38 protein-coding genes are annotated in these 44,129 nt (G+C 38.2%); 22 read left to right on the top strand and 16 right to left on the bottom strand.

Features of this window, described 5'->3' with window-relative positions:
• The first annotated feature begins 277 nt into the window (after positions 1-277).
• Positions 278-1,021, top strand: coding sequence for a DeoR/GlpR family DNA-binding transcription regulator (locus ACSZOX_RS11660; RefSeq protein WP_437920153.1), 744 nt, complete (start codon positions 278-280; stop codon positions 1,019-1,021).
• Between the two features lie 3 nt (positions 1,022-1,024).
• On the opposite strand, the gene ACSZOX_RS11655 is transcribed toward ACSZOX_RS11660, so the two are convergent.
• From ACSZOX_RS11655 to ACSZOX_RS11645, 3 genes are read right to left on the bottom strand one after another with little or no spacing between them, the layout of a single operon-like run.
• The gene (locus ACSZOX_RS11655) at positions 1,025-2,131 is read right to left on the bottom strand and encodes a CapA family protein (protein WP_437920152.1); all 1,107 of its coding nucleotides are present in this window, start codon (positions 2,129-2,131) and stop codon (positions 1,025-1,027) included.
• Positions 2,121-3,482: a hypothetical protein gene (locus ACSZOX_RS11650; protein WP_437920151.1), complete on the bottom strand. Its 1,362-nt coding sequence runs from the start codon at positions 3,480-3,482 to the stop codon at positions 2,121-2,123. The genes ACSZOX_RS11655 and ACSZOX_RS11650 overlap by 11 nt, the downstream gene beginning before the upstream one ends.
• Positions 3,483-3,484: 2 nt before the next feature.
• On the bottom strand, positions 3,485-4,936 hold the full coding sequence (locus ACSZOX_RS11645; protein ID WP_437920150.1) for a lipopolysaccharide biosynthesis protein: 1,452 nt from the start codon (positions 4,934-4,936) through the stop codon (positions 3,485-3,487).
• Positions 4,937-5,048: 112 nt separating this feature from the next.
• Between ACSZOX_RS11645 and ACSZOX_RS11640 the strand changes: the two genes are divergently transcribed.
• Positions 5,049-5,969, top strand: a complete 921-nt coding sequence (locus ACSZOX_RS11640) for a glycosyltransferase (RefSeq protein WP_437920149.1) — start codon at positions 5,049-5,051, stop codon at positions 5,967-5,969.
• On the opposite strand, the gene ACSZOX_RS11635 is transcribed toward ACSZOX_RS11640, so the two are convergent.
• Complete coding sequence (locus ACSZOX_RS11635) at positions 5,962-6,651, bottom strand: FkbM family methyltransferase (RefSeq protein WP_437920148.1); 690 nt, start codon at positions 6,649-6,651, stop codon at positions 5,962-5,964. The genes ACSZOX_RS11640 and ACSZOX_RS11635 overlap by 8 nt on opposite strands.
• Positions 6,652-6,806: 155 nt before the next feature.
• Here ACSZOX_RS11635 and ACSZOX_RS11630 point away from each other — a divergent pair, with 155 nt between their 5' ends.
• From ACSZOX_RS11630 to trhO, 3 genes are all read left to right on the top strand, one after another.
• The gene (locus ACSZOX_RS11630; protein ID WP_437920146.1) at positions 6,807-7,553 is read left to right on the top strand and encodes a glycosyltransferase family 2 protein; all 747 of its coding nucleotides are present in this window, start codon (positions 6,807-6,809) and stop codon (positions 7,551-7,553) included.
• The gene (locus tag ACSZOX_RS11625) at positions 7,534-7,770 is read left to right on the top strand and encodes a DUF3820 family protein (RefSeq protein WP_437920144.1); all 237 of its coding nucleotides are present in this window, start codon (positions 7,534-7,536) and stop codon (positions 7,768-7,770) included. The genes ACSZOX_RS11630 and ACSZOX_RS11625 overlap by 20 nt, the downstream gene beginning before the upstream one ends.
• Positions 7,771-7,860: 90 nt before the next feature.
• Positions 7,861-8,850 (top strand): oxygen-dependent tRNA uridine(34) hydroxylase TrhO, encoded by a 990-nt coding sequence (gene trhO, locus ACSZOX_RS11620; protein WP_437920143.1) that lies wholly within the window; start codon positions 7,861-7,863, stop codon positions 8,848-8,850.
• A 61-nt stretch (positions 8,851-8,911) separates the two neighbouring features.
• Here the strand turns inward: trhO and fabD are convergent, their stop codons facing one another.
• The 4 genes from fabD to ACSZOX_RS11600 form a co-directional block, all read right to left on the bottom strand.
• Positions 8,912-9,799 (bottom strand): ACP S-malonyltransferase, encoded by an 888-nt coding sequence (fabD, locus tag ACSZOX_RS11615; protein WP_437920142.1) that lies wholly within the window; start codon positions 9,797-9,799, stop codon positions 8,912-8,914.
• 166 nt (positions 9,800-9,965) lie between these two features.
• On the bottom strand, positions 9,966-11,198 hold the full coding sequence (locus ACSZOX_RS11610; RefSeq protein WP_437920141.1) for a M16 family metallopeptidase: 1,233 nt from the start codon (positions 11,196-11,198) through the stop codon (positions 9,966-9,968).
• Positions 11,199-11,383: 185 nt separating this feature from the next.
• Complete coding sequence (locus ACSZOX_RS11605) at positions 11,384-14,218, bottom strand: outer membrane beta-barrel protein (RefSeq protein WP_437920140.1); 2,835 nt, start codon at positions 14,216-14,218, stop codon at positions 11,384-11,386.
• A gap of 24 nt (positions 14,219-14,242) precedes the next feature.
• Positions 14,243-14,965 carry a hypothetical protein gene (locus ACSZOX_RS11600; protein ID WP_437920139.1) on the bottom strand — a complete coding sequence of 241 codons (723 nt, stop codon included), beginning with the start codon at positions 14,963-14,965 and terminating at the stop codon, positions 14,243-14,245.
• Positions 14,966-15,099: 134 nt separating this feature from the next.
• On the opposite strand from ACSZOX_RS11600, the gene ACSZOX_RS11595 reads away from it, so the two are divergent.
• Complete coding sequence (locus tag ACSZOX_RS11595) at positions 15,100-15,696, top strand: ribonuclease HII (protein WP_437920138.1); 597 nt, start codon at positions 15,100-15,102, stop codon at positions 15,694-15,696.
• A 96-nt stretch (positions 15,697-15,792) separates the two neighbouring features.
• Here the strand turns inward: ACSZOX_RS11595 and ACSZOX_RS11590 are convergent, their stop codons facing one another.
• From ACSZOX_RS11590 to rsgA, 5 genes are all read right to left on the bottom strand, one after another.
• Positions 15,793-18,258 (bottom strand): YfhO family protein, encoded by a 2,466-nt coding sequence (locus ACSZOX_RS11590; protein WP_437920136.1) that lies wholly within the window; start codon positions 18,256-18,258, stop codon positions 15,793-15,795.
• Positions 18,259-18,682: 424 nt separating this feature from the next.
• Positions 18,683-19,369, bottom strand: a complete 687-nt coding sequence (locus ACSZOX_RS11585; protein ID WP_437920135.1) for a potassium channel family protein — start codon at positions 19,367-19,369, stop codon at positions 18,683-18,685.
• A 1-nt stretch (position 19,370) separates the two neighbouring features.
• The gene (locus tag ACSZOX_RS11580) at positions 19,371-21,053 is read right to left on the bottom strand and encodes a TrkH family potassium uptake protein (protein ID WP_437920134.1); all 1,683 of its coding nucleotides are present in this window, start codon (positions 21,051-21,053) and stop codon (positions 19,371-19,373) included.
• A gap of 145 nt (positions 21,054-21,198) precedes the next feature.
• Positions 21,199-22,986 (bottom strand): hypothetical protein, encoded by a 1,788-nt coding sequence (locus ACSZOX_RS11575; RefSeq protein WP_437920132.1) that lies wholly within the window; start codon positions 22,984-22,986, stop codon positions 21,199-21,201.
• A 118-nt stretch (positions 22,987-23,104) separates the two neighbouring features.
• Positions 23,105-24,025, bottom strand: coding sequence for a ribosome small subunit-dependent GTPase A (gene rsgA, locus ACSZOX_RS11570; RefSeq protein ID WP_437920131.1), 921 nt, complete (start codon positions 24,023-24,025; stop codon positions 23,105-23,107).
• Positions 24,026-24,217: 192 nt separating this feature from the next.
• Between rsgA and polA the strand changes: the two genes are divergently transcribed.
• The 12 genes from polA (at position 24,218) to ACSZOX_RS11510 (ending at position 38,225) form a co-directional block, all read left to right on the top strand.
• Positions 24,218-27,013, top strand: a complete 2,796-nt coding sequence (gene polA / locus ACSZOX_RS11565) for a DNA polymerase I (protein ID WP_437920130.1) — start codon at positions 24,218-24,220, stop codon at positions 27,011-27,013.
• 2 nt (positions 27,014-27,015) lie between these two features.
• Entirely contained in the window at positions 27,016-28,131 is a 1,116-nt protein-coding gene (locus ACSZOX_RS11560; RefSeq protein ID WP_437920128.1) for a toxin-antitoxin system YwqK family antitoxin, read from the top strand.
• 41 nt (positions 28,132-28,172) lie between these two features.
• On the top strand, positions 28,173-28,826 hold the full coding sequence (locus ACSZOX_RS11555; RefSeq protein WP_437920127.1) for a phosphatidylserine decarboxylase family protein: 654 nt from the start codon (positions 28,173-28,175) through the stop codon (positions 28,824-28,826).
• Between the two features lie 54 nt (positions 28,827-28,880).
• Positions 28,881-29,915 carry a sensor histidine kinase gene (locus tag ACSZOX_RS11550; protein ID WP_437920125.1) on the top strand — a complete coding sequence of 345 codons (1,035 nt, stop codon included), beginning with the start codon at positions 28,881-28,883 and terminating at the stop codon, positions 29,913-29,915.
• An 83-nt stretch (positions 29,916-29,998) separates the two neighbouring features.
• A complete protein-coding gene (locus ACSZOX_RS11545; RefSeq protein WP_437920123.1) occupies positions 29,999-30,646 on the top strand; it encodes a DUF47 domain-containing protein in 648 nt (215 codons plus the stop codon).
• Between the two features lie 24 nt (positions 30,647-30,670).
• A complete protein-coding gene (locus ACSZOX_RS11540; protein ID WP_437920122.1) occupies positions 30,671-31,684 on the top strand; it encodes an anion permease in 1,014 nt (337 codons plus the stop codon).
• Between the two features lie 242 nt (positions 31,685-31,926).
• A complete protein-coding gene (locus ACSZOX_RS11535) occupies positions 31,927-33,306 on the top strand; it encodes an OmpA family protein (RefSeq protein WP_437920120.1) in 1,380 nt (459 codons plus the stop codon).
• Positions 33,307-33,512: 206 nt separating this feature from the next.
• Positions 33,513-34,922, top strand: coding sequence for a tetratricopeptide repeat protein (locus ACSZOX_RS11530; RefSeq protein ID WP_437920118.1), 1,410 nt, complete (start codon positions 33,513-33,515; stop codon positions 34,920-34,922).
• Positions 34,919-35,671 (top strand): shikimate dehydrogenase family protein, encoded by a 753-nt coding sequence (locus ACSZOX_RS11525; RefSeq protein WP_437920117.1) that lies wholly within the window; start codon positions 34,919-34,921, stop codon positions 35,669-35,671. The genes ACSZOX_RS11530 and ACSZOX_RS11525 overlap by 4 nt, the downstream gene beginning before the upstream one ends.
• Entirely contained in the window at positions 35,655-36,248 is a 594-nt protein-coding gene (locus tag ACSZOX_RS11520) for a gliding motility lipoprotein GldD (protein ID WP_437920116.1), read from the top strand. The genes ACSZOX_RS11525 and ACSZOX_RS11520 overlap by 17 nt, the downstream gene beginning before the upstream one ends.
• A 93-nt stretch (positions 36,249-36,341) precedes the next feature.
• On the top strand, positions 36,342-36,983 hold the full coding sequence (locus tag ACSZOX_RS11515; protein ID WP_437920115.1) for an MBL fold metallo-hydrolase: 642 nt from the start codon (positions 36,342-36,344) through the stop codon (positions 36,981-36,983).
• Positions 36,984-36,986: 3 nt separating this feature from the next.
• The gene (locus ACSZOX_RS11510; protein ID WP_437920114.1) at positions 36,987-38,225 is read left to right on the top strand and encodes an FtsX-like permease family protein; all 1,239 of its coding nucleotides are present in this window, start codon (positions 36,987-36,989) and stop codon (positions 38,223-38,225) included.
• Here ACSZOX_RS11510 and ACSZOX_RS11505 read toward each other — a convergent pair.
• Positions 38,222-38,869, bottom strand: coding sequence for a hypothetical protein (locus tag ACSZOX_RS11505; protein ID WP_437920113.1), 648 nt, complete (start codon positions 38,867-38,869; stop codon positions 38,222-38,224). The genes ACSZOX_RS11510 and ACSZOX_RS11505 overlap by 4 nt on opposite strands.
• 56 nt (positions 38,870-38,925) lie before the next feature.
• The gene (locus ACSZOX_RS11500) at positions 38,926-39,201 is read right to left on the bottom strand and encodes a NifU family protein (RefSeq protein WP_437920112.1); all 276 of its coding nucleotides are present in this window, start codon (positions 39,199-39,201) and stop codon (positions 38,926-38,928) included.
• A 226-nt stretch (positions 39,202-39,427) separates the two neighbouring features.
• On the opposite strand from ACSZOX_RS11500, the gene ACSZOX_RS11495 reads away from it, so the two are divergent.
• The 3 genes from ACSZOX_RS11495 to coaBC are packed head-to-tail and all read left to right on the top strand — an operon-like array spanning position 39,428 to position 41,916.
• The gene (locus ACSZOX_RS11495) at positions 39,428-40,351 is read left to right on the top strand and encodes an outer membrane protein assembly factor BamD (protein WP_437920111.1); all 924 of its coding nucleotides are present in this window, start codon (positions 39,428-39,430) and stop codon (positions 40,349-40,351) included.
• Positions 40,352-40,377: 26 nt separating this feature from the next.
• On the top strand, positions 40,378-40,707 hold the full coding sequence (locus ACSZOX_RS11490; protein WP_437920110.1) for a DNA-directed RNA polymerase subunit omega: 330 nt from the start codon (positions 40,378-40,380) through the stop codon (positions 40,705-40,707).
• A 3-nt stretch (positions 40,708-40,710) separates the two neighbouring features.
• Positions 40,711-41,916 (top strand): bifunctional phosphopantothenoylcysteine decarboxylase/phosphopantothenate--cysteine ligase CoaBC, encoded by a 1,206-nt coding sequence (gene coaBC / locus ACSZOX_RS11485; RefSeq protein ID WP_437920109.1) that lies wholly within the window; start codon positions 40,711-40,713, stop codon positions 41,914-41,916.
• Here coaBC and ACSZOX_RS11480 read toward each other — a convergent pair.
• On the bottom strand, positions 41,911-43,278 hold the full coding sequence (locus ACSZOX_RS11480; RefSeq protein ID WP_437920108.1) for a methyltransferase RsmF C-terminal domain-like protein: 1,368 nt from the start codon (positions 43,276-43,278) through the stop codon (positions 41,911-41,913). The genes coaBC and ACSZOX_RS11480 overlap by 6 nt on opposite strands.
• A 63-nt stretch (positions 43,279-43,341) precedes the next feature.
• Here ACSZOX_RS11480 and ACSZOX_RS11475 point away from each other — a divergent pair, with 63 nt between their 5' ends.
• Entirely contained in the window at positions 43,342-43,725 is a 384-nt protein-coding gene (locus ACSZOX_RS11475; RefSeq protein ID WP_437920107.1) for an SRPBCC domain-containing protein, read from the top strand.
• Positions 43,726-44,129: the final 404 nt, after the last annotated feature.

Here is a 44,129-nt window from a genome sequence, read left to right as displayed (position 1 = left end):
ACAAAACACAATCCGAAGATACGCCCGCAAAACCGCTTGGGTTTAAACCGAGGTTCAAAGCAGGGGTAACCAAAAATACCACTGATGAAGTAAATCCTGCGGAAAACACCGACATTGCGCCTACAACGGAAAACAAAACACAATCCGAAGATACGCCCGCAAAACCGCTTGGGTTTAAACCGAGGTTCAAAGCAGGGGTAACCAAAATCAAACCAACTGATGAAAATCAGTCTGAAGAATAATAGTAAAAAGGTATCATCAACTAATCAATTGAATTATGTTAAAGGAAGAAAGACAGGCCTATATTATACACCAAATAAATCTACACAACAAAGTTCTGTCTTCAGACTTAAGCCTACAGCTTAATGTATCCGAAGACACCATAAGACGGGACTTAAATGAGTTGGCAGAAAATGGGCAAGTACTTAAAGTATATGGGGGTGCCCTATCGAAATCCTTTCAATTTCCTTTCCAGGAAGGAAATGTTTATGCAAAAGAGTCAAAAAAAGAAATTGCGAAGAAGGCTATTTCATTGATACAAAATGGGATGACGGTATTGGTGGGTGGAGGAACAACCATGATTGAACTGGCTCGACTTGTACCCAGCGAAATACAATGTACATTCTTCACGATAAGTCCTTTGGTTGCTTTGGAACTGGCGGAGAAGGAAAACATTGATGTCATACTCATTGGCGGTAAATTATCGAGAAACACCAACATTGTAACAGGAGCACAAGTTATCAATGAACTTTCAGATCTTCGCGTAGACCTTTGTCTCCTAGGCACAAATAGTCTTTCACTAGACGAAGGAATAACAGATTCTGATTGGGAGGTGGTACAAATAAAACGGGCAATGATCAAATGTTCGAAGAATGTTGCTATTCTTAGCATAACCGAAAAATTAAATTCGAACCAGAAAATGAGAGTAGCACCACTGCGCGATGTGACCTATCTTGTTACTGACCTTGATTCTAATCACCCTAAATTAAGGGAGTTTGCAAAATCCATTACAGTACTGTAATATTTATATTTTCTCACGATTAAATTTCTGGATAGCCCGCCGAACTACCCAGAAATTACTTTCGATTTCCATGTTATGCCACAGCATACGATAATCAATACTTCTATTAAAAACCAATCGCTTAAAATGCTTTACTAATGATCTCAATGTGAATTTTCCAATTCCGTTAAATGGTTTCGCATAATAATGGATATGATGTTGCTTCCACTGTTCTTCTGCTATTTCGTCCACATACTTTACGTATTGCCTTTCATCTACTAATTTTCTATTCAATGTATCCAATATTTCTACCGATTCAATATCTGTCTTTAATATTAATTTATTTTCATCTTTAATCACAACAGAAAGTTTCAGTTCAATTATATTTCCCCTATCTACCTGCAGCTGTAAAATTCCACCTAGATTCCACTCCCTAGAATTTAAGATACCATCAAAATAAAAATTACCTAAACTATAGACGATATACTTCGATTTATAAATCTCTACACCTTGCAACACATGGGGATGATGTCCGATAATCAAATCGGCACCACAATCGACTAGTTCCCGATATCTTTTTCGCCATTCGGGGATAGGGACATCTATCATCTCCACTCCAGCATGTACTTGTACAATTAGTACATCTACTTGTTTCCGATAATCGCGTATCTTAGAGTCGACTTGAGAATGGTTAACCCAAGCATATCCGTATTCTCTATCACCGTTCAACGCTCCAAAACCATTTTCTCCATAAGATAAAAAACCATAGCGTATCCCTTCCACTTCTCTAACTAACATCGAATACGCCTTATTTTCATCCCCAACTCCAAAACAGTCATCCGATCCGAAGGCCTCAGAAGTTGATAACATAGCGTCCGTTCCGTAATCATTTATATGATTATTAGCCATAGAAAACAGATTAAATCCTAGATTTTTCAACCATTTTCCAGCCTCTTTATTTTGATTGAGCAATGGTCCCGTCTTCTGTTGAGGATATCCTACTCCACTGAGCGGAGCTTCCACATTGCAACAACAAAAATGCTGCTGCTTGAACAGTTCTTTTAACTCGTTCGAGAATTCCGGCTTTGACTGCGCAACAACATCTCCGACAAAAAGTAATTTATGATGCATTTCTCTTCGATAAAAGTATTTCTATTGGCTTAATCGTAATATAGGCAAAATAAGCTTCTAAAAGCCCATTTTTAAAACCAACCTTTTTCAAAACTTCTTTGATTTTCGGCGTATGCATTAAGGATTGAAAAATTCTTTCTTTTCCACCAATATTGCCCACTCTAAAATTAATCCATTCCAAATATTTCAACGATATTACTTCCTTAAGTAAGGATACGTTAAGTGGTTCCAATGAACTACTCAGTAAAGCGTAATAATTTAAAGAATTTTGATAGGTATATTGGTGTTTTTCTTCTTCAAACAACACATTATTTTTTTTAAAAAAATCTCTTTGCCACTGCCTATTAACTCTACGCTCTAAAGGTAAGTTTAACATTGCCAATGCAATATTCTCTTCGATAAATGGTGAAAATCCCTCAAATCCATACAAAGACGGAACCCGAATCAAATATTGCAACAACAGCATCTTGTTACGCATTGCCGTAATTATACGAAATTCAGGGAGATCTAATAACTGTCTTTGTCGTTCAAAAATTGGTTCGACTACATCCTTGTAATCAACTCCCGTAGCCAACATAGAATTAGCGGTCATACCGTGGGTGTATCCCAGTTTAGAGTAAGATGCGACATTAGATATATGAGGAACAGCGACCGCTCCCGCCCAAGCGTCCCCGACAATACCACTTAACAAAGACAAATGTTGAAATTTTTCGATTTCGGCAATCTTTTTATAAAACTCCATATGGTAAGTTCCGGAAGCAGCTAACGAAGGGCCAAACAATGTATACCACTCACCTATATAATTATTGAATGACTTTAAATCAACGCGCTGCCATGAGGTTCCAAGCCGCTGAGAGAGCTGCTGTGCATAAACAACTTCTCGCGAATAGTTTTGATTGAAAGAAGTGCCATAAGTATATGCCTTTATCCTTTGTTTATCTTTGATAAGAACGTTTAACAAACGCGAATCAAACCCGCCACTGGTTGGAATCAAAATGTTTCCATCAATAGACGAAGTCCATTTTGCTAATGCGTCTTCAATCAAATGTAATACGTCGTCTTCCTGTGTACGATACCCTATTTTGTTAATTACGGTATCGACGTTGGAAAATACTTGGATTTTACCTTCAGTCTTGTGCAAAGATTCGTTCGGCTGAAGATATTTCACATATTTTACGGGCGTAAGTCCAAACACACAATAACCGTAATCAAGATAAGAAGACAGTCCCTTCATATCTATTTCCAAATTACTGTAATCAATAACATCCTCAATCGAGGTGCTATGTAATCCTAGTTTTTCATTGTAAAAAACCGTACCGTAACCAACCCAATTACCTCTTGCAACTTCCATTTCTATTTTTTTGTTAGTCTGTTTTTACCCATATTGAACAAATCCATCCAAATATCGTTACGAGACAAATGACTTCCCGAGATATAGACGCATACGAATATAATACTTTGAAGCAACAGCAGCAGTAAGTAGGATAAATTTGGGATAAGATAAGCGATTCCAGTTGCGGTAACGAATGCGATTACGCTAATCGCAAACGATGGCAAAAGATCCACGAACTGACATGATAAGGTATATCCATACACTTTTCCACTAAACAATGTGACAACGAAATAGGAAACAACTCTTACCCCGATTTGTCCTACAATAATATAAAGAATACCTAAACGAAAAGTCAGTAACAATAGTATAATGGCAAAGAAAATTTTACCTACTTCAAACCATAACGTATAAGTTGACTTGCCTTTGATATTCAAAAAATTCACATTTAAATCGGTGAGAGATATAAAGATACCAGCAAAACAAAGTAACTGAAAGTAAAAGATCGAATTAACCCAAGTTGTCGATAGGAAACAGATAAATGCAGGTTCGGCAACTGCGATAGCGCAGAAGCTGACTGGGAACAAAACAAAAGCTAGCGTACGCATTGATTTGCGACAAGCATTCAGAAATCTGGGATAATCATCTTGAATAGGCGTCAAGGTGGATAAGGTGGTGCCTTGAACAATAGAAGAAATTAATAGATTGGGGGTTTCGCCCCATTTATTCGCTTGTAAATAAAATCCAGTTTCAGCCAAGGAAAAGTGTTTCCCAATAAATGAATAATAACTTTGCGAAAAAACTTTTCCAAGCATGCTTCCAATCATAAATGAAAGAGAAAAACGAAGGTGTTTTCTTAAACATTTAAAAGAAAAAGAAAAATCCAACCTCCAATTCCCCCATATCCATAACATACCTGTTCGACAACAAGAATACAAAACAGTTTGGAGGAGAATTGCCCAGATCCCATAACCAAGCAAGGCGATAAGAATAACTGCTGTTCCCGAAAAAACAACTGATAGAACATTAATCCGAGCAGTTTCTTTAAAACAAAAGCTCTTTAAGAGTTTTACATATTGAACAATCCCAAGAGAATGTATCAATAACTGCAAGAAAAGAACTCTTGCATACAAGGTAAGTCCTTTTATACCATTAAACCTCTCGAGATAGGGAGCAGAAAAGAAAAGTATGAAATAAATCAAAACACTAATGCTAAGATTAAAAACAAACATACTTGAGTAGTCCTTCTCTTCCACATCGCGAGATCTCACTAAGGAAGTTGCCAAACCACTATCGACAAAAGTCGTTGCAATCGTTGAAAATATTAGTAATACCGCTAAAACGCCAAAGTCTTCTGGCGTCAGCACACGGGCAGTTACAACCCCGACTATAGTGGTCACTATTTGAAAACCAAAACGATCAACAGCATTCCAAAACAATCCATTAAGGGTGTTTTGCTTTGTATTTTCACTCATGAAAAAGATTCAAAAAAACAAATTTAACAAAGTCATTTAGAAAGATGGAAAAAGATTCAAAAAGAAATCGCCACAAGAAATAACTTTATATCTTTGATACAAATGAAATAATATGATGTCGAACTTAGCACCTATTGTCCTCTTCGTCTACAATCGTCCTAAGCATACTCGAAGAACATTGGCCGCATTAGAAAAAAATATACTAGCAGATAACTCGCTACTATACATTATTTCTGATGCCCCAAAGAATGCAAACGCAGTAGAGGCTGTTAACGAAGTTCGGGCAATCATTCGCGAAGCTTGGGAATTTAAACATATCACGATTATTGAACGCACACGTAATTGGGGCTTAGCAGAAAATGTTATCGATGGCGTCACTCGAATAGTCAACGAACATGGTCGTATTATTGTCTTGGAAGACGATCTAGAAACATCGCCCTACGCACTTACATATTTTAACGACGCCCTTACTCGATATGAAAAAGAAGACCGAGTTATGGGAATCAGTGGTTACATGTATCCCGTTCAATTTCCCAAACGGCTTCCAAAATCTTTTTTCTTTAGAGTTGCAAACAGCTGGGGTTGGGCAACTTGGAATCGCGCTTGGTCACATTTCAATTCTGATATTGAGGCCTTAACACAAGACTTCCAATCTGCTGACATAAAGAGGTTCAGTATCGATGGGAAAGAGAATTTTTGGAGACAGGTAAAGGATTTTAAAGCTGGAAAGATTAATTCATGGGCAATCAGGTGGTACCTATCTGTATTTAACCGAAACGGCTTAACCTTATACCCTCGAGAGTCCATGATACAAAATATCGGCACTGATGGATCTGGTACACATTCTGATGAAGATAATGTTTACCACATTAAGTTAGCAAGTAATAAAATGAAATATTTTCCTCAGGAAATTGAGGAAAATAGAACTGCTTACGAGGCCATAAAATACTTTTATACGCACAGAAAAGGTAATTACTATGCTAGGGCTATAAGATATCTGAAAAAAAAAATAAAGTTCCTTTTGCCTACATAGCTGCATCCGTGAACACCAACGTTCGTAAGGTTTTTGCCACCAACTTATACGATAATTTAATCATATAATTATATATCTCTGATTCATCCAATTTCAGTATATCTACAACATCCTCCACCAACACATACTTTGGCCGGTATTTTTCCCAATTATTAGAATGGAGAACAATCAAATCAAACCCTTCTGCGTCAATACTGAAAAAATCAATCTTTTGACCTGACGGGAGATGACGATCTAGGACAAGAGAAAGCGGTAGGGTTTTGACGGGAATTGTTCTAATGAGCCGATATTTGGCATGTGTAGTGTCACGATACTCGGAAAGTTCTTTTGAAAATCCGTTTAAAGCAGGTTCATTGAAACAATAATACGTGAGCTCTTGAGGTTCACTACTTATCCCAATATTTAAATTTATATCGCGCTTTCTGAAAAATCTAAAAAGAGATCTTACCTGAGGAGAGGGTTCTATGTTAATCCCTTTCCAGCCCCTATCATAAAAATATTTTGTATTGGAAAATCGGTAAGGATGATGCGCGCCTACATCAACATAATAGCCCTTATAATTCTTTAAATGTTCATAAAATCCACGCATAATCATATCTTCTCCATCTTGTGAATAGGAATTGGAATGAAGAAACTTATCAATAGGAATATATTTTAAAAAGGTTTTTTTTAAAGAACTCATATCTTAGCTAACTTGTTCTATCGGGAAGTCAAATTAGCATTATTTTTTGAAATACAATAATTTATCTGCTTAAATTTCGAAATATCTAATCTAGATTTCCCTTGTGCTTCTAAACAACATTATATATTCGTATTTTTACCCAATCATATTTTTCTATGTCAAAGATATCCATCATCACCATCGTCTACAACAATATCCGGGATATTGAGTTTACTATCCAATCGGTGGTCAAACAGACCTATAGAAACGTGGAGTATATCATTATAGACGGTCTTTCAACAGACGGGACGCTTGATGTCATAAAAAAATATAGCGAACACATTGATCTTCTCATTTCGGAGAAAGATAATGGAATATATGATGCCATGAATAAAGGGTTAGCAAAAGCAACAGGAGAATATGTGCTATTTCTGAATTCGGGTGATGAACTTTATGAAGCGACAACATTAGAAAAAATATTTTCCGGAGAGGAGGACGCGGACATCTATTACGGAGAAACAAAATTGGTTGATGAACATCGACAAATTTTAGGCGACCGTAGACATAAAACTCCTGAACACTTTAACTGGCGTTCTTTTCGCTATGGAATGAATATCTGCCATCAAGCCATTTATATTAAACGCAGTTTAACCGTGCCTTACGATACATCCTATAAGCTTAGTGCTGATATTGATTGGGTGATAAAGGCCGCAAAGAAGTCTTCTCACATCGTCAATGTCAATGACTATGTCGCTAAGTACCTCGTTGGTGGAATGTCACAAAAGCGGCATAAGCAGAGCTTAAACGAACGTTTTACAATATTTAAAAAGCATTATGGCACCATTCCTAATCTGTTGAACCATGGAGTCATTGCATTACGTTTACTTATTTTCAGATTAAAACATGGCAAGACAAGAGATTAATGGTATTAACCCCGAACTCCTAATAGAACTTGCAAAGACGAAGATGCCATTTGGTAAGTATGAGGGATGGCTCCTATGCAATCTGCCAGAGCCCTATCTTGTCTGGTTTAATCAAAAGGGATTTCCGAAAGGTAAATTGGGAATGCAATTAGCAACTCTCTATGAAATTAAATTAAATGGGCTAGAGTATCTGTTAAAACCTCTCATTAAAAAGTGACCCTTGTCAGGTTTTGGAATCTTTTTTTACGTACCTTTGCAGTAAATAATTTTAACACATTAAACGCCGTTTGCAGCGGTATCAATGCATATGAATACTTATCAGACCTTGCTGTACTATTGCTACAGCCCTATCGAAAATGCCGAAGAATTTGCGGCACAGCACTTGGAATTTTGTAAATCATTAAATCTTGTTGGCCGCATCATTGTTGCAGACGAAGGTCTTAACGGAACTGTTTCGGGATCACCGGACTCCTGTAAACAGTATATGGAAGCTGTACATGCTGACCCTAGATTTGCAAAAACAGAATTTAAAATTGATGACGTTTCAGAACTTTCATTCATCAAAATGCACTGTCGATACAAACCTGAAATTGTACACTCCGGTTTACGCGATCCAAAAAGCATAGATCCTAATCGCGAAACGGGGAAACATCTCGAACCTCAAGAATTCCTTGCAATGAAAGATCAAGAGGATGTCGTTGTGCTTGATGTACGTTCTAATTATGAACATAGCGTCGGTCGTTTTAAAAATGCCGTAACATTAGATATCGAAAACTTCAGAGAATTTCCCGAAAAAGTAAAAGAGCTAGCGCAGTATAAAGGCAAAAAAATATTAACCTATTGTACCGGTGGAATAAAGTGTGAAAAGGCCTCTGCTCTTCTTTTAAAAGAAGGATTTGAGGATGTTTATCAGCTTCATGGTGGCATCATCAAATACGGCAAAGAAGCCGGTGGCGAGGACTTTGAGGGTAAATGCTATGTTTTCGACAACCGGGTCACAGTGGAAGTAAATTCCGTTAACCCTAGCGTGGTGTCGACCTGTAAAAATTGTGGCAAAGTCAGTTCAAAAATGATTAACTGTGCCAATCCAGATTGTAACGAGCACTTCACGCAATGTGATGAGTGTGGATGGGAGATGCAGGGCTGCTGCTCTACAATCTGCACAGAGCACCCTAGAAAACGCCTCTACGACGGAACTGGCTATTATGTAAAAGTACCTCAACCCGTGAATTTAGAAAAAATTAGCAAGAGAAAACATAAGAATTTCCCTCCAAAGGAGCAAATAACAGCACACTAAGAACTTACAAAAAAAGCCTAGAAAAAATTCTAGGCTTTTTTATATAAGATCACTCGTTATATTAGTCTATAGTCGCCGCAGAAGTTTGCACAGAACGATCTACTTTCTTTACCAATCCCTGTAAAACATTTCCTGGTCCCACTTCTATAAACGCTTCTGCTCCATCGGCCAATATATGCAGAACAGTCTGTGTCCATCGAACAGCCCCCGTCAACTGAGCAATAAGATTTTCTTTAATTTTTGTAGGATCTGTGTACGATTTAGCATCCACATTTTGATAGATAGGGCACACAGGTTCCTTGATCTCTGTGTTTTCAATCGCCTGTTGTAATTCTACGCGGGCAGGCTCCATCAATGGAGAGTGGAACGCTCCACCAACATTCAATTTTAGAGCACGTTTTGCCCCTGCTTCTGTCAATAGAGCACAAGCTTTATCAACACCCTCAATCGTTCCAGAAATGACTAATTGGCCGGGACAATTGTAATTTGCTGCGACAACGATGTCCTCAACTTGTGCACAAATTTTTTCAACGGTTTCATCATCTAGACCTAAAATGGCTGCCATTGTAGATGGTTGAGCTTCACAGGCCTTCTGCATTGCATTCGCACGCTGTGCAACTAACTTTAATCCATCTTCAAAAGACAAAGCTCCTGCTGCTACCAAAGCAGAAAACTCACCCAAAGAATGCCCCGCAACCATAGCGGGCTTAAATTGATCGCCTAAAGCTTTAGCTAAGATAACCGAATGCAGAAAAATCGCAGGTTGTGTAACGTTAGTTTGTTTGAGATCTTCATCTGTCCCAGCGAACATAATATCCGTGATTCGGAAGCCTAAAATATCATTTGCTTGCTCAAATAGAGCTTTTGTTTCTTCGTTTAAATTATACAGATCCTGCCCCATTCCAACGAATTGAGCACCTTGACCTGGAAAAATATAAGCTGTTTTCATGAAAACTAATAATTAAAAAGTCAAACTTACGCAAATTCACCTTGAACAGCAATATATTCTCATTGCATATTAAGATGAATTTATGAAATTCACCACTGCCTTAAAAGATCATATATTTTACAGCGGGAATATAAAAAATCAAAAAATACAATTACAATGGAAAAAATCATCCCGCATCAGGGACAAATGTTAACGAGCTAAACTTTTGCATATCAAACACATCTTGAGCGGTTTTCAAAAGCTCTTCTGTAGATACCGCATCAATTTTTTCGAACACTTCTGTCAATGACATTACCCGATCATAATCCATAATGTTCTTCGCAACAGCGATAATCATGCTCATCCGATTTTCTTCTGCCAAGGCAATCTGTCCTTTAAACTTATGCTTTGCTTTTTGCAATTGACCTTCGGAAAAACCCTTAGACATAATCTTATCCAGCTCTCTAAAAACCAACTTCTTGGCCTTCTTTACTTTTTCTTCATCTGTTCCCAGATAAATAGTAAAGAGCCCTGTATCAGAAAAAACGGTATAATTTGATTCAATCGTATAAGCAATACCATGCTTCTCCCGTATAGAAAGATTTAATATAGAACTCATACCAAAGCCTCCCAACATATTGTTCAGCAGCAAGAGGCCTGTTTTTCGCTCATCATGCACACCATAGGCTGCTGATCCAACCATAAAGTGCACTTGGTTTATCGGCTTCGATTGTTCAATATGTTCACCAAAATTGAGTACCAGTCCTCCCCTCACCCTATCTGGAATATTGGATATAACAGGTTCAAAATAACGCCTAAGCATCTTCTCTACAACCTTCAATTCATAATCACCGGTAATTCCTATAATAATTTCATTCGTCCTGTAATTTTCTTTCAAAAAATCCTGTATATCAGACGTCTGAAAAGCCATCAAGTCCTTTTCTAGGCCCAAAATATTATGTCCTAGGCCAGAGTTTCGGTAGACTAGATCTTCATAATCATCTATAATTGATTCTTCTGGACTATCTAGATAAGAAGCCATTTCGTCAGCGATTACACTTTTTTCTTTATCCATTTCGTCCTCCGGGAAAGTAGAATGAAAGATGATGTCCTCAAAAAGGTCTAATGCTTTACTCAGGTGGGGTTTAAGGATAGAAGCATGTATACATGTATATTCTTTCGTTGTATAAGCATTTAAATCCCCGCCCACAGACTCTAGATAATTTAAGATCTGTTGCATTGAACGTCTTTCTGTTTGCTTGAAAAGAAGATGTTCGATAAAATGTGCCATCCCATATTTTCCATCTTTCTCATCTCTTGATCCTGCATTTACTACCAGACATGTATGTGTAATAGGAGATGATTGGCGATGAAATACCGCTCGGATACCATTATCCAATCGGATAATTTCATATTCCATAATATTGCTCAATGTAAAAAATTAAAGATAATAGTTCAAAATAGTCAACACGCCCCCATAATTATTTTGATTTGGACAGAACTTCTAAGTCAGGTTCATAACCAAGATGCAAAGTTACGGAATTCAAAATAAAAACGGCTGCAGTCCTTCAGAACTACAGCCGTAAAAATAGAACACATTAAATCTTACATACGAGGGGGTCGCATTCCTCCTGGCCCACGATTTTCTTGGAAAGGATTCATTCCGGAAAATTTCTGAAACTTATACGTGAAGGTCAACATAAAGTATCTTGCCAATCTATTGGTCTGACTATCCAAAATATAGTTATCCGCTACCGTCCTTGAGATGCTCGTTTGTTCGTTCAGTAAATCATATGCCTGTAGTCGAATAGCGCCACGCTGTCCTTTTAGCAATTTCTGTTCAACATAGGTATTTATAATAAACGGATTTGCATTCAAGCTTCCATAACCACTGTTAAATGTTTTTGAAACATCTACACCAAAAATCGTCGTAGCAGTTATATTAACCGAACCGATTAAAGAAGGCGTCCAAGATTGCACATTACGAGAGTTCTCTTCTGTCGAGTTTTTAGTATAATTATATACGTATCGAACACCAGGATTAATTTCTAAATTCTCTGATGGGTTATATCGAAACATAAGTCCTTGATTAAAAACGAGGTTATTCGCTATATTTTTCTCCCCTTCGGTCGCATCCTTGTCAGTCGAGATATAGGAAACATTTTTGTTGTAGTTCACACCTCCCATCAGCATGATATTATACGTTTTCTCCTTTATACTTTTGCCGAAATGATAAAAGGAATTGACGCTATAAACAGGTTCGGCTGTTTCATTTAAATACTTACTCTCTCTAATCAAACCTAAATTTCTACCAGAATCATCGTTATACGTTTTGTTAAAACTTACAATTTTATCATTCGTCAGATTCGCATTGACCATGGCGAAGAAAGTATTGCCTTTTTGGAAATCGCCGCTTCTAAATCGAACCTGCATTTGGTGCGTAAACTCAGGATTAAGCTCAGGATTTCCCAATGTTACCGTTGTCAGCTCTGTACTGACATTAAAGGGTAAAATCTGTGTCACCGATGGTTCGCTAGCTTTTCCAGAATAATTAAGAGTCAGGTTCTTCTGACGGGAAAATTTATACTCCAAGCGAGCAATTGGCATAATATTAAAATAATTCTTATCTATGGCCGCTGAGTTTGTACTGCTAAAAGCATTGCCACTTAGTATTGAGGGTTGCACGGCAGCTCCCAATGAATAAGTTAACTTGTCACCGTTATGGGCAAAGCTAGCTCCTACGCGATGCGATGTAAAAGAGTAATCGAAGTCATAATCGAAGTTTACATCTAGCCCCAAATCTGCATTTGTGATAGCCTCACCGTTCTGATCAAGAGCATTTTGCTTATCTTTATTATCGTATTTATTCTTATTTAAGTCGTACGTAACCTCAATTCTATTCTTCTCGCCGATAGGTTCTGTATAGGATAACGTTCCTCCAGCATTCCAGCTTTTATTACGGGCTTCACGAAGTGCTTTCCAATACACAGACTGCATTGTTTGATCTGCATTATTTGGATCTTGCACTTCAATATCTACAATTTTATCGTAATCAGCCTTCTTAGGCGAATTATCGTAATTGAAATTCATAAAAAAGTTTCTTCCAGCATCATTCAACTTTCGGTTATACAATCCACTGATACTGTATCTTGGTATAGATTCACTGGATCCGGCAATTTGTGTCTGACTATTATTAAATACATCACCTAAATAGCTTGAGGAAGTCGTCAAAGAACTGGCTGTGTTATCTCCAAATCCCAATTGTGGTGAAATCTTAATATAATCTTTGTCGGAAATATTCCACTCTAAATTCGCCTCGAAACGGTGATTTGCATTTATCGTATTACTGGTATCATTCGAATTATCAAATTGCGTCACATTGTCCAACTTCGTTTGCCGAATAGAACCTCCTACAACATCATTATCATCACGACCAAAGGAATAACTCCCATATAATTTTAATTTATCGCTAAAGTCATGACGAACATTTAAACCGATAGATCCTGTATTCGTGAGGCCACTTGTTCCCGACCAAGGGTTGCCACCTCGTCCGCCGCCCCCACCTTGTCGATTTCTTGCTCCTCCGCCCATAGAACTGAAATCAAACAAATTTGCGTTCATATTATTCATATTTCCTAATACAGACACTTGAGTTTTATTATTCAACGCCATCAACATTCCCGTAGCCTGGTAGCGGTCCTCTGTACCGCCGCCTACTCGAAGGGTTGTCATATACCCTTTGTTATATTGGGGATCAATCTCGATATTTAATACTTTTGTAGACTCGCCGGTCTTATTCCCTGTCAAATTCGCCATATCGCCATAATCATCGATGATCTGCATTTTTTCGATAATATTCGCCGGCAAGTTTTGTGTGGCCGTTTTCACATCTCCACCAAAAAAATCCTTTCCATTGATGCGCACCCGCGTTACCGATTCTCCTTGAGCCGTAACATTTCCATCTTTATCTACTTCTACCCCCTGCAATTTCTTCAACGCATCCTCCGCAACAGAACCCTCCCGTAATTTTAGATCTTTCGTTGAATACTCTACTGTATCTCCCTTGACCTGCACGGTTAAAACACCGTCGACAACAACCTCTTCTAACATATTTTCAATGCCTTGAAGTTCGAAAGAAGGGATAATCAATCTTTCCTGATTCTCTGGAAAAGTAATCTCTTTCTCGAAGGGCTCAAAACCTAAACTCGTTACTTTTATCTTAAACAATGCTGCGCTTACATTGGAAAATTTAAAAATACCAGCCTGCGAAGAGCTTGTACCCATCGTATCCTGTCCCACAATCAATTGTACCGAAGCGCCGGCCACTACTCGAGACTCTTTGTCTCTTAGCATCCCTTGCACAGCTCTCCCTGTCTGTCCGTAAACATCCATATGGCATAGAACGAATACTAAGCTTAAAATCGTAAAAAAATGTTTCATATAGTTCATTATCTCTTTTCAAAATTAATCTATTGTTGTCTCCAATAACACCGATAGCGGAGGCCTACCTGCCTTTTTAGACGATTGTCGATGATGACCACGGGCCTTACGCGCGGCCTGTATATTCTTCGATCTCTGTGTATGCTTATTTGAAGCTAGAAGGCTGTCGTTAATACCTATTTTTAGCGTTAAAAGATTGTTCGTAGCTTTGACGACATTTTTAGGAATTACCGCCTCGTACCGAAGTCCACTGTCATCGAGATTGACCGATGATTTTAGACCATAGTCATTGTTAACGGACAAGATCCCGTCAGGTACGGTCAAAAAGCCGCTCACATAATATCCTCTAGCTCCTCTAATCAACTCTTGCAAGTAGCTGACTTTCGTTTCGAAGTCAGAAGACTTTACAGCGCGCTTCGTCTCCCCATCAGGAAAAGGAAAAATGAATTGCATACTGCTCTTATTTTTTTGATCGTTAGGAATTTCAAAAAGTAGGCCATTCCAAGCAGCAATATGCTGCAATTGCGGATCAACAATATGCATGGCGATATAAATGTTTAGCGGATCTTGGGCAAGTTGATAGCTCCATCCAGCAGCACTATCTACAGTAACTAATGACGGCCAATCTTGTAAATCTGCATCGACTGTAATGCTTTGATTGGATAGCATTTGAAACTTTTGTTTCTTTTGCGCCCAGATTTGACTACTTAAACATAGAAACATACATACCAAAAAAAATAATTTCATTATCCAACTTTTAGCTGTCCTACAATAAAATATAAATCACAAAATCTATCTACAAAGAAAGAGAGAAGAAATGTAAAATAGTGTAAACAGCAGGCTATCACAGAGAAGTTACATGTTTTTTGTAAGTTTGTATCATGTTAATTTCTACATTTCAACAGCAGTTTGTCGAGGCTGGATGCGACGAAGCTGGAAGAGGGTGTTTGGCCGGTCCAGTGTTTGCTGCGGCCGTCATATTTCCGGCAGATTATTCCAATGCGCTATTGAATGACTCTAAGCAGTTATCCGAAAAGAAGAGAATGAGCTTACGACCAATCATTGAACAGGAAGCGCTAGATTTTGCCGTAGCCAGTGTATCTCCGGAAGAGATTGATCAAATCAATATCTTAAATGCTTCTTTTCTGGCGATGCACCGCGCCTTAGATATGTTGAAAACAAAAGCGGCATACATTATCGTGGATGGAAACCGATTCAAATCTTATCAAGACATTCCCCACCAGTGTATCATCAAAGGAGATGGCAAATATTTATCTATTGCAGCAGCGTCTATACTCGCAAAAACTTATCGCGATGAATACATGGACAATTTGGCATTAGATTTTCCAAATTATGACTGGCTTTCGAATAAAGGCTACCCTACAATAAAACATAGAAACGCTGTACTTGAGTTTGGCTTATCACCACATCATAGAAAAACATTCAGAGTGACAGATCCCCAACTCAAATTATTCTAAAAAAAAGCCTCCGATTAAATAAAATCGGAGGCTTTTCTAAAGCTAATATATTAAACTATATTTTATAACAGACAGAGCATGTTATATGTATCGTTCTTATAAAACCCGTTTCTTACGACTACCCATCCAAATGGCAAATCCAATACCTAAAACCAAAACAACAGAAGCTATTAAGGATAAGATGTTACTTATGCGCATTGAATCTGGTGCAAAAACAAACTCAATGCTATGATTGCCTCCAGGAACCTGTAGGGCACGCAAAATATAATCTGCTCTGATAATAGGCACTTCCTTACCATCAATATACGCTTTCCATCCTTTTTCATAATAGACTTCAGAAAATACGGCAAAGGCATCATTAGGAGAAGTCGATTCGTATTTCAATGTATCCGGATGGTACGAGACCAATTTAATTTCGGCATTTGGAGATTGTCCTATTTTAGCCCCCGTCAACTGGTTTCTGAAACTTTCATGTACAAACGCTTCCTTTTTAGGATCAAAACTACTAATAGCCTGCATTTCTTGTGCATTATCCTTAACAAAGGTTACCTTATTTACAAACCATGCATTGCCTGCGGCCGTACTTCGACGTTGTATTTGTTCGGTCCCATTTTGCTGGTTTTGCGTAATGAGGTATCGAACATTGAACATATCCAAAACGTCTTCATTGATTGCTCCATTAAATTGATGCTCTAGAATTTCTTGAAAACGCATCAACTTTGCAGCATGATACCCTCCAATACTCTTGTGGAAAAAAGAAGCTCTTGCATCCGAGAAAGGATTTGTCGTTAAATCCAGTACCCGGTAGCTCGGATCTTTATCTAAGCGGATCAACTGATCTACCTCACGCTCTTTGATATGGGTCATTCCAGTTTGTGCAGTCACAAAAGAATCGTTATTCAGGTAACGTTTATCAACGGACCATAAATCAGCGAGGATAATCACACCTAATACCGCAACAAAGGCTGGCATACCTATTTTTTTCTTCAAGAAAAGCCAAACTAAACCAAAAGTTAGAAGGACGATAAGAAAAGAACGGTATGCATCTTTACTAGCTAAAGAAGATCGATCCTTTACCAAAGCATTCACAACTTGGTTTGCAGCACTTTTATCACCAAACATCTGTTCAACTGCGCTTACAAATTGTTGATGCGAGGAGGTCTTAAAATCCAGAAACAAACTTGGCACTAAACCAACGAGCAAACAGATCCCGCCGACTCCAATGAAGCTATAAAGGACTTTCTTATCTAATTTTGGAATTTCAGCAGACTTTGTTAATAACTCATTAACGCCTAAAATAGCTAATAATGGAATTAATATCGACGGAATAACAAGAATAGATTCTACTGCCCTGAATTTATTGTACATCGGGAAATAGTCAAAAAACAAGTCCGATATCAATGGGAAATGACGTCCAAATGCTAAAAATATACACAAAATGGTCGCCGTTAATAACCACCATTTCATTCTACCTTTCACGATTACGGCACCTAAAACAAACAAAAAGATTACAGCGGCCCCAAAATACCAAGGACCAGAAGTAAAGGACTTTTCTCCCCAGTAGGTTGGCATTACCTGATTCGCAGCCTGCAATGCTTGCCCGATCGGAACACCTAACTTCGTCATCGTCGTAACGACTTCTGATTTATCATCGAGCACGCCACCAGATTTACCTCCATAAGCATTTGGAATCAAAAAGGTGATATTCTCTCGCACACCTTGGCTCCATGCATAAGCATACTCTTTATCCAATCCAGAATTTCCGGTTCCTTCATCTACCTTTTGTATATTCGCTTTTCCACGAATTGTCAACTTACTATACTCGTAAGTAGGATAAAGAACAGACGCATTCACCAAGACAGCAACCACGATAGCACCTACCTGTAGAGCTGATGCTTGTATAAAAGGCTTAAGTTTTTTGTCACGAATAGCGTAATAAAGTTCAAATAGAACAAATACAAGCAATGCTATAAGCAAATAATAGGTCATTTGAACGTGATTTGTCCGAATTTCCAATGCCATAAACAACGCAAGCAAAGCCGTTCCCCATATCCGATTCCCTCTGTAACATAGCAGAACGGATCCAATAATAGGAGCTATATACGCGATAGCGTAAGCTTTATTGACATGTCCTGCTTCTATGTAGATGAAATTATAGGATGTAAAAGCTAAAGCGACAGCACCTACAGCGGCAAGCCAGGGTTTTAAGCGTAACACAGAAAATAAAAAGTAGCCCCCCAACAGATATAATAAAACCACATCGGTAGGAACTGGAAATACCGAACGTATACCCTTTCCAATATAGGTCGTTATGTTATTTGCATGATCGTACCAAATTTGATAAGTTGGCATTCCTCCAAACATCGCATTCGTCCACAGCGGAGTAGTTCCATCTTTCGCTTTGTAGTCAAAAAGTTCTTTCTGGCTTCCCTCTGCCTGCATGACATCATGCTGGGACAGTGTTTTACCTCCAAAAATTGGCGAGAAATAGAAAAACACCAGCACAATAAAGATCGCTATAATAATGAGATGTGTAGAATTGTCCTTAAACCACTGTTTCATATGTAAATAATTATTTATAAGTGTTAGATTTCATTGGAATAAATGAGCTCGTTTCACTCGGTTTGTTTTTTAAAGGTCATATGGAATGTTCAGATTATTTTCATTCGTGTTTGTGCTTTGCAAGCATGGACATTTCATATGAATATTATTATTTATGAGTGTTAGATTTCATCGAAATAAATGAGCTCGTTTCACTCGGTTTGTTTTTTAACGGTCCTATAGAATGTCCAACGCACTTCAAAAAGTCTCTTCTCACCTTTACTTTCGTTTGAAAGCAAATCTAGTGAAACTCTTCTCCTGCGAACAATTCTGTTGCGTGCCAAAAATATAGAAATGAATTGAGATTTTTAGTATAAATGTACTAATCAACAGCCGGACTCAAAAAGAACATCCTTAAAGGACCAAAATCAGCTTAGAAAAGCTATTAGTCTACGTGTTGTATCAATCGTTTGATATCCGAGAGCTCTCCAAAAAGGACAAGCATATCATTTTCTATTAATACTGTTTCTGAAGCGGCGATACCAGACGCTTCTTTGACCTGCACAACCTTTCCCTTCACAATCTTTTCAGAAAGCGAGACTGTTGTCAACACAATAACTTTAAACTTATTCGTTAAATTCGCTTCTCGTAACGTCATACCCACATAGCGCAAAGGGACTCGGGTTTCTACTATGCTGTAACGATCAGACACTTTAAATGAATCAATGATATCAATATTATCTAAACGCATAGCTAAACGCTCAGCTGCTTCCTCTTCGGGCATTATATATTCGTCAATCTGCATCGCCTGTAAGACCGTCTTCTGTAATTCGGAAACGACACGACCTATAATACGGTTTACCTGAAGTTGTTTTAGCAGTGCTGTAGTAAGTAAAGAAGCACCCTCATCTTCTCCAATAGCGACAATAACAGCATCACTCTCTTTCAAAGGCAGCGAGGTCATCGCCTCGCGATCGGTGGTATCCATGCAAACCGTATGGGTTATTTTGTCTTTCAATTGCTCTACAATATCCAACTTTTTATCTACCGCAATTACTTCATGCCCCTGCTCTGTCAGATGAACAGACAGCGATTTTCCGAAATGTCCTAATCCTAAAACTATATATTTCATGCTAAAACAATATCTTTTCTGTGGGATAAATATAACTTTTGTTCTTTGTGTTCTTGATAAATGCGACCAAAAGTGTGAGCATACCGACACGACCGACGAACATCGTAAATATAATGATGATTTTTCCTGTAGATGATAACGATGGCGTCACACCGAGACTAAGTCCACAAGTCGTATAGGCAGAAACCGTTTCAAAGAGTAGGTCTTTCATTTCCTTGTCAGGATCAGAAAAATTTAACAAAATAAAGCTAAAGCCGATGGTCAGAATAGACAACAGTATAATAGCAAAGGCTTTATTTACAGATTCTGGCACAATCCGCCTTTTGTAAATTTCGACAGATTCTTTTCCTCTAGCTAAAGCAAAAATATTCAATACGGCTAATGCTAAGGTCGTAACCTTGACACCTCCTCCTGTAGAACCTGGGGACGCTCCTACCCACATCAGTGTTACGACCATAATTAATGTGGGGCTCGCCAAGAAATTCATATTTACACTGTTAAATCCCGCTGATCTAGAAGAATTCGCCATAAAGAATGATGTTACCCATTTCCCCCATAAAGAGGTATCGTCGGCGATCGTATGACTTTGCTCAAGAAGGAAATAGGAAGCTGTAGCAAGAACAACTACAATTCCATTACATAACAAGATAAAACGTGTATTAAATGTGAAGGCCCTTCGTTTGGGTAATACCTGTTTTCGACGAAAAACATTTTGTAACAACCGCTGGAACCATCGTTTCAAGAAGGTATAAAAATCAAACACAGTGCCGAATCCCAATCCTCCGAGCACAAAGATGCCAGCAATACATAACTGAAAACTATAGTTAAACCTATACGCCTCGTTATGAATCCCATTATCCAGTATAGAAAATCCAGAATTACAGAAAGAAGAAATGGCATAGAAAGCCGCAAAGAATATGCGATCCCCTGTCGTATCAAAAAGGGAGACATCCAGTGATAAGAAAATCAAAACGCCACCAACAAACTCAAAAAACAACGTAATAAAAATAATGGTCAACAAAGTCGTGATAACGGAATTCAACTTACTCTCTCCAAGAATTTCGCCAAACAGGAGTTGATTCTTATACGAAAATCCTCCCGAAAAAAAATAGCCAAAAAAACCTGTAAATGTCATGATTCCTAAGCCCCCAACTTGTATCAACAAGAGGATAATTGTTTGACCGAACAACGAGAAGTTTGTAGCAATATCTGTTACTGTCAATCCTGTTATACACACGGCACTTGTCGCCATAAAAAGCGCATCAACGAAACGGAGGGGAGCCAATACTGTTGTACGAGGCAGCATCAGCAAAACCGTTCCTAACAGAATAAGGGCGATAAAGCTCAAAACAAAAAGAATCGTGGGATTAAAATAGAAATTATCGAAAAATAGACTATTCCTAGACAATTCAGAAAGAAACGCGATAGCAATACCAAAATATATCCACTCTAATTGGGAGAAATGGTCCAGATTGTTTAGTCTTACAAATACAACAAATAGAAAATAAGCTGTTAGCGAAAGTCCCAGTACATGTGAGACATCTATCTTATGTTTTGTTGTTAAGGAGGCGGCAGTCCTTATTCCTCCCAAAAAGAACAAAACGTAGAACATTCCAACCACGATCCTTTCCGAGGTATTGGCCAATACTCTGTCGGTGATATAGCCTATGTGGATAAGTGCCATAAGTGCACATACCATAGTCACATAGAACATAATTTGATCGACTAACTTATTCCTATATTTTATTAGATATTTAAAAAAACCGATAACAGCCCCCATACCCAACAAACTTAAAAATTATTGTAATACCTAACGAATAAGTCCGTACCTATTCTCCCTCTTCTTCTTTCTGTTTCTTAAATACGCGATTAAAAAATCCCTTTGTTTTTTTCACTTTTCCCTGTGTCTCCTCTAAGGTCTTTTTTGCTTTTTGCGCCGTACCGACCAGCCTATCCTCTCGCTCTTGGCTTATGCCTGCTGTTTGCTTGATCCCATCCAAAAGACTCTGCCATAGATTTTTGAAGAACGTATGTTCTGGTACTCTTTTGTGATTTACTTTACCTATGTGGTATTTTTCATTTGCATCGGGATTGCTATCATTGATAACCAATTGATTTACTAAGAATGACAAAAACTTCTTCGACTTTCGTTCACCTTCCTCATTCAACAAATTAATTTTCAAATCATTGTAATCAAAGCGAAAATCTCCCCACGTCCGATAATCGGTACCCTCCATATTGAATTTTACGCTCTTGATATTGCCCGATGCTACCTCGACATTTAGAAGGGGGGTTAATACTTTATTGAATAACCGCGCCTGCATAGGTTTTAAATCTCCACTATAAGTGTAGGCTCCATTTTCACTTGTCATGTCAAAAGAAAATTTTGCATGCAATTGGCCGCTGTTCATGACAGCAGCTCGAAGATCGGCTTTTAAGTATTTATTCTTCGCCAAAGAAGCCTTATTATTCGTAACATTGGTCAATACCCCACTAGCCTTATTAAATGTGATCTCTCCCTCCTTACCATATTTTCCACTCATCTCCCCATAGATGACGTCGATATTTTCTACGAAAATACGATCAAGCTCAATGCGTTTCTTAGCCCTTAATAATTTCTGATGCGGCGCTTCTCCAATTTGTAAACGTGGTGTTTTGGGATAGCGCTTATCCCCGAAAAGCTTCACATAACCATTCTTAATCTGTACTTTTTCGGCCAAGGTGTGCTGATTATCGATCAGTGCTTTAAAATCCAATTTTTCCATACGTAAGGTATCAAAGTGTAGCTGGGTCATCGTCACATTCGCCCCTCGTTTTTTGAAATAAGCGGACCTATCCATTACGGGCTGATAATACACGTCTGTGAGTAAAACATTCTGATCTTGCGTATTGATTTTTAACGCATCAAACTTCGCCATGTAAAACCCATCGGCAAAATTATAGGTAAACCCAGGCACTAAAACCTCTACCATCTTCGTGTAATAAAACCTGCTTGTATCGGCTAAAGATGTCTCATCGATCAGGACATCACGTACCTTTATCTGAATATCTTTTACCGCAAAGTCAGCCGATTTGCCCTCCTGCACTTTACGATACTTAAATTCAACATTATCTAACGCTATGTCACTGACATTTATAGCATGTAAAACGTCTTTAAAACTTTCATAAAGCGTTTTTTTTGTTTTATTCGACAACGTATCATTATAGCTATGGTAAGTATTTGTCAGATATACCGTCGGGCTTTCTAAACGGATAGATTTGATTGTTAGCTTCCGATTCGTCAATATATCCAAAATGCTGAAGCGTTTTATTTTTAATTCTTTTAGACTTATTTGGTATAAATTATCCGGTGCTTCTTTCAGCATCTCCAGTTTCGCATAGACGCCCGAGTCCGGTTTCAACGCTGCATTCTTTAACGTCACATTTCCAATAGCCAAATTTAGCTCCAACGCATCATACGTCAACGTATACAAACTATCTGTTGCATTGTTTACAACTTCTGAAAGCTTCTGTTCTAGAATGGGCTTCCAATTATTGGAGAAATACCAAATCGCCCCGCTCAGGGCGACAACAATAACCAGAAAAACACCTAGAATCCATTTCCAAATTGGTTTCATACAAATCTTATTAATAATCAGACAAGTGCATCCCCCCTCTATTCAACAAGAAAATGAAGAAGAGATCACAAAGAAGAGACAAAATTTAGGCCATTATGTTTTGTATAACAACAAAATATTAGCTACGGCTATCTTGATTATTATAGATACTGAGGTAGCTCTCATAACGAGAGCTTTCGATTTCGCCAAGATCAACAGCTTCCAGAACAACGCATCCTGGTTCATTGATGTGTCTGCAATTATGAAAACGGCATTGATTTAATCGCGAGCGCATTTCAGGAAAAAAGTGCGACAGTTCTCCTTTTTCTATATCAACAATCCCCAATTCTCGAATACCGGGTGTATCGATGAGCTTTCCTCCAAAGGAAAGTTCAATCATCTCAGCAAAGGTTGTTGTGTGTTTACCTTTATCTGACCAATCAGAAATTTCTCCTGTCCTCAAACGAACGGAAGGTTCAATAGCATTAATCAATGTTGATTTGCCTACACCAGAATGGCCGGAAACTAAGGTTGTTTTATTTGTTAATAGACGACGAATCTCGTCAACATGCGTCCCCTCCTGGGCCGAGACTTTATAACATGGATAACCTATCGATTCGTATATCGCAGTATAGTCTTCGAGTATTGCGAGACCTTCTTCAGAAAAAAGATCCAGTTTATTAAAAATAAGTATAGCAGGAATACCATAGGCTTCCGCTGTCACTAAGAAACGATCGATAAAGCCCAATGAAGTTGGGGGGGAGGCTAATGTCACGACAAGGAATGCCTGATCCAGATTTGCCCCTATTATTTGTGTTTGTTTGGAGAGATTCACAGATCTACGGATGATATAATTCCGACGAGGTTCAAGTTCGGTAATCACGGCGCTTTCTTGATCTGGCTCCAGATCATAATGCACCCAATCTCCGACAGCAACAGGATTGGTGGTCTTTATTCCCTTTGTGCGAAATTTCCCCTTGATACGACATTCTATTTTCTGTCCATCTTCCCCTAAAACGGTATACCAGCTCCCCGTCGACTTTGTTACTAATCCGCGCATATGGATAAGACAAGAATGTTCATATATTCAAATATCATTTTACAAAAATGATAAATAAAACTTTATTAAACTGAAAGAATAGGCTTTTTTTTCCCGACGGATTTTCAAATGAACACTATTTTTTAAAACAAAGCAATAAGCTTACTTTCTTTATTTTCCTACCTTTGTCATAGACGAACAAAATATATATAGGTGAAAAAATTATTTCTTTTAGATGGCATGGCTCTTATATACAGAGCTTATTTCGCATTGAACAAGGTTCCGCGCCTGACGTCTTATGGACTAAATACCGGCGCAATTATGGGGTTTACGAACACCCTTTTAGAGCTGTTAAAAAACCAACAACCCACACATCTAGCCGTCGTATTTGACACCGAAGCACCAACGAATCGTCACCTCGAGTTTGAGGCTTATAAAGCCCACCGCGAGAAAATGCCAGAAGATCTAGCAACTTCTATTCCCTATATACACCGTCTAATAGAAGGCTTCAATATACCCGTCATTACGAAAGATGGCTTCGAGGCCGATGATATCATTGGGACTTTAGCAAAAAAAGCTGAAAAAGCTGGCTTTACAGTATATTGTATGACTCCTGATAAAGATTTTGGCCAGCTGGTATCGGACAACATCTTTATTTATAAACCTGCCCGTATGGGTAATGGAGCAGAAACACTGGGGGTTCCAGAAATTCTTGCAAAATGGGAAATTAAAGATGTCTGTCAGGTTATAGACATCCTGGGACTCTGGGGAGATGCCGTTGACAACATACCTGGCATACCTGGAGTTGGTGAAAAAACTGCAAAAAAACTGATACAGGACTTTGGCTCCGTAGAAGGTATTATAGAGAATAGTCATCTGCTCAAAGGAAAATTAAAAGAAAACGTAGAAACCTTCGCTGCTCAAGGTTTAATTTCAAAAAAACTGGCAACCATACTTTTAGACGTCCCTATTGAACTCGACGAAGATGCATTCCAGATCAAATCGCCCGATCGCTCTTTACTAGAGCCTCTATTTGCTGAGCTAGAATTCCGCACGCTAGGCAAACGCGTATTTGGGGATGATTTTAACATATTAGAAGGCAATACGAAAGTTAACAGTGGACAAATGGATCTGTTTGCACCTGTTGACAAAATACAGAACACTCCTACAGAAACAATAGAGCCCATTGTCCCGAGTTTAAATATTCATAATACAGCACACGACTATATTCTAGTAGACACGTTGCAAGAGCAGCAGGAACTTGCGGTTTTACTCGGTGGATTAAATAGTTTCTGTTTCGACACGGAGTCTACTTCTTTGGATCCGCTAACGGCAGACATCGTAGGCATGTCTTTCTCTTTTGAAAAAGGAAAGGCATATTATGTCCCTACTCCCCTTACGTTTGAACAGGCAAAAGCGACAATAGAAATCTTTCGATCTGTTTTTGAAAATATAGCGATTGAAAAAGTGGGACAGAACATCAAATATGATATTCTTCTATTATCAAAATACAATATCAACGTACAGGGGCCACTCTTTGATACCATGATTGCGCATTACCTAATTGATCCGGATACGCGACATAATATGGATATTCTAGCCGAGACCTACTTAGGCTATACACCTGTCTCGATAACAGAACTCATCGGACCAAAAGGTAAGGGACAGCTCAATATGCGGGATATCCCCGTTGAACAGGTAAAAGAATATGCTGCAGAAGATGCTGATATTACATGGCAACTCCATGAAGTATTCAAACCTTTACTTGCGGAGACCCAAACGCTTAAACTTGCACAAGAGGTCGAATTCCCTCTAATCTACGTCCTAGCAGATGTTGAAAAAAACGGCGTTCAAATAGATGTAGAAACATTAAAGATCTTTTCTGTATCGTTAGAACAGGATATCAAGAGACTTGAACAGACGATATACGAAAAAGCGAGGGTTCAGTTCAATATCGCTTCACCAAAGCAGTTAGGCGAAGTTCTTTTTGATAAATTGCAATTAGACCCAAAGGCTAAAAAAACAAAAACTGGACAGTATAAAACAGGAGAAGACGTTTTAATGACGTTTGCCCATAAATCAGACATCGTTCAAGATATTCTCGATTTTCGTCAACTACAGAAATTAAAATCGACTTATGTAGATGCTCTTCCGGGATTAATAAATAATGCTACAGGATTAATTCATACCTCTTACAATCAGGCCGTGGCAGCCACTGGTCGCCTAAGCTCTACCAATCCCAACTTACAGAATATTCCGATTCGGACAGCGAAAGGACGTGAAGTTAGAAAAGCATTTATTCCTCGAGAAACAAACCATGTTTTACTTTCAGCCGATTATTCTCAAATCGAGTTACGATTAATTGCGGAGCTCAGTGAGGACAGCAATATGCTGGATGCTTTCCAAGCGGGACACGATATCCACCGTGCAACTGCTGCGCGCGTATATGGACTTCCTTTTGAGGAAGTAACATCCGATCAACGTCGCAATGCTAAAGCCGTGAACTTTGGTATTATTTATGGGCAATCAGCGTTTGGCCTTTCTCAAAGTTTGGGAATAGCCCGGAAGGAGGCCGCAACAATGATTGATCAATATTTCGCACAGTATGCTGGAATTCGCCAATACATGACAAAAGCCGTTGAGTTCGCGAAAGAAAATGGCTATGTAGAAACCATTTTGAAACGCAGACGTTATCTAAGAGATATCAATTCGGCCAACATGACTGTTCGAGGTTTTGCAGAAAGAAATGCTATAAATGCCCCTATACAAGGCTCAGCTGCCGACTTGATTAAAATCGCGATGATAAATATTCAGCGTGATATTAAACAGAAAGGATTGAAAGGAAAAATGATTATGCAAGTACATGATGAGCTTGTATTTGATGTTCCAAAAGAAGAAATAAAACAATTTAACGAAATCATCAAAGATCGCATGCAACATGCTATCGCGTTGAAGGTCCCTATCGAAGTAGAAATAGGAGAAGGAAGCAACTGGTTAGAAGCGCATTAATCATGAAACTCGTAAACATATTTTTAGTATTCATCGTAATCTCCTCTTCCGCTTGGGGGCAAGTAGATCCATCTAAGAGAGATACTCTTTTCGAAAAGGCCCCACTGGATATGGTTCGTTTCTACTACGACAACCATTATTACCTCGTGGATAAGGATTGTGGATTTAAGTCCATTGAACGTCTCTCCCAGTTTATTGTATCGAAAAATGTTTTTCATGGAGAATTTAAAGATTTCGACAATAAGGGTACAATCATATTAACGGGCTATTACAATCAAGGTGTTAAGGAAGGGAACTTTAAGGCTTATCATCCAAATGGAAAACTAAAATGGGAAGTTGCATTCAAAGAAAACAAACCTATTGGCGATTGGAAATATTATTATCCAGATGAAAAGCCTATGTTAACCATCAATTATGATGAACCGACAGGACGTGTGATTGAATTCTGGGATCGCTTGGGAAGACAACGTGTAATTGCTGGCGAAGGGAATTATCAGTTTAAAATGCCCTTCGAATTTTACAATGAGTATGGTTTCCCTTTCTTTGAACGAAAAGGCAAAATAAAAAATGGTCTCCCTGCGGGTTATTGGACAACAAATATGGTTGATGATAAAGAAAAAAAAGTCTTATTTACCGAAGAGGTTTATGATAAAGATGGAACGCTCACCGAAGGGTATAATCTTTTTTTAGACGCACCTTATCGCATCCCATTAACGATTGTACCTTCAAACCCTTTCCTATTGGGGGAGAAATTAATTTCAAAACCTTGTAAATTTGATGATTACAGCGGATTCAATGCTTATTTATCCGATAAATTCAATGCTGCATTTCGAGCAAACCCAAGTTTCCAAAATATGGAGGATGATTTCGCCTACAGGGTATCACTGGAAAAGGATGGTACTCCAGCTATTATCACGCTAAATCACCCGCTGAAGATTACAGCACTTAACAAATACATAGAGATCATCGCAAAAGATATCCCTTTTTACTTTCCTTCATTGAACAATCAGGGTGAGCCTATAGAAGATACCTTAACCATATCTGGCAAATTAAATATAAGTGAAGCTGGAGTCTTTAATTTTTACAACTTTAAAATCGAAAGAGAAGAACAACGTTAGCGGAGTTCAATGAATGTTATATATTTGCAAAAAAATACAAAATGAAATTTCATAAAGAAGGATATACCAGTTTAGCACTCGTTGTATTATTTGTTTTCATTATCAACGCTATCGCAGACTATTACGATGCCCCATCGTATATACAATGGTTTTTGTATGTAATTTCTGCATTCTTGGTCGTTGTCATTCTGCAATTTTTTAGAAGTCCCCTAAAAAAAATCACGATTAATGACAATGTTGTATTATGTCCTGCAGACGGAAAGGTTGTCGTTATTGAAGAGACCGTCGAAACCGAGTACTTCCAAGACAGAAGAATTCAGGTTTCTATTTTCATGTCGCCCATCAATGTACATGTCAACAGAAATCCGATTAGTGGAATCGTATCCTTTTTTAAATACCATCCAGGAAAATTCCTTGTAGCTTGGCATCCAAAATCCTCAACAGAGAACGAGCGAACGACAATTGTTGTGAAAGACAAACAAAATAGAGAAGTTTTATTCCGTCAGATTGCCGGAGCAATGGCCAGACGTATCGTTTGGTACGTAAAAGAAGATAGCTCTGTAAATCAAGGAGATGAATTTGGCTTTATCAAATTTGGATCCCGCGTTGATCTTTTTCTACCTCTAGGCACAACGGTCAACGTGAATATCGGAGACAAAGTTGTCGGTGGAAAAACAGTGATAGCGACATTTTAACATTATTTTAATACAAGATTTGTAATTTAGGCTTCGTTATACGAAGCTTTTTTTATGACTTTTAGAGTTTTCATTCTCCTTATAGCTGGCAGTATAGGTTTAGCCATTGCTTTGACAGATTATCTTCATCGAAACAATCCGAGTATTGCCTTCTTGATATTTTTAATCACGGGGCTTTTTAGTTTCGTGGTATTACTCAATTTGTTCGAACGATTCGTTTACCAACGTATTAGGAATGTTTATAAGCTAATCCATAACCTGAAACTGGGAAAAGATCTAAAGGATGCATTGGGTGAGCATATTGCCGATGACCCTATTGCCGATGCCGAAAAAGAAGTGCGCGACTGGGCAAAACAAAAAGCTTCCGAAATTAATAAGCTCAAAGAACAAGCACAATTTAGAAAAGAATTCCTCTCGAATATTTCTCACGAATTCAAAACACCTCTTTTTGCCACCCAAGGATACATTGAAACCTTACAGGATGGTCTGATTGATGACGACCCTGATATTGCGAAAAACTTTCTGGAAAAAGCTGCTCGTAATCTTGACCGCTTGAGTTTTTTAATCCAGGATCTAGACGAAATATCCAAACTGGAAACCGGTATCATCTCGTTAACCATAGAAAAATTTGATATCGTTTCTTTGATTAAAGAATGCATGGAAGATTTGGAAGGAAAGGCAGCCATAAACGACATTCATATCCGGTACAAAGGCAAAATAAATCACCCCATATTTGTTAGAGGCGACCGTAAGCGTGTTCAGCAAGTACTTATCAATCTTATTCACAATTCGATCAAATACGGAAAAAAAGGCGGAAACACCAGTATATCTATTTTTCCGCTTTTTGAACAAGTTTTGATTGAAGTGACGGATAACGGATTGGGAATAGAAGAAAAAAATCTTCCCCGCGTATTCGAAAGGTTCTACAGAGCCGACAAGAGTCGTTCGCGCGAAATAGCGGGCTCTGGTCTAGGCTTGGCAATAGTCAAACATATTGTGGAGGCGCATGAACAGAATGTTCATGTACGAAGTACAGAAGGTATAGGAACGACATTCGGTTTCACATTGGACCAAGCGAAAAATGCTTAAAATGAGATTTCTGTTACATCAAGACTTTAAAACTTAACACTAACTTAACATATCATTCATAATTTTGTACAAAATTAAACACTATGTCTTTGAATAGCATTTTTCAGTATTTCGTTCCAAAGGATAAAAAATTTTTCCCTTTGTTTGAACAAGCAGGCGCTAACCTTATCGAGATGGCAAAACTGCTGCAAGAAACAGTTTATTCCACCGATTTAAACAAACGCGCAAGTCTGAATAAACAGTTGGAAGACCTCGAACATAAGGGCGATAACATTACGCATCAAATACATTTAGAGCTTGGCAAAAATTTCATTACGCCATTTGATCGAGAAGATATCCACGCCTTAGCAAGTTCTCTTGACGACGTTGCGGATTTCATTCAAGGCGCTTCAAACCGTATGGAACTCTATAAAGTCCATACGCCTAGCCAACCAATGAAAGAGATTACAGATTTAATTGTAGAAGCTACAGAACATGTGGCTACAGCAATCAATGAACTAAAAGACTTAAAAAACATCCGTAATATTACAGATTCCTGTGTACGCATTAATAGCGTGGAAAATAAAGCGGACTATATTTTTGATAAAGCTGTGGGCGAATTGTTTGAATATGAAAAAGATGCTATCACGCTAATTAAAAACAAGGAAGTACTTTCTGCAATGGAAGATGCTACAGACAAATGTGAAGATGTAGCTAACGTTTTAGAGAGTATTTTAGTTAAAAATGCGTAAGCGTCTTAAGAAAGCATAACAATTATGGTAATTTCAACATTATTGATCGTCGTTGTCATTCTTGCCATCGCCTTTGACTATATCAACGGATTTCACGATGCCGCAAATTCAATCGCAACGGTTGTATCAACTAAGGTATTAACGCCCTTTATGGCCGTCATTTGGGCAGCAATATTTAATTTCGCTGCTTATTTCTATTTTACGGATCACAAAGTTGCTAATACCATCGCAAAAACTGTCCTCGAAGATTATATTACGTTAGAGGTTATATTTGCGGGACTAGTAGCCGCTATCTCCTGGAACTTATTTACATGGTATTACGGTATCCCTTCTAGTTCTTCCCATACCTTAATCGGCGGATTCGCAGGCTCTGGAATGGCCTTTGCTTGGATGCAGGGGGTAAACCCACTTGAAGCGATAAATCATAGTGCAATTTTGAAAACCGTTTCATTTATTGTATTTGCCCCTATACTAGGAATGTTTATATCTGTTATCATCACCCTCATCATTATCAACTTAGCTAAACGTTCAAGACCTTCCATTGCCGAAAAGTGGTTCAAAGTCTGTCAATTAATTTCTTCTGCTGCATTAAGTTTTGCACATGGAGGAAACGATGCCCAAAAAGTCATGGGAATAATTGCGACGGCCCTTATCGCGGAGCAAGTGATACCAGATTTTGAAGCGATGCCAGCTTGGGTACCCCTATCCTGTTATATCGCTATTGCTGCAGGAACGATGAGTGGTGGTTGGAAAATTGTAAAAACGATGGGAACTAAAATCACCAAAGTAACCCCACTTGAGGGTGTTGCGGCAGAAACCGCGGGAGCTGTAACTTTAGGCATAACAGAGCATTTTGGTATTCCGGCTTCCACAACGCACACCATTACGGGTTCTATCATTGGGGTAGGCGTTGTAAAACGTGTATCGGCAGTTCGTTGGGGGGTGACTATTAGTTTATTATGGGCATGGATTTTGACGATCCCTGTTAGTGCCATCTTAGGTGGAATCTCCTTAGCCCTTATTCATTTTATTCTATAATGTAATATTTACACTACATGTTGTTCTTTTTTACTGACTTACACGCGAAAAAGATCAAAAAATTTGTATACTTTAATTAAATTATATATTTTTACGCGAAGATTTTTGCTGAATGTCAGTAAATGTTAATGTCGACAGAACTTTTTAATCCATTGCTATTTTTTGGCACCGTTATTGTTAAGTTATGTTAAAATAGAAAAGTGAAAACAATTAAAAATTTTAATAACCTTAAAAACAAGAGTATGAACTATTCTACAATTAAAAAAACAGCTGTTGCAGCTTCTTTAGTAGCCGCTTTAGGTTTTGCTGAGAACGCCCAAGCACAAACTCCAACTGTATTTGGTGGAAGATCACAATACAGAACTTGGTCTATTGGTATCCAAGGCGGTATCACTACGCCAAATGTTATCACTGGCGGATCAAATGCATTTGGACAAAAAGTAGGTTTATTCCAAAACAAAGTTGGCGAATATTATGGACTAACTGTTCGTAAACAATTCTCCCATTTATTCGGTTTAGAATTGGAAGGTAACCGAGGTTCTATTAAGACGTATAATCATGATGTCTCAGGACCTGCCGATGAGAATATTTTGGGTGCTCAATCTGCAAAAACTCGTGTTAACTGGGCAGCTAGCTTAAATGGTGTATTCCAATTAGGTACTGTTGACTTCTTAAGACGAGAAAATGCCGTTAACTTCTACGCTAAGGTAGGTTTAGGTGTATTGGCGAACAATCCTGTTCAATATGCGAACAATGACTTCACTGGTACTGTAGTTTACAATAACGAAGGAAAATGGGGTGAAGAAATTTTCGGAGATCGTGAAGCTACTGGAGACCGCGACAATAAATTAGCAGCTTACGTACCAGTTGGGGTAGGTGTTAAATTCAAATTATCTGAAGTTGTTGCCTTGAACTTAGGTTACACGATGAATTTCACTGATGACAATTTACTTTATGGACCAGCACGTAAGGATGCTAACGGTAAATTCTCCAACATTTATGGTGGTCTAGAGTTCACTTTAGGTTCGCGCGACAAAGAAAGTTTAACTTTCACAAACCCTGTTGCTACATTATATGATGAATTGAAAGATCCTTCATTGCGCAACGAAGTTGAAGCATTAAAACAACGTGTATCTACTTTAGAAGGTACTGTTGATCAATTAAGCAAAGATTCTGATGGTGACGGTGTATCTGACAAATTTGACAAATGTCCAGGAACTCCTGCTGGTACTGTAGTAGATGGTTCAGGATGTCCAATCAAATTCCCAGAGCCTGTTGCTCAAACAGCAACTACAGGCGCTTACTACGCTCCTATTCAATTCGAATTCGATAGTTCTGTTTTGAAAACTGAATCTTACTCTACTTTAGATAAATTAGCAAAAGAATTACGTGATGCTAAAGGATCTGTAAGTTTAGATGGATATGCTTCTGCAGAAGGTTCTGAGTCTTACAACTTGAACTTATCTAAAGACCGTGCAAATGCAGTAAAACAATATTTAGTAAATGCAGGCGTATCTGCATCAAGTATCTCTGCTAACGGTTATGGCGAAGCTAATCCAATTGCTTCAAATGCTACTGAAGAAGGTCGTGTTCAAAACCGTCGTGTAGAAATCAAAAAATAATTTTTGCTTGTAAAAATTATTTCATAATAAAAGAAAGCCGATTCATAGAATCGGCTTTTCTATTTATAATCAACTATTTGAAGTATATTTGCAATGCCGTATGTGAAAATGTGGAAAACAAAAACGCTAAGAAGTCACATTTTCTTTATAAATTTCTTCTACAGTGAGGATGCTAGCGATTTTTAATAAATTAAGAAAGGAGTGATATGGAAGAAGAATTCGAATTTGGGTCGCCCGAAGAACAAAAACTGTCTGTTGATCGATACGAAGAAATGCTTCGAAATCAAGATCAATACTTTTTTGATGCAAAAGCTTTTGAAAGCATCATCGAATATTACATTGACAAAAACGATCCGGTTAAAGCGCTTCAAGTTGCAGAATATGCCACCGATCAACATCCCTATGAAACTCTTTTTCTGCTAAAGAAAGCACAACTTTTTGCAAGAACACATCAATTTGAAAAGGCATTTTCCGAACTGGAAAAAGCAACTATTCTAGAACCAAATAGCGGTGAAATCTTCCTTTTGAAAGCAAATATATGTCTTCTACAAGGAGAGCTCGAACAAGCTGAAGAATTGTTCCTTTACGCTATAGAATTAGGTGAAGATAGTGCCGAAGCCTATTTCCAAACTGCTGAGCTTTATCAATTAAAAGGGGACTATGAGCAAGCCGTCAACTATCTCAAAAAATCATTGGAGATAAATATGGAAAACGATGATGCGCTACATGCTCTTGCATTCTGTTACGAGATACTCGAAAAATCAGAGGAAAGTATTCATTTTTATAAACAATACATCGATAAAGACCCCTATTCCTATGCGGCCTGGTTTAACTTAGGCATGGTTTACGAGAAACTCAATCGCTTTGAAGAAGCCCTAGACGCATATGATTATGCGATGTTAATTAATGAGTCATTTGTTCCCGCTTATTTTAATAAGGGTAATGTCCTCGTCAACATACAAAAGTTTACAGAGGCTATCGACGTTTATAAGCAGAGCTTTGAATATGAAACTCCCACCGCCGATGTCTATTGTGCTATTGGCGAATGTTATGAGAAGCTCGAGCATATGGAAGAAGCTCGAGAAAACTATAAAAAGGCCGTAAAGCTAGATCCTAATCTGGCAGATGCCTGGTTTGGAATTGGAGTAACTCTCGACTTTGACGACCGTTATTTTGAATCTTTACACTTTTACAAAAAAGCCTTAGACCTAGACGATACAAATCCTGACTATTGGTTTGCTATCGCGGATGCACGCTATAAGCTTAATCAATTTGAGGAGTCTGAATTAGCCTACAATAAAGTTGTAGAACTAAATCCAACAGACATTGAAGCTTGGTTAGACTTCTCCTCGATATACTTCGAACAGGGAAAATACGTTGAAGCTATTGATATCATGGCCGATGCCATTAAACAAAATCCAGAGGCCTCTGAATTGTACTATCGTGTGGTTGCCTATTTATTCGCAAACGGACAATACAACGAAGCACTCAATTTCTTAGAACTTGGACTAGCAACGAATCCAGAAAAATTCTACATTTTATTCGATTATCTACCTCAATTACAAGGAAATAAGATAATTGTTGATATTATTAGAAAATATACAGAAAACCCATGAAAAAACTAGGCCTCATCGGCTTTCCCTTAGGACATTCATTTTCAAAAAAATACTACCTGAATAAGTTCGAACAGGAGAGCATAGTCGACGTAGATTACGATTTGTATCCGGTTGAAAACATGTCGGATTTTAAGGCATTATATCAAAATGATAAGGAATTCTGCGGTTTCAATGTCACAATACCCCACAAAAGGAATGTATTGGACTTAATAGATGAACTGTCTCCTGAGGCTCAAGCTATCCATGCGGTTAATTGTATCAAAATAGAACGAAGAACAGGCTCGCTTTATCTCAAAGGATTTAATACAGATGCCTATGGATTTGAATTCTCCTTACGTCCGCTGTTGCAAGAACAACATCAAACAGCCTTAGTGCTCGGTAATGGAGGAGCTGCACAAGCGGTATACTACATCTTAAAAAAACTCGGGATCTCATTTAAAATAGTGAGCAGAACAAAAGAAAATGGTGATTTAACCTATGAAGAACTAACTCCTGCGATAGTTGCCGAAAATAAGCTGATCATAAACTGCTCTCCGGTAGGAACGTTTCCAAACATAAATGAGGCTCCTCAAATTCCTTATGAAAGCATTGGAATCGATCATCTACTATACGATCTGATTTATAATCCAGAGGAAACCGCTTTTCTTCGACAAGGAAAAGCGCGCGGGGCACAAACAAAAAATGGCTATGAGATGCTTGTGTTACAAGCTGAAAAAAATTGGCAAATCTGGAATGGTGAATTGGAATAAGAGCTTTAACTATATTTTCCTTTTTATCTTATTGTTCGGGATATCCTGCACCTCTACTGATTATTCGCCAAAACCAAGGGGTTTCTTCCGTATTGTTTTTCCAGAGACACAATATGTGTCCGATGCGCCTATAGGCTGTCCTTTTTCATTTGAGCGACCAATCTACGCAAACTTAACAGATACACCGGATAAAGAACAGCACCCGTGTTGGAAAAATATTGACTTCCCGCAATTTAACGCCCGCCTACATCTTAGCTACTTTGCGATTGGCCCTCATGCGACCCTTACACAATTAACTGAAGATGCCCGCACCTTTGCATTTAAGCATACCGCTAAAGCTACTGCCATTGACCAAGCAAAAATTTATTATCCCGAGAATGATGTATTCGGACTAACCTACACGATTGAAGGCAATACGGCATCAAGCTTCCAATTTTTCGTATCCGATAGTACAAGGCATTACCTACGAGGAGCTTTATATTTTAATGAGAAACCCAATCTTGATTCCATCCAACCCGTTTTAGCTTTTCTAAAAACAGATGTGGAACACCTGATTTCCACCGTTCGTTGGAAATAGAAATCTATATTTAGCAAAACAAGCCTACAAAGCTTCTTTCAAGAGCATTATGAATCTGTTGTATATAAAGCTAAATTTATCTAAGTTTGAAATATGTTAAACGTACACTCATTTGTTTTCAACCCGTTTCAGGAGAATACATATTTGGTTTTCGACGCTGAAGGTACATGTGCCATTTTCGACCCGGGTATGTCTTCCTTATCGGAAGAAAAAATCTTTTTATCTTTTATCCAAGAAAACAAACTAAAGCCTACCGCATTATACAATACACACTGTCACATCGATCATGTTCTAGGAAATCGATTCGTTTTTGAGGAATTTGGCTTAATTCCTCAGCTGCACGAGGGAGAAGTCCCGGTATTGGTCGCGGTAGAAAATAGAGCCCCAATGTTTGGCATACGTTATGAAACCTCTCCCATACCTGAAGTATTTTTAGAAGAGAATCAATATATTAACATTGGTGCACATAAACTCAAAATCTTACTGGTTCCAGGACATTCTCCAGCGCACCTATGTTTTTACGCTGAAGAGGCACATTTTCTCATTGGCGGAGATGTTCTATTCAAAAATAGTATTGGCCGAACGGATTTACCAGGAGGAAACCATGAGCAGCTTTTGACAAATATACGCCATAAAATCTATAGCCTGCCCGAAGAAACTATTGTGTATCCAGGTCATGGTCCTTCCACAACTGTTGGCTTCGAAAAGCGTACGAATCCTTTCATCCGCGCATAGTTTATGAGATTACCTTTCTTCTTCGCGAGGAGATATCTCTTCTCAAAAAAATCTTTAAACGCCATCAATATCATATCTACGATAAGTGTCGTCGGTGTGCTCGTTAGCAGTGCTGCATTGGTTATTGTATTGTCGTTTTACAACGGCATGGAAAAGTTAATCCTGTCGCTATACAGTAGTTTTGCCCCCGAACTACGTATTGAACCGGCAAAAGGAAAAGTTTTTAATGCATCAAGTAAAGTATTTCAGGATCTTCGCCATAATATAGACATTCGGAGTTATTCGGAGATATTAGAAGACAAAGTTTTAATAGAATACAACAACCAACAATTCATCGCGCAGATCAAAGGCGTAGAGCCTAAAAGCCTTACAGAAGCAAATCACCAAAATATGCTTTATGCCGGAAATCTGGGTATCTATCGAGATAGCGTCAACTTTGCACTCGTCGGTGCGCAGGTACAAGCGAACCTCCGCATACCGATACAGGGTTATAACAACTACATTCAATTATTCTCACCAAGGAAAGGTAGCTCAGCCAATAGTATTAATCCTATGGATGATATTAATCAACGACAGATATCACCTTGTGGCATCCTACAATATCATCAAGGCTTCGACAACTTAATTATAACACCCATTGAATTTGCAAAAGATCTTCTTAACGAGTACGAAGAAGTTTCTGCTGTAGAAATATATATGAAGGACTCGACGCAAGTACCCAGCCTTCAAGAAAAAACGCAAAAACAGTTAGGCGCTGACTTTATTGTTAAAAACAGGGAACAACAAAATCCTCTACTTTATAAAACCATTCGATCAGAAAAATGGATTGTATTTTTCATTCTAACGGTTATAGGTGTCATCGCAATCTTCAATATCATAGGCTCACTAACCATGCTCGTCATTGATAAAAAACAAGATATGATCATTTTAAAGAGCCTTGGGGCCAACAACAAACTCATACAACGTATTTTTTTCTATGAGGGTATTATGATTGCGTTTATTGGAGGAATCATTGGTATTGCAATTGGATTGGCCTTCTGCCTGTTACAGGAAAAATTTGGGATTATCCGAACGGGGGAAGGAGCAAACTCGATCATGGACATCTACCCTGTTGATATACGGGCTTCGGACTTTTTCCTTGTTTTTATCACGGTTATGCTCGTTTCTTCTTTGGTATCCTATGTTGCTTCACTATTGAGCGTCCGTGAAATCAAAGAAGAGGGTATTCGAACAAACGATTAATATTCCAATCTCTTCCTACTGTAATCGCCTTTTACAATAGAATTAATAAAAGATCCCCATGCAAGAGGGCTAAACAACGGGTTTGCAAATCTTTGATTTATATTTTTATTGGTCATATTAATATGACGTTGCATAGAGTTAAATGTCTGGATTTCTTCCGCACTACGTGGAACCACCTTGGATAAAGCAGCTAATGCTTCTGGGGATAAATTACGATGTATTCGAGAAGCATTATCATCGTTGACATCCAAAGCCAAAAAAGCCAGGTTGAATTCCTCTATACTAGCCCAAGGAAATGGCATGACGGCCGGCAATTCGATCACCAAACTCTTCATATTAATTTTAGCCGTCAGTTTATCTGTTGCCGTGTTAGGGATGATATACTCTACAGGATCAAATCCTACTGATGTAAAACGGATTGTGTCGCCAACATGAGCAACGAAAGAAAAGAATCCCTCATTATCTGCGGCATGCGCTTGGTTAGCATAGCTTTTATTTGTAACGGTAACAAAAGGCACAGGAAGTTCACCCCCAACCGAACTAATCAATCCACTAAACTGAATAATTTTCTTTTCTTGCCCACAGACAAATGCTACTGCAAATAAGAAAAAAATGGTAAATACGAAAAAGATTCTTCCTGTCATGCCCCAAATTTATACAATCTTCGAAAAAGAAGGCTGTTAAATTGTGTTAACCCAGCCTATAACTGTCCTGGTGTTATTGCATTTGGATCATTAATATCTGTAAGGTTGATTGCTTCAACCCCAGTAATTTCCGGAACAGCTTTACGAATAGCCTGTTCAAGGCCCGCTTTGAAAGTCATTATACTCATCGAACAACTCGCGCAAGTACCCAATAACTTTAACTTAACTACATTATCCGGAGTAATTTCTTCAATACTAACGTTCCCACCATCCGTTTCCAAATAAGGACGAATGGTATCTAATGCTTGTTCTACTCGCTCTTGTAATGTCATTTTTTCTCCTAAACTAATTAATATGTAAAGATAGTCAATTTATTAAAAAAAATCGGGTACGTGAAAACATTGGTCGATAATTAAACATTTCATTGACAACTATAGGAGAAGCAAGGTTAAAGAATGTTAAAGCCCTTGGAATAAGTAGGTTTACGAGCGAATATCGACTATATTGCGCCACTAAAATTTAATTGAATCTTATTTGATTTTCACGTATCTTTGTAAAATGTTTTTAAATAGACGTATAGTACCCCTGATAACTTGCTTGGTGGTGATTTTGATGGCAAGTGGTTGTAAGAGTAAATTCGAGAAACTTCGTGCTAGCAATAATATTGCAATGAAGTATCAAGAAGCCGTTAAATTCTACGAGAAGAAGAAGTATACCAAAGCGTTAGCCCTCTTTGATGACTTAATGACAAAGTACCGTGGCCAAACGGAAGCTGAAGATCTATATTACTATACGGCATATACAAACTACCGTCTACGCGATTATACATCGGCACGTTATAGCTTTAAGAACTTTGCTCAAACCTATCCTAACAGCGCACGTGCCGAAGAGTGCAGGTTTATGTCTGCCTACTGTTTTTATTTAGATTCTCCGCGATCTTCCTTAGATCAAGAAAATACAAAGAAAGCCATTGACGAGCTCCAACTTTTCATTAACTTATATCCAGATGGAGAAAAAGCGAAAGAAGCAGGAGATTTAATCCAACAGTTGCGTGACAAGCTTGAGCAAAAAGCTTATGCGAATGCGAAACTATATTTTGATATGGGACAACCGGATGACTATCGCGCAGCGGTAATTGCTTTTGAAAGCATGCTAAGAGAATACCCAGACACAAAATATGCAGAAGAAATCGAGTTTCTGATCGTAAAATCACAATATCTCTTTGCTCAGAACAGTATGCCGTATCGTCAAGAAGCTCGTTACAACGAAGCTATTGACTATTACCAGTCGTTTGTAGAGAATTATCCGAACAGTAAGTATAAAAAAGATGCTGATGATCTGCGGGCAAGTGCAGAAAAAGAAATTGCCTATGTTGTAAAAAGGATGAATGAAATCAATAAAATTCGTCAGGAACAACAAAAAGAATTAGGAATAAATAAAGAAGAAGAGTCTGTAAAAGAAGAAGCTTCTTCCTCAAAATAAATTAGAAATTTATAATACATTACACAATGAGTCAAAATAAGAACACTTCCATTCCAAGCTCAACAGTAACAAGAGATTTGAGACAGTTGGATAAGGGAACTGACAACATTTACGAATCTATTGTTGTTATCTCTAAGCGAGCGAACCAAATTGCCGTAGATGTTAAAGAAGAACTGAATGGAAAACTAGCCGAATTCGCAAGTAACAACGATAATCTAGAGGAAGTTTTCGAGAATAGAGAACAGATAGAAATCTCTAAACATTACGAGCGTCTTCCTAAAGCCTCTCTAGTTGCTGTGGACGAGTTTTTGAATGACAAAGTCTACTTTAGAAATCCAGCGAAAGAGCAAGACTAAATAATGTCTGTAAAAGACAAAAATATTGTTATTGGAGTATGCGGCAGTATTGCCGCATATAAAATAGCTTCGCTTATACGCATCCTCATAAAAGAAGGTGCAAACGTTCAGGTAATTATGACTCCCGATGCAAAGGAGTTTATCACACCTTTAACATTAGCAACCTTATCTAAAAACCCTGTTCTCTCCACTTATTTTGATAAAATAGATGGTACATGGACCAACCATGTGGAACTAGGGTTAAAAGCTGATTTGTTACTTTTAGCACCTTTAACAGCAAATACGTTAGGAAAGATGGCGAATGGGATATGTGATAACCTACTTTTAGCAACTTATCTTTCCGCCAAATGTCCCGTTTTTTTCGCACCTGCTATGGATCTCGATATGTGGATTCACCCTGCAACACAAAATAATGTTGCTCGGTTAATTTCTTATGGAAATATTTTAATTGCTCCTGGAAAAGGTGAATTAGCCAGTGGATTATTCGGAGAGGGTCGGTTGGCAGAACCTGAGGAGATTTGCGACAAATTGGTTGTTCATTTCACCTTAGACAAGCCTTTGAAAGGAAAAAAAGCACTAGTTACTGCAGGTCCGACCTATGAAGCTATAGATCCTGTAAGATTCATAGGAAATCATTCTTCCGGAAAAATGGGTTATGCGATAGCCAATAGGCTACAGGAACTCGGGGCAAGCGTTACACTTGTCAGTGGACCTACTCAACTTCAGACTCCGGTTTCTGTCCATCGAGAAAATGTAACCTCTGCAGAAGAAATGCTCCAAATGACGAATAAGTATTTCTTCGAGTCAGACATCATTGTCATGAGTGCCGCTGTTGCAGATTATACGCCAATCGAAGTCGCCACTCAAAAAATCAAAAAAAAGGAACAAGACTTCCAAATTGCACTCAAAAAAACAACGGACATATTAGCGAGCTTAGGCCCACTTAAAAAGTCAAACCAAACACTGGTTGGCTTTGCTTTAGAAACCAACGATGAACTCGATAACGCAAAAGGTAAACTGACTAGAAAAAATCTTGACTACATCGTCCTAAATTCTATGCAAGATCAGGGTGCTGGGTTTGCTGTTGACACCAATAAAATAACTGTAATCAGTAAAAGCGGTTCACTAACAAATTTCGACCTCAAAAGCAAAAAAGATGTTGCCAACGATATTTGTACTATTATCTTAAATCATCAGCAAACCTTATAGATTTACAATCCGAGCCTCCTTTGGATAATAATTGTTTACTCTATTTGGAAGCAACTTTACCCAACCTAAGTTAATCCCCTCATAACGCACCAAACACCAACCATTCTCTGCTTCGTTAAAACTCTCCCTATCTAAAACTTCTTTTCGAAGAAACTGCCTTGCTGTTTCGAGGTCGACCTCCTGAAAAGGCAATGTATCTTTAATATATAAACTCAATGCTAATTCATGAGACGGTATCAATTCACGACCAGTCCACTTACCGATACTTGTTCCCGCATTCTTTATATAAAGCACGTTCTGCAACCATTTTAAATCTTCTTCATAAAGCTTTGGAAATATATGAATATTATCAGCATGAATAAATGAAGAAAAAGAAGAGGAATCGTCTATCCATTTTTCAATTTCTTTCAAAGGCACATTGCTTTTTTCGGGTTTAGATTTTTTTCTTGTGAAAGACTCTTGCTCCATACGCTTCTTCAAAACCCCCACGAAAAAACCTTCACCCCCTAATTTATGTGGATAAAACCTATATCCAAATGCATTCGACTTTGCTGATAGTGTTTCCTCTATTCCCCAAACAGGATCTATATCTATCCTAACAGATTCAAAATCATAAGTAGAACAGACCCAATCGAGTAGCTCTTCATTTTCCTCAGCGGAATAAGAACATGTAGAATAAATTAAATAACCCTTAGAAACCAAAGACGATAAGGATTCAGCTAGAATACGTTTTTGTCTATCGCTACAAAGCTTCACATTTGCTAAAGACCATTCATCGATAGCATCGCTATCTTTTCTGAACATACCAGATCCAGAACAAGGTGCGTCAACGACTAGTAGATCAAAATATCCGGGCAGTCGTCCAAATGCTGAAGGATCGTTATTTGTGACAACCACATTGGCTGTTCCCCAGCGTGCCATCGTATCCATCAATATATTTGCTCTCGACTTTATAACTTCATTACAAACAACTAGACTGTCTTCTCCCAAATAACTATTGATCAGCGTAGATTTGCCTCCCGGAGCAGCACATAAATCCAACGCTTTTACAGACCTATTTACGAGCCCAAGTTCCTTGAGAATATGTGCGATAAACATCGAAGAAGCTTCTTGCACATAGTAAGATCCCCCATGATATAACGGATCTAAGGTAAAAATAGGACGATCAGTAAGATAATAGCCTTTATCGCACCAAGGTATGTCATTCATCCTTGGAAAAGATGCCACCACTTTCTTTCTTGAATTCAAACGAATTGAAGTTATTCTATCTGATTTTTCGTGAACTTCTATAAAAGCTTCTGTATCGAAAGCTTTATCCTCACTTAGTCTTTTTACTAACTCGTTGGGTAGAAAATTACTCATCGTTTTATCGTTTATTTCTCTGTAAATTTACCACAATAAGCAAGGAATAGCAAAATTGAGAAAATGAAAGAATTTAAAAAATATTACATCGTACCTGCGAATCCAGAAGATATCTATAAAGCATTAACAACAGAAATCACAATACGGCTTTGGACGGGAGATATTGTAGAAATTGATCCAAAAGAAGACGGTGAATTCAGTATGTGGGATGGATCAATCCAGGGAAAATTTATACAGCTGGAGCCTTACACAAAAATTGTACAACAATGGTACTTTGGCGAACAAAATGTGCCCTCTCTAGTGACGATTAAATTACATGAGCATAAAAAGGGAACATCCGTAGAGGTAAAACATACAAACATTCCCGATGAAGATTATGATGATATCATAGACGGTTGGGATAATACATATATGAGTTCTCTTATTGAATTTTACGAGGAAGACTAACGTTACGTGTAGTCAAAGAATCTTATCCTACGCTATTACCTTTACCGCTTAGGATAAGAGAGCCATTCATTTCCTAAGCAGTTAATATAGCACAAAAAGACCATAATTTATATAAATTAAAAGGCTGTCCTCATATGGACGGCCTTTTATGATAACGTTCGCTTTCATATCGCGATATCATCTCGTATACCTACTATTTTAATAATTTATATTAAAACCTAGGAATAAATTCTAAGAAGATCATAGGAAAGGCCTCCCTATTGGGAAGATCTTAAGTTTTGGCTGTGTAGCAGCTGGAATCTGTGTATAAAAAAAGGCCCCTCCAGTTTATCACTGAAGGGGCCTGTATAAAATTAGGCACCGACCTACTCTCCCACCTGTTACGGCAATACCATCGGCTCTGG

It is taken from the genome of Sphingobacterium sp. LRF_L2, assembly GCF_965644235.1.
Classification (GTDB): domain Bacteria; phylum Bacteroidota; class Bacteroidia; order Sphingobacteriales; family Sphingobacteriaceae; genus Sphingobacterium.
Note: the sequence above shows the minus strand (reverse complement) of the source record. Positions and strands in the feature narration are given on the sequence as shown.

What these genes read in the sequence shown, in the direction of transcription:
- ACSZOX_RS11660 (WP_437920153.1), top strand. Translation starts at nt 278, where the DNA reads ATGTTAAAGGAAGAAAGACAGGCCTATATTATACACCAAATAAATCTA.
- ACSZOX_RS11655 (WP_437920152.1), bottom strand. Translation starts at nt 2,131, where the DNA reads ATGCATCATAAATTACTTTTTGTCGGAGATGTTGTTGCGCAGTCAAAG.
- ACSZOX_RS11650 (WP_437920151.1), bottom strand. Translation starts at nt 3,482, where the DNA reads ATGGAAGTTGCAAGAGGTAATTGGGTTGGTTACGGTACGGTTTTTTAC.
- ACSZOX_RS11645 (WP_437920150.1), bottom strand. Translation starts at nt 4,936, where the DNA reads ATGAGTGAAAATACAAAGCAAAACACCCTTAATGGATTGTTTTGGAAT.
- ACSZOX_RS11640 (WP_437920149.1), top strand. Translation starts at nt 5,049, where the DNA reads ATGATGTCGAACTTAGCACCTATTGTCCTCTTCGTCTACAATCGTCCT.
- ACSZOX_RS11635 (WP_437920148.1), bottom strand. Translation starts at nt 6,651, where the DNA reads ATGAGTTCTTTAAAAAAAACCTTTTTAAAATATATTCCTATTGATAAG.
- ACSZOX_RS11630 (WP_437920146.1), top strand. Translation starts at nt 6,807, where the DNA reads ATGTCAAAGATATCCATCATCACCATCGTCTACAACAATATCCGGGAT.
- ACSZOX_RS11625 (WP_437920144.1), top strand. Translation starts at nt 7,534, where the DNA reads ATGGCAAGACAAGAGATTAATGGTATTAACCCCGAACTCCTAATAGAA.
- trhO (WP_437920143.1), top strand. Translation starts at nt 7,861, where the DNA reads ATGAATACTTATCAGACCTTGCTGTACTATTGCTACAGCCCTATCGAA.
- fabD (WP_437920142.1), bottom strand. Translation starts at nt 9,799, where the DNA reads ATGAAAACAGCTTATATTTTTCCAGGTCAAGGTGCTCAATTCGTTGGA.
- ACSZOX_RS11610 (WP_437920141.1), bottom strand. Translation starts at nt 11,198, where the DNA reads ATGGAATATGAAATTATCCGATTGGATAATGGTATCCGAGCGGTATTT.
- ACSZOX_RS11605 (WP_437920140.1), bottom strand. Translation starts at nt 14,218, where the DNA reads ATGAAACATTTTTTTACGATTTTAAGCTTAGTATTCGTTCTATGCCAT.
- ACSZOX_RS11600 (WP_437920139.1), bottom strand. Translation starts at nt 14,965, where the DNA reads ATGAAATTATTTTTTTTGGTATGTATGTTTCTATGTTTAAGTAGTCAA.
- ACSZOX_RS11595 (WP_437920138.1), top strand. Translation starts at nt 15,100, where the DNA reads ATGTTAATTTCTACATTTCAACAGCAGTTTGTCGAGGCTGGATGCGAC.
- ACSZOX_RS11590 (WP_437920136.1), bottom strand. Translation starts at nt 18,258, where the DNA reads ATGAAACAGTGGTTTAAGGACAATTCTACACATCTCATTATTATAGCG.
- ACSZOX_RS11585 (WP_437920135.1), bottom strand. Translation starts at nt 19,369, where the DNA reads ATGAAATATATAGTTTTAGGATTAGGACATTTCGGAAAATCGCTGTCT.
- ACSZOX_RS11580 (WP_437920134.1), bottom strand. Translation starts at nt 21,053, where the DNA reads ATGGCACTTATCCACATAGGCTATATCACCGACAGAGTATTGGCCAAT.
- ACSZOX_RS11575 (WP_437920132.1), bottom strand. Translation starts at nt 22,986, where the DNA reads ATGAAACCAATTTGGAAATGGATTCTAGGTGTTTTTCTGGTTATTGTT.
- rsgA (WP_437920131.1), bottom strand. Translation starts at nt 24,025, where the DNA reads ATGCGCGGATTAGTAACAAAGTCGACGGGGAGCTGGTATACCGTTTTA.
- ACSZOX_RS11560 (WP_437920128.1), top strand. Translation starts at nt 27,016, where the DNA reads ATGAAACTCGTAAACATATTTTTAGTATTCATCGTAATCTCCTCTTCC.
- ACSZOX_RS11555 (WP_437920127.1), top strand. Translation starts at nt 28,173, where the DNA reads ATGAAATTTCATAAAGAAGGATATACCAGTTTAGCACTCGTTGTATTA.
- ACSZOX_RS11550 (WP_437920125.1), top strand. Translation starts at nt 28,881, where the DNA reads ATGACTTTTAGAGTTTTCATTCTCCTTATAGCTGGCAGTATAGGTTTA.
- ACSZOX_RS11545 (WP_437920123.1), top strand. Translation starts at nt 29,999, where the DNA reads ATGTCTTTGAATAGCATTTTTCAGTATTTCGTTCCAAAGGATAAAAAA.
- ACSZOX_RS11540 (WP_437920122.1), top strand. Translation starts at nt 30,671, where the DNA reads ATGGTAATTTCAACATTATTGATCGTCGTTGTCATTCTTGCCATCGCC.
- ACSZOX_RS11535 (WP_437920120.1), top strand. Translation starts at nt 31,927, where the DNA reads ATGAACTATTCTACAATTAAAAAAACAGCTGTTGCAGCTTCTTTAGTA.
- ACSZOX_RS11530 (WP_437920118.1), top strand. Translation starts at nt 33,513, where the DNA reads ATGGAAGAAGAATTCGAATTTGGGTCGCCCGAAGAACAAAAACTGTCT.
- ACSZOX_RS11525 (WP_437920117.1), top strand. Translation starts at nt 34,919, where the DNA reads ATGAAAAAACTAGGCCTCATCGGCTTTCCCTTAGGACATTCATTTTCA.
- ACSZOX_RS11520 (WP_437920116.1), top strand. Translation starts at nt 35,655, where the DNA reads ATGGTGAATTGGAATAAGAGCTTTAACTATATTTTCCTTTTTATCTTA.
- ACSZOX_RS11515 (WP_437920115.1), top strand. Translation starts at nt 36,342, where the DNA reads ATGTTAAACGTACACTCATTTGTTTTCAACCCGTTTCAGGAGAATACA.
- ACSZOX_RS11510 (WP_437920114.1), top strand. Translation starts at nt 36,987, where the DNA reads ATGAGATTACCTTTCTTCTTCGCGAGGAGATATCTCTTCTCAAAAAAA.
- ACSZOX_RS11505 (WP_437920113.1), bottom strand. Translation starts at nt 38,869, where the DNA reads ATGACAGGAAGAATCTTTTTCGTATTTACCATTTTTTTCTTATTTGCA.
- ACSZOX_RS11500 (WP_437920112.1), bottom strand. Translation starts at nt 39,201, where the DNA reads ATGACATTACAAGAGCGAGTAGAACAAGCATTAGATACCATTCGTCCT.
- ACSZOX_RS11495 (WP_437920111.1), top strand. Translation starts at nt 39,428, where the DNA reads ATGTTTTTAAATAGACGTATAGTACCCCTGATAACTTGCTTGGTGGTG.
- ACSZOX_RS11490 (WP_437920110.1), top strand. Translation starts at nt 40,378, where the DNA reads ATGAGTCAAAATAAGAACACTTCCATTCCAAGCTCAACAGTAACAAGA.
- coaBC (WP_437920109.1), top strand. Translation starts at nt 40,711, where the DNA reads ATGTCTGTAAAAGACAAAAATATTGTTATTGGAGTATGCGGCAGTATT.
- ACSZOX_RS11480 (WP_437920108.1), bottom strand. Translation starts at nt 43,278, where the DNA reads ATGAGTAATTTTCTACCCAACGAGTTAGTAAAAAGACTAAGTGAGGAT.
- ACSZOX_RS11475 (WP_437920107.1), top strand. Translation starts at nt 43,342, where the DNA reads ATGAAAGAATTTAAAAAATATTACATCGTACCTGCGAATCCAGAAGAT.